Here is a 57,671-nt window from a genome sequence, read left to right as displayed (position 1 = left end):
TCAACTCCATGGTCTCTGCAGTCTACTCCCTGCTCATCTCAGTATGCATGGGAAGAGTAATGAGAAAGGTTGTTCCCTCTCCCCGGGCGCTTTCAACGGTGATTTCGCCGTTATGCTTTTGAATGATACCATAGGTGATAGACAGTCCGAGACCTGTACCCATGCCCTCATCCTTGGTCGTGAAAAACGGATCAAACAAACGATCCCGAATTTCTTTCGAAACCCCATCGCCACTATCGTGAACACTGATTACCGTATTTTTTCCATCAGGAGAAATCCGGGCAGAAATATCAATAGAACCGGGACCATGAATAGCCTGGCAGGCATTGATGATTAGATTGAGAAAAACCTCCTGCATACGTTGGGAGTCCATGGGTAAATTCAGCTTACGGGGAACTTCAACAGACACCTTGATAGAGGCTGGAACCTGACTGCGGACCAGCTGAACCGCCCTGTTAATGATATCCTTCAGGTTTTCCATACGCAGGGTAAATTCTTTTTCCCTGGCAAACTCCAGCAGACTGAGAACGATGCCACGGGCACGGGAAGTTTCCTGATCAATATTTTTCAACATCTGTTTAATGAAATCAGGGTCTGATGTATCGAAATCGCTGCGGGCTATCTGACAAGAAGTATAAATATTATTAAGTGGATTATTCAGCTGATGGGCAATACCTGCGCTCAGGGTACCTATGGAAGACAATTTTTGCGACTGAACCAGCTGATCCTGTCTCCGCTCCAGTTCCCCGACCATGGTATTGAACGCTTCCAATACCTGCTGCATCTCGTCACGGGTATTCAGCACAGAGACTTTTTTAAATTCGCCCTTGGCTATGGACCGGGTGGCCTCTTTAATAATCTGGAGCGGACGCAACACATTGAACGACATAAGAATGGGAATAATAATTCCTATGAGTAGGGCGACCAAAGACCAGATAACCAACTGCCTGGAAAGCTCCCCTAAAATTGACTGGATCTGCGAATGCTCAAACCCCACAAGCTTGTCACTCAGCTCCACCATTTCCTGTCCATAGGCTCTGATATTATCCGTTAGTTCCCCCTGCTCGATGACATAGGTTTCATAGAATCCCCTTGATAATTCCGCCATGGCTTCCTGATACTTTTCAAGCGTCTGTTTCAACTGACGAAAGAGAGGCTGAGCCTTTAATTTTGCTCCGCTGGCTTCCATATGCTCAACGCTTGCGATCCCATCTTTAAGATGATGTTTGTTACTTTCCAGAGCTTCGGTGGTTTCATACAGGAAAAAATTCTTTTCATACCTTCGTATTTCCAACACCACATTATTCAGGCCATAGGCAAGCTCTATGACCTCCAGCTTTTCAGAAACCGTTTTTAAATCTTTTTGAGAAATAACGAACATGGACAGGAGACCAAACACATAGCATCCTATGATTATAAGAATCTTCTGGCCAAGACTTATGGAAAAGGGAAATTTTATCATGGGTGCTGGAAAAGGACTTCAGTATTAAGGTGAAAATGAATTCAAACGCATCAGGACAACATTGTCATTCTCTATAAAAGAGAGAAGCGGAATAATAGCATTGCTCAACAGGTATGGTGCTGGTATTATTTATCTCCATTCACATTCTATTCAGCTCTTTCTTCACAATTCATCAGACTAGAAAACACTTTCTCTCCAGTGTCGTCAAGGCTGATTTTAGGGTTGCGTAAAATAGGATACTTCATGCCGGAACTTTACTTGCGCACTGATATCCTGAAAAATACTTAAGCACCCGACCGTAAAGTTGCTGTTTTCATAAGTAGTCACAGGCTTCCAGTAGATATGAGTTGCCCAACTCTTTTCCTGCCAGTGACTCACCAGGCTTGTCGGGGGCCGGGAATCCCTCAAAGCAGTTACAGATATTCTATAATAAGGAGTTTTCATGAAAGGCTTCGAATCTGATAATAGTATCTGCAGTCACCGTTACGCCTTCACCCTCGATAATATTTTTCGACGAATGCTTCAACCACCCGGAAAAATGGTGGGACAATATATAACGCAGGGGGATACAATTATAGACCTGGGCTGCGGCCCTGGTTTTTTCACCCTTCCCATGGCTGAAATGACAGGAGAACATGGCAAGGTGATTGCCGTTGACCTTCAGGCGGAAATGCTGAGCATTGTAGACAAAAAACTCACCAATACAGCACTGAGAAAACGGGTTTTCCTCCACCAGTGCCAGCCACATAGCCTGGATCTATCCCCAGACATACAGGCAGATTTTATTCTGGCATACTATATGGTGCATGAAACTCCAGACCAACAGATATTCTTTCGACAGGTGCAACAGGCCTTGCGCAAGGGAGGGAAAATGCTGGTGGTTGAACCACATTTTCATGTCAATTACACCGCTTTTGGTAAAAGCATTGATACAGCATTGGAAAATGGTTTTTCCCTGGTTGATCGACCAAGAGGCAAAGGGGGAAAAAGCGCTCTTCTTGCAAAAACACAATAATAATGGCACTGTGATCAGATCAGAAAAATATCTTGACTCTCACAGAATAAGCAACCTATACAAATGGATAAAAGCATGACAGCACGATATCTTCATCTATTCAGAGCCCTGTTCGAGAAACCTTTTTGTATAATTTCATGGTTTGTGCTTGTAGCTATCCTGTCAGGATGTGCAACAGAAACAAATCAAGTGGTTCAGCCAACCCAGGTCACCTCTGCCAACACAGTGTATTACGGTGCCAAGACTGCTCTGGCTGTAGGTAAATTCGATAACCGGTCTGAATACATGAGAGGACTTTTTTCCGACGGGATTGATCGGCTTGGCAGCCAATCCAAGACTATTCTCATTTCCCATTTACAACAGACCGGAAGATTTAATGTGCTTGACAGGTCCAACATGGAAGAACTCGCCCGGGAAGCTGCACTGCAAGGAACCAAGCAAAACGTAGCTGGTGCGAAATATGTCGTAACCGGACAGGTGACCGAGTTTGGCCGCAAACAGATCGGCGACGTACAACTGTTCGGCATACTGGGTGCAGGCAAACAACAGAGCGCCTATGCAAAAGTGACACTTAACATTGTTGACGTAAAGACGTCAGGGGTTGTCTTTTCAGTTCAGGGAGCAGGTGAATATACGCTTAGCAATCGAGAAATTCTCGGAACAGGCGGAACAGCAGGGTATGATTCTACATTGAATGGGAAAGTGCTGGACCTGGCCATACGTGAGGCTGTGAATCATCTTGTTGAAGGCATGGAATCTGGCAAATGGAACCCTGTTAATGGCTGAAATAAAAGGTGTAATTCTACTCTTCTGTCTGCTTGCAGCCTTTCTTCTTTCCGGATGCGCCACAGGAAACAGGAATCTCTACCATTGGGGAAGTTACGAGAGCCAGGTGTACAACACCTATTGTGAGCCGGATGAGGCATCAGCCTCCAATCAGATTGAAAAAATGGAAGCTGATATAGAGGTAGCCAGATCAAAAGGGCTTCCGCTTCCCCCTGGTTTTCGAGCTCATCTGGGATACCTCTACTTTATGCAGGGAAAGTATGATTTGGCGACACAGTCGTTTGAAGCAGAAAAACAGGCTTTTCCCGAATCAGCGGCATTAATGAACCGTTTCATAACACAAATAAAGGGACAGGATGCGTAAAATCACAGGCCTCTTTTTGTCAACTGTTTTCATACTTTCCGGTTGCGCCACCCCCGGCCCTCCCCCTGATTATACTGCTTTTCGTGAACGCCACCCGCGCTCAATCCTGGTTTTGCCACCGCTCAACGAAAGTACTGATCTCAAAGCGAGCTATTCAGTACTTTCCACTGTGAGCAAACCTTTGGCAGAAATGGGATATTACGTTTTTCCAGTAGCGGTTATCGATCAATTCCTGAAAGAAAACGGAATGCCGACCCCAGGCGAAATGCACCAGATCCCACTTGACAAGGTGGATGAAATCATTGGAGCTGATAGTATTCTGTACCTGGTCGTCAATGAATATGGCACCAAGTATACGGTTGTAAACAGTGCTGCGGTTGTACAGGTAACGGCAAGGCTGGTTGATGTGAAAACCGGCGAAAGGATATGGAGTGGTCAGGTAAAATTGTGGGATGATGCGTCAGGCGGATCAGGAGACCTTGTAGCCATGCTCATCAACTCCGCGATCAACCAGGTCATTTCGCAGAGCACAGACCAGTCTCATTATGTGGCGGAAGACGTTTCCTCATGCCTGTTTATGACTTGTCCCAGCGAAAGGTTACTCTACGGGCCTTACCACCCTGCTTACGGAACAGATTAATATCGGCTCAATGGCGTTTGCCGCACTTCAGATATTTGCTCATCCACAGCTTTATTGCAGATCATGGTATATTCGGCAAAGACTTGTGCCCCTTCTATCGCTGTTTTTTTACCCAGAGAACATCAACTTGTTTTTAGGCGTATTCTTCAACATAATACACAGTATCATTTTCGAAGTTTGGAATAATCGCCTTTCGTTCGAAATTCAAATTGACTTCAACAGGTAATTACATAATAATTCCGCCAGATTCATTTAACAACCTTTCCCGTTAAACAACGGGCCAGACCTCCTGCAAATAGCTTCCGATAACAATGAACTACCTCTCAGAACGACAAAACAACATCCTTACCCTGGCCCGAGAACATGGCAGGGTCGACGTTGAAGAACTCTCGAAATCTTTTAAGGTTTCACCTCAAACCATAAGAAAAGATCTTAACGATCTGTGCGAGAGACAAATGCTTCAGCGGATTCACGGGGGTGCCATTGTCGGCTCAGGTATTGAAAACGTCAGCTATGAGGCACGTCGTCTGCTTGCCCCTGAGAGCAAAAAGGCCATTGGCAGAACTGCGGCGCAATTGATCCCGGATAAAAGTTCTCTTTTAATAAATATCGGAACGACAACCGAACAGGTGGCCCACTCCCTCAAGGACCACCACGGATTGCTGGTGATCACCAACAACGTTAATGCAGTTAATATCATGAAAGACTTTATGGGGATCGAACTGATCATCGCCGGAGGAGTGGTCCGTCGCATGGACGGCGGTATTGTTGGCGGGGCAGCGGTGGATATCATCAACCAGTTCAAGGTCGACTATGCGGTTATCGGCGTATCTGCCATTGATGAAGATGGCTCCCTGCTCGATTACGATTTCCGGGAAGTGCGGGTTGCCCAAGCCATTATTGCCAATGCCAGACACGTTATTCTGGTGGCTGACCTGATAAAACTTGACCGCAACGCTCCGGTCCGTATCGGCCATATCTCACAGATCAACACTTTCGTTACCGACGGGGAATTGCCCCAAAAATTGCGTTCAATCTGCCATGACCATGGGGTTAAAGTCGTGATCGCTTCCGGCGAATAGCGCTCAAGCATACCATACACATAATATTGCGTGAATTGTTCTTTTCTAAAGCAACACCGAACAGGGAGAAAAGAATATTTACGAACAACTTCATTTCTACCATCAATAGCGAGTTTAAAAGAGCCAGTATCTTTGATTTCGTAACTGAACACAGGGTTCGTCCGCCCTTGCTTTCACCTATATCATAATTGTATGTGATTTCAGGTGATTCAGATTTTTGCAAGCGTGATTATTCGCAGGTGAGCGTAGACTCCGTTAGCCTATCTATGCGGGCAATCATAATCATGCAAATATGGTGCACCTGTGATCACTTACATAGCTCAGACGGGTATCCCTTAAGAACTTCTTGTGTTTTGACTGGTAAGTTTACCAGTCCCATTTTTCTGACCTCATTATGCTACCGGAGGAAAACGCATGACCATTCGTCGCATCGCCAAGGTTTTTAAAAGCCAGCCCACTATCGAAGGTGCCGGTGTACATCTCAAACGTGCCTTCGGATATTCTCAAGTGCCGCAGTTCGACCCATTTTTAATGCTGGATGATTTTCATACCAGCCATCCTGAAGAATATCTCGCAGGGTTTCCATGGCATCCACACAGAGGCATTGAGACCATCACCTATATTTTGGAGGGGCTGGTCGAACATCGTGACAGTATGGGCAATGCAGGTGTCATTGGCGCCGGAGACGTTCAGTGGATGACCGCCGGCAGTGGTATAATCCATCAAGAAATGCCCAAAGAAAGCCCTACAGGTACTATGTGGGGGTTTCAATTCTGGGCTAACCTTCCGGCTAACCAAAAGATGACGCCCCCTCGGTATAGAGAGGTGAAAGCAACCGATATCCCGGAAGTTGTCTTAGAAAATGGTGTAAAGGTCAAAGTTGTGGCCGGTGAGGTAGCCGGTGTGAAGGGACCTGTACGTGATATTGTCATCGAACCGGAAATGCTTGATATAACTGTACCCCCAGGGACTATATTCTCTCATCCCTCTCCCGCAGACTATACCAGTTTTGTTTATGTACTCGAAGGAGCAGGCTATTTTGACGACTGTCGCGACCCCTACGCTTATGAAGTTGTGGGCCATGGCTGGACTGATATGGACCGTCGATGTACCTGCGAACCTGAGACGGTTGTGCTCTTTGAACGGAGTGGTGACACTGTTCAAGTGACAACAATCGAACAACCTGTCCGCTTTCTCCTTGTTTCAGGAAAACCGCTTAACGAACCGGTTGCCTGGTACGGACCGATCGTGATGAATACACAAGAGGAATTACAAGTTGCTTTTGAGGAATTCAATAATGGTACATTTATAAAGTAGTATAGCGGCCTGCACTACTGACTGTTCTACTTGTGGTCAGCGGTTCTCAAGGTAAAGCATTTTGCTTCCAATGAGTCTCTAGGTACCTCTTTTTAAATTTTGCTACAAGGTGTGCTGCCTTGCCTATGGGCTACCACAGAGTGTCTACCCCTGTTTTTTTCAAGCTGAGGTTGAGTTGTCATTAAATAACGGATTGGTTTTTCGATAAATCGTGATATAATAACCATTATCAATCGACATTAAAGGGAAAAAATGGCATCAAATTCACTATTAAGATGTGTGCCAGTTTGTACAAATAACCAAAATAATCCAGGCCGCTCATTCGTCCGTTACATTAAGACCATTCTTCTGAAATCAAGGGAGGATGCGGGGCAGCATTAGCAGATAACACCTTTATCAGGGACCGGAAACTGTCGCTTTCAGGTACTTTGGCATTGCTCATTTAATATGTGATCGAACAAATAGCGCCCGACCAATTATGACTCAGAACTAATTGAAATATCAGTATTTTTAACCCCGTAATCAGTTATACCAAACAACCACCGACGAAAAGTCGGTGAGGCTGAAATCGCGGACTCGCAAGGCAAGACGCCCCTGCAGCATGTGGTATCGGTATTATATCACCCAGACGAAACTATTGCATTTTGTATGACTTCTGTAGCGATATTCCATGATTGAAAATTATAAGCTAATTGCTAGCAGCAATGTTACCCCTTTCAAAAAAAATAAAGCTAAACATTAGGGGTAATCACGTTTCAATAACTTTAAAATTAGGTACAAATATGGCTATTCGATCATTTTTAGTTGGAGTCTTTCTTTTAGCATTATGTAGTGTTGCATACGCTGCGGTGGAAGTGTATGACAAGGATAGTAACCTAATCGGGTATTCAGTCAGTTACGCAAGCTCAACAATAATTATAATCACATCAAATGACAAAATCGTTTATTTGGACAATTTTGGGAATGTATCAACAGATAATATTAGATATTTATCGACTGATTGCACAGGAAGTCCTTACCTGATTGCCAACGCTGTTGGGACGATCCGAAAAAATTCTGGGAAATATTATGAAACAATTGGCACTACTCTTTTAAATACCTCGCAATCGTATTTCAGAGAAAGTGACAGCACATGTGTTCCATATTCTAACTCCTCGCAATATGTGCTTGAAGCGCAGGATATTACAGCCACAATAGGTACGGCTTTGCCCTTTACGTTGCCTGTTGCTGTGCCATACTCTCTGAGTGTAGTATTAACTGGCACTCCTGGACCTGAAGGACCTACTGGGCCTGACGGACCTGCTGGACCAGCTGGGCCGACTGGGCCTGAAGGACCTGCTGGAGCAACCGGACAGATTGGATTAATTGGCCCGATTGGCCCCACAGGACTAGCTGGACCGAGTGGACCTACAGGACCTGCTGGAGCAACCGGAGCGAATGGAGCGAAAGGAGATACAGGATCAATTGGACCAATGGGCACGACAGGACCAACAGGTCCCATCGGACTAAGAGGGCAAGCGTGCTTTTATCCAATAGGGGTACCGAAAAATAACTGAAGACCCACCAACTTCTAGTCGGTGGGTTTGAACATGAAGTTCTATAGCCCCCGCTGCTTGCGGGTTCCGTAGAAACGTTTGGTTGGCTATATACTATTATAATTGTTTATGTACTCGTAGGAGCAGGCGATTTTGACGACTGTCGCGCCCCCTACGCTTATGAAGTTGTGGGCCATGGCTGGACTGATATGGACCGTCGATCTACCTGCGAACCTGAGACGGCTGTGCTCTTTGAACGGAGTGGTGACACTGTTCAAGTGACAACAATCGAAAAACCTGTCCGCTTTCTCCTTGTTTCAGGAAAACCGCTTAACGAACCGGTTGCCTGGTACGGACCGATCGTGATGAATACACAAGAGGAATTACAAGTTGCTTTTGAGGAATTCAATAATGGTACATTTATAAAGTAGTAAAGCGGCCTGCAATAATGACTGTTCAAGGAGTCTTTGGGAGAATTGCTCTTTTTTCTCAGACAAGGCATTTTCAGAAAAAAAAGCACAGTTATCAAGTTGATATCGCAAATATTTTCTCTAAAAACAACTCAAATATGGAAAAAAAGAACTTTCTCCGGCAGACTCCTAGCATTTATCCCTAACTTATCCAAAGAAACAGGGTGGCAAATGAAGCAATGGTCACTGGAATGCCTACGCGGGCGTGATCAGCCACTCCTATTCTGACTCCAAATTTCTGAGCCTGTTCAACGACAATGAGGTTGGCAATACTGCCCATCAGAAACAAATTGCCAGCAAAGGTACTGGCCAATGCCAAAGTATACCACTGTCCTGGAACGTGCTGATCGAGGAAGGTGATAAGTAAGATAACAGCAGGGACATTGCTGAAGATATTAGATAAAAAAAGCGTTACCAGTGAAAGGATAGGCAATTGTTGCAAATTGATGCCTGTTTCCGAGAGATTCGCGACTATCAATTCCGGCAGGCCGCTGCCTTTGAACCCAGCAATAATAACAAACAAGGCGCAGAACAAGGTAATTAACTGCCAGTCAATCAATCCCATTATCTCTCGAGAATCGATACGTCGGCTACAAAGCAGAATTCCAGCGATGGTGAGTGCAGACAGTTCACGGGGGATCGGCGACAGAAAAAGTCCGACAAGCATGACGACAGCAAGCAGGCCTTTAGCTGTTTGATGCTTGTCAAACGACTGAAACGGCATTGTTTCAATAACTGATAGCGTGTTACTTCTGAATACAAGTCGTTTGCGATATAGTAACAGCACAATGAAATAGCTAACCACCAGGACTACAAGCGTTGGAATCAGACACCATTTGGAAAACTCAAAAAAATGCAAGCCTCCAGTCTGACCAATCAGCATATTCTGGGGATTGCCGATGATGGTTGCAGCGGAACCGATATTGCTGGCAATGGCCAGGGCCAACAGAAATGGAAGCGGATGCAATCCTGCCGCAAGCAGCCCTGTGGTAAGTACCGGAGTAAAAGCAAAGCAGACTATATCATTGGCCAGTAGAGCTGAGAGGCCGCTGCTGAGTAACATGACCATTAACAAGAAGAGTTTCGGTTTTCGGCAGAGGAGAATAATGGCTTGAGCAGTTAAAGTATAGAAGCCGCCCAACCTCAATTGCGCAGAGATAATCATCAACGAGTACAGGAGCAAGATAGTCGGAAGATCAATGACTGCCATAATGGAATCGGTAGGAACGCCGCCACTTACCACCATGGCAATGGCCCCAATGACAGCAACTCCAACGCGATCAATGGCCAGACCGGGAAGCTTACCGAGGGCAATGCCGATATAGGCCACAAGAAAGATGATAATAGAAGTCATACACACATGCACCATTGCTGCTGCTCAGCAATTGACCAGAACAATATAAGAAAAGTAAATATGTGCCTGTTAGTGACAACGAGGCATGTAGATTCTCTGTAACTGATCACAGGTACCCCACGAAGTCTCCCGATGGAATCGAAGCAAGTAAGTTCTCTGCCTACAACCTAATAGCGTGTTTGCAAAAATTTTATTTCACCTTGCCCATTGGTATCTAATAAAAGCCATACTTAGAGCGAACAGATAACCATAGAGAAACTTATCTAACCTTATAATATCTTGACCTTTTATTGACCTAATCATCCCCATAGTTGACATGATCACGCCAACCAATATAGGTATGAATATGAGGTTTAATAATTTATAATCAGGAGAAGTTAGTGATCTTGGAAATATAAGAAGACTGATCCCTCCTATAATACTACCAGTTACAAGGTACCCAACTCCAGCAACGAATGGATTTCTTTCAGAACGCCTTTTTTGAATCTCAAGAATTGAATAAAAACCGGTTTCAAATAATATCTCTGCAATTGTTTGAAGGATCAATTCTCCAATAATTTCAATTAGCACTTCCATTCATTATCCCATTTGGAAATTATCTGCATTTCCATTACCCGCTTTCGCAACACGAATTATAACTAATTCAGCACCCAGACCGTTGACACATATTTTTTCAAATCAGGATTCTAGACCGCACTAGCTTTCGTGCAAAATGACAGCACTACCCAAATGCTCAAATTTTACTATCAACAAGCTTCATTTTTAATTTGGTTGCCCCTATCTGTACAGGAGTAACCTTAATCATGCACACTTGACAAAAATCATAGATTGCATTTGGCAAGGTTAAGCCTGGAAGGCCTTATATCGATTATTCTTCACCGTTTAGATAGAGCGTGATGGCTGAGGGAGAAAAATCTAACGCTCCTCAACTAGCTGAAATTTACAACAGTTTCTTCAGGTTACCGTCCGTAAAAGTATACTTTTCATTAAACGAAACTATCCAGGATAAATACTATCTTCATGTTCGTCCAGCCAAACACCGCTTTGGGGTCCCGGGAAATGATAAATATCCAAAAATTGCGTAGGATATCGGCTTGATAACGTTACCCAGTTGAAAGACAAACAAAATTGGATAATGTATTTTTTCCGTGACCCTTATCGTATGACAGAGAAACGACCTTAAAAAACAGCCCGGTAGCGGCACACAGGCCATTTTGTTTTTCCCGGATGTTCTGCACACTCCGGATTCGTTGATTGTTCACAGACATTTCTCCTCCACTTCACATTATTTTCACACTTTTTTGTTAACGTTCTCTCAGTTGAAGGGCGAACTCGTGCAATTCAAGGATACCGGACAACAAAAGAGAGAGTTATGGCAACGGAGAAACCAGCGAGACTATAAATCATATTATCATCACGCCGATTCCAGCAGTGTTTTCACAAGAAAAGCTGCAGTGATATATTAAGAACTCTGAACAGATAAAGAAGTATGCAAATCCTAATGTTAAATGTCCCCCACCCGTCTATTGGCAGCAGCATCTCTGATCATCTGCCTCCGTTAGGTCTGCTGTCGATTGCTGGCCCGCTGATCGACGCCGGGTACTGCGTCAAGCTGATAGATGGCGAGATCGGCACCCGGTGCGAAAGAGAAGTGTTGGACAGGACTGAAGCGGCTGCCCCAGATATTGTATTGCTGGGACATTGTGGCTCGACTTCGGCGCACCCGGTCATTGCTCGCGTGGCTCAATCGTTGCGGCTACGATTGCCGGATGTAGTGATCGTCTACGGGGGAGTCTACCCCACATATCACTGGCGAGAAATTCTAGCTACCGAACGTTCCATTGATATCATCGTGCGCGGCGAGGGAGAACACACATGCCTACGAGTAATCAATGCACTGGTCGCAAACGATGATCTGGCCAGCGTACCCGGCATCGCGTATCGAAATGGGGAGGAGGTGGTTTCGACGCCGCGCGCTCCTCTCATCCAAAATCTCGATTTCTATCGTGTGGCATGGGAATTAATTGATCACCAGCAATACACATACTGGGGCGGGAGGCGAGCCATCGGCATCCAATTCTCACGGGGGTGTCCCCATCACTGCACATTCTGTGGCCAGCGAGGCTTCTGGACTCGTTGGAGACATCGCGATCCTGCTCAGTTAGCCATGGAACTCGCGCGCTTACATCGCGAACATGGAGTAGAGGTCGTAAATTTTGCGGATGAAAATCCCATTGCATCCCGGTCACAGTGGAAAGCCTTCCTCGAAGCACTGATATCGCAAAACGTGGAGCTCACATTAGTTGCGTCGGCACGCGCGGACGATATCGTTCGCGATGCGGATATACTGCACCTCTACAAGAGGGCTGGTTTTGAGCGGCTATTGCTGGGCACCGATAACACCGATGAAGAGACATTGATCAAAATAGCCAAAGGGAGCTCCACTGCGACCGATCGGCAGGCGGTCAGGCTTCTGCGCAGACATAACATCCTCTCCCTTGCAACGTTTGCAGTTGGGTTCGACGTGGAGACCGATCGCGACTACTGGCGAGCGCTGCGTCAATTATTAGTACTGGATGCAGACCAAATCAGCATCGTTTACGCCACCCCCCATCGCTGGACTTCCTTTTACAGTGAATCGAGTGAAAGACGTGTGATACAGCTAGATCTACGTTGGTGGGATTACAAGCATCAGGTGTTGGCGACCCAGTTGCCTACCTGGCGCGTCTTTGCATGGGTCAAGGTGATTGAGGCGACCCTGCAGCTCCGCCCCGCAGCGATACGTCGCACGTTGCGCCATCAAGACTTGCGACTACGTTCAGCGATGCGCTGGTACACTGGACTGGGACGTCAAGTCTGGCCCCGAGAGATTAGAAACTTCCTTTTCCGGGAACGACGGACAAACAATGGCCCTACGGTTCGAGAGCTATGGGGAGATCCACAGGAGCACGAAGGCTTTGCTATGGCCGTGCCTTCGATTAAAACGCAAGTCTCCATAAACTGCAAATCAAGGAACGAGTGACTCAAGGTATTACTATTGCCACATCAAATATCAAACGTACCCCTATTACATAACCTCACTTGTTGGCGAGACAGCTTTGGTTGAATTTTGATCATTCGTTCGTTGTATCTTCGCTAGGAAAACCTGGTAACGGATCACGGGGTTAACAACACTGACATTTCAACTAGTTCTAAGTCGTAACTGGTAGCAGGTGCTTCAGATTTGTGCAAGCGCGGTTTTCGCAGGTAAGGGAAGACTCCGTAAAGTACCTATAATCAGATTCCTGGCGCAGGAGAATACTATTTTTTCATTTAACGGTCATTCCTGATTGTTTGCCAGTGCAACTTTCAACTGTATATGATTTTGAATTCAGGAAATATGTAATGAGACAACCTCGCACTTCGTTGACTTCATTTTTTATAATTGGATTTTCGCTTAAGGTAACTTCTTGCCTTTTCTTGATATATTCCGCTTTATCTGAAAAAGTAGTGTATCCGTTTTTTAAATCGATTTTCACGTTCTTCGTAGCAATAATTTTAGATATTTGCTTGCTATTACTGCCGCTGTCGTTAGACGCAGTATCGTCTTTTTCAAAGAAGACGACCATTTTTTCACACCACAGTTCCATGTTTTCAGATTTTGTAAAAACATTTCCCGTAATCGTTAATAGATTTTCGTCGTGTAGCATCTCCCAGTAATCACCCTCGATATACATCTTTGACTTCCCGAGATACCCCTGAGCGGCATATAAAGAACAGGGGATTACGGCGAGAAGTAACAGTATGCCGGGGATTATATATTGTTTGGAGATTTTCATTATTTCCTCAGGAGTGTAATCAAAACAAAAACACATCAGATGACTGTCGTATAATGCGCATCCCACATAATGACTAATAATATCCTTTTTTTATCAATGCAAGCAAACAAGAGTAGCCGTTAAATCGCAACTGATAACAGATACTCCACGGAGTTTCCCGCTGGTCGTTTATCTCTTAACATGATCGCCGTTACCCGCACAGATAGCCTTTCGAAGTCTTCGTTTACCTATAAAAACCGCGCTTGCACAAATCTGGAGTACCAGTGGCCAGTTATGTTGAGTCTCTTGTTTTAGCGACTTTTCCTTTCTGATATAGTACGAATTTAATGAAAAATGGGCAAAAGATACCTTTCATTAATCTCGACAAATACACATCACTTCCCTAAGGACAATTATCAACCCTCGATTTTTCTTTCACTGAGATCAGCAATTGATCCAGCCCTGGAGCTTGTCACCCCGGAGCTCTCACAAATATATGCTGCAGTAGATGCGAAGCACCACATGCAGGCGTAGTGACTGTCTATCGAAGGCTGCGCGTATTTGCAAATATTTGGCAACAAAACAGATACCGCACACCATGCTCCCCTTAATAAACATTTTTTCAGGTAGTTAGGATAACCAACAGGTAACACTAACACTCTCACCTGATATGTACTTAGCCCAGATGTTCTGAGAAACGGGGCTGTTCATTTGCAAAATCTTCATCCCGAAAAATATCCAAAATTAGGCTCCTACAAGCCCTCCTGCGTAGCCGCTTATCTGCATGTGATCACTCGAAGAATTTTGCACGTTCAAATGAATCCTGTCGGAACAGTTGCATGCCCACAGGAGAAAATGTGAATTTTCCTGGCAGATAAATTTCGCTTTGTGTATATTAATGAAAAATATGAAAGTTAAATACGAAAGCCTTGAGCAGCGATAACATCGCATTAATCATCGACTTCTTATAACCACCATGAATACGAGCAAAGATTACGATGTGATAATTATCGGGGGAGGAGCTACCGGTGCCGGTACTGCACGGGATTGCGCCATGCGTGGACTGAGCGTGCTGCTTGTCGAGCGCCACGATTTGGCGACTGGAGCAACCGGAAGGAATCATGGATTACTGCACAGTGGCGCACGATACGCGGTGACCGACCACGAGTCTGCATCGGAATGTATCCAGGAGAATATGATACTGCGCCGTATCGCGAGCCATTGTGTGGAAGAAAATGATGGACTCTTTATTACACTGCCCGATGATGACATCGCCTTCCAGTCCCTTTTTATTGATTCATGCCAGAAGGCCGGAATCAACGCCCAAGCAATCGACCCGGATTATGCCAGGCTGATCGAACCTTCGGTCAATCCGGAACTGATAGGAGCTGTTAAGGTTCCTGACGGTTCGGTAGATCCTTTCAGGCTTGCGCTCTCCAATGTTCTTGATGCCAAAATACATAACGCAGACCTTTTAACCCACCATGAGGTCACAGGCATCATCCGTAAAGGCGATCGGGTTACCGGTGTGGAGCTCTACGATCACCAGACCAGAGCTAAAGTAAGCTATCACGGCAAAATTGTGGTGAATGCTGCGGGAATATGGGGCCAGCATCTTGCCGGGCTTGCAGGGGTGACGGTGAATATGTTTCCTGCAAAGGGTTCCCTGCTGATTTTCGGCCATCGGGTCAATACAATGATTCTCAACAGGTGCCGAAAGCCGGCCAATGCAGACATCCTTGTACCGGGTGACACTATCTGCCTGATCGGCACAACCTCCGAACGTATCCCCTATGACGAGATTGACAACATGTACGTCTCCACCGAGGATGTCGATGTTCTTATTCGGGAAGGGATGAAACTGGCTCCAAGCCTGGCCACAACAAGGGTCTTACGCGCATATGCAGGGGTGCGACCACTGGTTGCTGCAGATGATGACCCCAATGGCCGCAATATCAGCCGTGGTATCGTTCTGCTGGATCACCAGGAAAGGGATGGCCTTTCAGGGTTCATTACCATCACCGGTGGAAAACTCATGACCTACCGGCTTATGGCTGAGTGGGCAACTGACCTGGTGTGCAGGAAACTTGCTGTTGAAAAGCAGTGTGAAACCGCGGACAACCCTTTGCCTGGGTCCGAAAAGAATGACTTTTCCGTTAAATCAGCGACCCGTAAAATCTACTCCGGTTCACGCGTTGTCCAGATGTCGGCCCAGGACCGTCACGGCACCCTGGCAAGCAATATTGCTTCCAGCGACATGATGGACGACGCCATGGTTTGTGAATGCGAAGGCGTCTCCATTGGTGAGGTGAACTACGCGATCAAGGAATTGCATGTCGCTAACCTCATCGACCTGCGGCGACGTACCCGCGTCGGCATGGGGACCTGTCAGGGGGAACTTTGCGCCTGTCGCGCAGCTGGACTGCTTGGCGAGGCTCTGGAAGAAACAGTTCAGGCAAAAGATGACCTGGCCAACTTCCTCCAGGAACGTTGGAAGGGAATGTACCCGATCGCCTGGGGCGAAACGCTCATTGAGTCACAGTTTACCTCCTGGATCTATGAAGGAATTTATGGATTGAAACCAGAGAATAATTGACCCGGTGTTATTATGAAATTTGATACAGTTATCATTGGTGGTGGGTTAAGCGGCCTTACCTGCGGAATCAGGTTGATGGAACAGGGAAGAAAGTGTGCCATCGTTTCATCGGGTCAAAGCGCAATCCATTTTTTCTCAGGATCATTTGACCTGCTGAGCCGCGTGAACGGGCAAGAGGTGACGAACCCGCTGGAGAGTATACACAGCCTGCCATCTGAACATCCTTACCAGCGTGTAGGTCAGGCGAATATCGCCCGCCTTGCCGAGGAGGCCCCTCAGCTGTTGGACCGAGCCGGAATGGTCTTTGCCGGTACCGCAAAGCGCAACCATTTTGTGTTGACGCCAATGGGCACCATGAAGCCAACATGGCTAACCCTCGATGATTTCACCAGCTTTGCCAAGAATGACAAGCTGCCCTTGTCCCGGGCGACCATTGTAAACCTTCAGGGCTTTCTGGATTTTCACACCCTGTTCATCAAGGACGGCCTGACACGCTACGGAGTGGAGGTGCAGGTCAGAAATGTTGCGATGGCGCAGTTTGAAGCAATTCGTCGCAATCCGAGCGAAATGCGCTCATCAAACATTGCCAAAGTTTTTGACCAGGGTGATGCACTTGATCAATTTGCAGAAAAAGTCAATAAACTGGGTAAAGAGAGTGATGTCATTATCCTGCCTGCCGTGTTTGGCCTGTTCAATACGACGGTTCCCGCAGCCCTTAAAGCACGGATCAACAAACCTGTAGTCCTTTTACCGGCCGTGCCACCGTCTACTCCCGGAATCAGGTGCCAGATTCAGCTTCGCCAGCGCTTCCAGGAGCTCGGCGGTACCCATTTCCTCGGAGACATGGTCCGGGAAGGGAAGTTCAAGGGTAATCGGCTGCGCTACGTAAACACCAACAACCACGGTGATATTCAACTGGAAGCAGACCACTTCATCCTCGCCAGTGGCAGCTTCTATTCCAAAGGGATCAAAGCCGGTCCTTACGGCCTGTTTGAACCGATCTTCGGGCTTGATGTCGATGGAGAAAACGAACGGGAAAAATGGTTTGATAAGCAGGTGTTCAACAATCAGCCGTATATGCACTATGGTGTCAGGACTGATGCCAGGTTCCGGCCAATGATCAACGGTCAGCCAGTGGAAAATCTCTATGCAGCCGGTTCGGTACTGGCCGGATCAAATCCTCTCAAAGAAGGAAGTGGTGCAGGAATATGCCTGTTGACTTCGCTGCATGTCGCTGAACAAATTTTACAGGACCAGGACGATGAAGAAAGATACATTTGAGCCGTACAACATAAGTGACAATGATTTTGAGCAATGTGTTAAATGTACGATTTGCACCGTGTATTGTCCTGTGGTTCTGGTGAATCCCGACTACCCCGGACCAAAGCAAGCTGGCCCTGACGGGGAACGGTTACGTCTGAAAAACCCAGACTACTTTGATGAGGAGGCGTTGAAATTATGCCTCAACTGCAAGCGGTGCGAGGTGGCCTGTCCTTCGGGAGTAAAAATCGGTGATGTCATCCAGGCTGCCAGGATCAAATATGGTACCAAGCGACCTACGTTACGGGATGCCATTATGGCCAATACCGATTTGGTTGGCACTATGGCAAGTGCCTTTGCGCCGATAGTCAATACAACCGTCGCGCTCAAACCTGTTCGCCAGATAATGGACAAGGTGCTCAAGATTGATCATCACCGGATATTCCCGAAATACTCGGGCGAGAAGTTTGAGACCTGGTACCGCAAACATGCTGCCGCAAAACAGGATGGTTTCAAAAAATGCGTCAGCTACTTCCATGGCTGCTATGTCAATTACAATTTTCCGCAGCTTGGCAAAGATCTCATCAAGATAATGAACGCAGCTGGGTATGGCGTCAAACTCCTTGAAAAAGAGAAATGTTGCGGGGTTGCCCTGATCTCAAACGGTCTTGTCAAGCAGGCTGCCAGACAGGCACGTCATAATGTTCGGGCATTGCAGAAATCTATTGTGGAAAATGGACACCCGGTGGTTTCCACCTCATCAACATGCACTTTTACCATCAGGGATGAGTATCCCCATCTGCTCGGGGTGAATAATGAGGATGTGCGTGAGCAGACCGAGCTGGCTACCCGTTTTCTGTTCCGCCTGATAGACGGAGAAAAATTACAGCTGGTCTTTAAAAAGAATTACAGTGCCAGGGTCGCCTACCATACACCATGTCACATGGAGAAGCTGGGCTGGTCCATCTATTCAACCTCCCTGCTACAAATGATCCCCGGTCTTGAGCTGATGCAGCTTGATTCTCAGTGCTGCGGCATCGCCGGTACCTATGGCTTCAAGAAGGAGAATTACGAGACCGCCCAGGGAGTAGGTCAGCCTCTCTTTACCCAGATAGAAGAGGCAGATGTGGATTGTATAGCCACGGATTGTGAAACCTGTAAGTGGCAAATCGAAATGTCCACCACCGCAAAAGTCAAAAATCCTGTTGCGATTCTTGCCGATGCCCTCGATATTGAAGCCACGCAGGCACTTTGGCAACAGCAGTAAGGCGAAGAGCACGTCATCAGATGCAGTGGTCTCTTCCATCCCAATGGCCTGATTTAAGGCAGATGCTGATTTCATCGTGTAATGTGGGTCCGTTTCAAGAAGAAATACAGGCCAACAGTTGCCGGATTTTATCTATTGGGGATTGATACCCAAAAAGTGAACCGGAGTATTACTTGTATGTAATGCTCCGGTTTTTAGAAAAGTCTTGTCATGAAAAAAGTGACTAGCAGGACGGGGGTATAAAACTGAAAGGCAGTGTTCATACTCATATCCGTATTTGAACACGTTATTTGATACCAAAGTTACATTTCCTCAACCATACATCGTAAAAAAGACATCCCTTAGAAGGTGCTTTTTTAAACTCAATCAAGACGATCCCCCTTTGCAGGCAGGCACTCCATAGGCAGATCAATGGTGAATGTTGTTCCCACTCCTTCTTCTGAATCAAAACGGATTTTCCCCAGGTGTTTGTCCACAATAACTCTATAGGCAATAGCCAGTCCCTGACCAGTCCCTTTGCCTCGCTCTTTGGTAGTAAAAAATGGGTCAAAAACCTTGTCCCGAATATGCTCTGGAATACCACTACCCGTATCGCTTATCTGTACTTGAACTCCAAAAGCAGTTTTTTGTGTCCGTACAATTATCTTTCCCAAGCCACCCTGTTGATTGCCGGCAGCTTTTTCAATCGCATGGGCGGCATTCACGATGATATTAAGAAATACCCGTCCAAGATCACCTGGAAAGCACAATATAGCAGGAAGATCAGGAGAAAATTCTTTTTCCATTTTGGCATGATATTTCCATTCATTCCTGCAAACGGTGATTGTACTCTCCAGTATTTCATTAAGATCTGCTGAAGATCTCTCCTCTTCGCCTGGATGAGAAAAGTCTTTTATCGCCCTGACTATTTTGGTGACCTGATTCACGCCATGGAGACTGTCTTGAATTGTATTTGGGATTTCTTCCCACAATAATTCTAAATCGGCATCCTCTTTCACTTGCTCCAACTTATTGATGATCTCTTCCGGGATTTTTTCCGTTTTTGAAAACTCCGCCCAAGACTGCTCATAGGCATCAAGTACCATGGTTATGTCAGTAATGGCATCTTTGAGGAAATTGATATTATCGCTTATATACTGAATTGGAGTGTTTATTTCATGAGCAATTCCGGCAGCTAATTGCCCAACGGATTCAAGGTTTTGGGCTTGTCGCAGTTCTCGCTCCAGCAACATCCGTTCCGTCATATCATCGTAAAGGGCGATTGCCGCATACGGTTGTCCATTGCTATCAAGAATAGGCGTTGATACTATTCTGAAATCCTTAACCCCTTCAGCCGTTACCCTACGGCATGCCATTTCTTGCGTTTTCCCGGTTTTTAGAGCCAACTCAACGGGACATTCATCACACTTTTGTGGGCGTTCCGACTTGATAAGCTCTCGATAACACTTTGTTGTATCAGAGAGCGTAATACCGGGGAACCATTCCCGCATCTTCCTGTTGATCTCCAAAATAGTCAGATTTTTGTCGATCAAGACCAACCCGGCACTCAAATTATCCAGTATAGCCTGAAGTTTTCCCGTTCGTTGTTTGATGATTTCTTCCAGCTCGAACTCATAGGCTATTCTTTCCTTAGTGAGATCTGTTTGTTTCAAAGCATTTTTGACAGTTATTAGTAATGCATCCCGACTAAGGGGTTTAATAATATACCCTTCAACACCCAGTTCTACGATTTCATCTTCCATTTCAGGAGTTCCATGGCCGGTCATAACAACTATTCCCAGCGTGGGATAAAGGGATTTTGCATGACGAATAAGTTCAACACCCGAATCTCCAGGCATTCTCAAATCAGTGATAAGCAAATCATAATTTTTCTCTGCAAGAGCTTTTTTCGCAGATATGACATCAACGCACATCTCATATTTATGGCCGATGCTTTGTAAAAATCTGGCGCAGACGTTTCGTACGGCAACATCGTCATCGACAACAAGAATCATTTTTTGCATCTAATCTTTCTCCATGACGTATTATTGTGTTTCTCGCGTTTTTTCCTATCAGCCAAGCCCTCAATATCTGCAGTAATCAAATGTAAAACCGTTTATTCGCATATCTTTTATTATCATATCAAAAAATATGGGTCTTTGTAATAGTTACGGAGGAGGTAAGCCCTCCGTAACTGATCACGTACCCGTATGCCCGTTTTACGGTTTTGCTGATTGTGGCATTGAATGCTTCGAGTTTAGCCGAGGTAACTCGCTGCTTGATCCAGGCAAACAATTCACACCTATCGCTGTCGATGCCTTTTTGACGAATGATGTTAACATCAGTTCCTAAATGTCTGGATAATAGTGATCAAGACAAGGATCACAGATACCGTGTGAGGTATTTGGCAGTGGGCGTTCTACAAGTTCAGGAACCCAAAACCATGTCTTATCATTCTGAGGGTCACGTATTTTCCTGCAATTAGCGCATTGCGTTACGATTTTCTGATCATTCTCAAAGTGGCTGTAAAAATCTATCTCCCTCTCGGTATGCTGTTTATTGATGATGAGGTGATGGGTTATTATCAATCCGCTGGAGTCGAAGATGGGATATGCCGTTTGGTGAAAGACCCGGTAGGCTTGTGGTGATGAGCACTCATAATCGTGTACAAAGGGAATTTTTTCTCTCAGCGCTTTCATATAACCGTTGAGAATATATTTCCTTATGGGCTTAATGCCAACCTCGGACACTTGCGTTCCCAGGAGATAGTTTGAGAGAATATTTTCGCCGTCATTTTTCCGGGCGAAAATGATCCAGGCCTCATTAAAGGCCATAAGCCGTATGCTGCTATCAACAATGTAAATCACATCCTGGCTTTTGCTGAGGGCGTCCAAATTCACATGGGAGAGATGTTTTTCAAACGCAGGGTCCACATTCATACTGGTTCCTTTCCTTGTTTTCAGGTATTTGGGGAAACAATTTTTCCGTCCTCTTAATGAAAAATTCTCGAAAAGGTGATTATGGCAAAGTTTTCTTTATAGTCATTTTCTGACATGCTTTCCTAACAGCATTGTACAAGAGTTCTGTTTCGATGGGTTTGGTGAAGTATTTCCAGATCGCTCCCTGATTGATGGCTTCGATGATAATAGAGACATTTGATTGACCGGAAAGGATAATACGTGTGGTATCCGGATATAACTTTTTGATGGTCGTCAAGAGTTCAACTCCTGTCATACCAGGCATCAGATGATCGGATATAACAATTTGCACCTGATTCAATGCCAGTATTTCCAACGCCTGTTTGCCGTTGTAAGCAGAGAGCACCCTGTATTTGCCCCGCCGGAAGATTCTGCTGAGTACTTGTACTATTTGAGGCTCATCGTCGACAACAAGGATGGTAAAACGCTCCTGATCCGTTGAAGAACTTTCTAACATCCATCTCTCTTTTTTCTGCAGCAGAGATGCCATTTGGTCCACAGGAAGAGGTTTACTGAACAGGTAGCCCTGAAGAAAGTCACACCCCTGTCGACGGAGAAAATGCAGTTGTGCCTCAGTCTCGACGCCTTCCGCTATACTGTCCTTATCCAATTTTCCGGCCATGGCTATTGTTGCCGATACAATCGAGGCATTGACTGGATTGGTAACGACATCGGAGACAAAGGATTTATCTATCTTAATCTGATCAACTGGGAGTTGCGACAACCAGACAAGAGAAGAATTGCCCGTACCAAAATCATCAAGTGATACATAGACTCCAATCGATTTGAGTTTGAGGATATTTTTTTTTACCTTCATAGGGTCTTGTAATACAGCCCCTTCAGTAAGCTCCAGCTCCAGAAAATGCGGTTCAAGGCCAACTTCGCGCAAGAGGTTCTCGATATAGGGTGCCAGGTCACTTCGATGAAAGTGTTTCGCAGAGAGATTTACTGCCACCTTTATCCATGGAAGCCCTTGTTTCCTCCAGTCCTTTATTTGCAAAACAGCCTGTCGTAATACCCACTCTCCCACGGCTATGATGAGTTCGCTTTTCTCAGCAATGGGAATAAAGATATCAGGAGGAACCATTTCATTGTCATTTCTATGCCATCGCAATAACGCCTCAACACCTGCTATAACTCCGTTGACTGTGTTAATTTGCGGTTGGTAATACAGTTCAAACTGATTTCGCTCGATAGCATGCCTTAAATCGTTTGCCATGCCGCCTTCAATTTCCACACGGTCGTCAGCATGGGTAAAAACGTGATAACTGTCTCCTCCTTTAGATTTGGCAGTTCCTGCGGCTGAACGAGCGAAATCCAATACTTCTTGTGCGGTCAGGTTGCAATGGGAAAAACTTGCGATGCCTATGCTTGCCGTCACAAATATATACCGCTGTTGAAGTGTGAAGGGCTTATTCATTTTGCCGAGGAGTCGCTCGACCTTTGATTCTGCTTGGACACCATTGTTGCTGTCATTAAGTAGAATGGCAAAAATGTCTGCTCCGATTCGTGCAACGAAATCATCATGGCGAAAACAACTCTGCAAACGACGAGCTACTTCGACCAGAACCTCATCCGCGGCCTGAGATCCTAGGTTTTGATTGATCGAATAAAATCGGTCAATGTCAATACAATAGACTGTAATACCTGCTGGCAAGTGTTGCTTCTGCCTTTCCCGGATGGCATTGTTCGTATACTTCAGAAAAGCGGACTTGTTCAGCAGTCCTGTTAACGGGTCTACCTGAGAGAGTTCTTTTATGGCCTGCAGGCTGTTATGATGATATTCTTCTTCCTTTAGCGCCAGGAAAGCGACCACAGTGCCGTCATGATTTTTAACAGGAGATATGTGAACATGCTCCCAGTACATATCACCGTTTTTTCTTCTGTTGAACAGTTCTCCCTGCCATGATTCTCCAGAAAGAATAGTTGTCCACATATCACTGTAAACTGCTTGTGGCATTTCTCCTGACTGGAATATTCTAGCATTGCGGCCAATCAGGTCACTCCTGTTGTATCCACTGGTTTGACATTGTCTGTTGTTGATGTAAACTATGGTGCCTTGCAGATCAGTTATGACAATACCGCTGGAACTGTTATCAATGGAGTAACTGACTACTTTACTGATATCTTCAAAATTCATTGGCATTCCAGATGGTTTTCACCATCGAACCAGAGTGGAGCAATGCTGCGTAAATTCTTTGTTGTCGTGCCATGCCACAGATTGCAGGTTGTACATCTCTTTTGAGGGAAAAGCCCCTGTTCCAATCACGATCCATTCCTTTTACGAGTTGTCTCTTTCAGCTTTTTTCTATCAAGTAATTCTCGTACTATTCTTGCCAGATCAGATTGCACAATTGGCTTGATCAGGATTTCGTCTGCAAACAAGTCACTCGCTCTCTTCCCCGAGGTCTTTTTGCTGTAGCCAGTGCATATGATTATCGGTATGTCCGGACGCATTGAGGAAATCTCAGCTGCCAATTCGTCCCCGGTCATATTTGGCATGGTCATGTCGGTAAGTACAAGGTCTAACTCAGAGGAATTTGAGCGAAAAAACTCAAGGGCTTCAACACTGTTTGTTTTTGTCGTAACTGAATAGCCGAGACTCGTAAGTTGTTTGTTTAAAAATCGTGTGATCGATGCCTCGTCGTCCACCACCAGTATGCTCTCATGTCCTGTCGGCAGTTCATCTTTTTCATCTCCCACATCACTTGTATCCCCTTTAAAAACGGGAATGAGAATAGTAAAGGTAGATCCTTTCCCCACCTTGCTTTGCACCTTCACTATTCCGCCATAACTTTGTATTATTCCATACACTTGCGAGAGACCAAGACCTGTTCCCTCTCCAAGTCCCTTGGTGGTGAAGTATGGTTCAAATATCAGATTGACGTGTTCGCGGGCGATGCCAACACCGTCATCCGTAACCTGCAATTGAAGATAATCGCCGATCGGTAACTCGGAGTGAACGACATCTCCTTCATCTAAGACGATATCTTTAATGCTGAGCCGGAGACATCCCTTTTCATTCTTTATGGCTTGAACTGCATTCGTGCATAGATTCATGACAATCTGATGAATCTGTGTTGGACTGCCCAAAATCAGAGATTCGCTTTGAATATCAAGTGTAATTTCGATGGAGGTCGGTATCGATGATCGGAGAAATTTGATAACCTCTTTAATGATTGTGCTGACCTGAATAGGCTGCCGTTCGTCATCAGATTTACGGGCAAAGGCAAGTATTTGTTGAACAAGGTCCCTGCCACGAATACCTGCTGAATAAATCTCCTCCAAATCCGCCCTTAACATTTCCCCTGGAGCGGCCTCTCGCAAAGCCATTTCGCTAAAACCCAGGATGGCTGAAAGAATATTGTTGAAATCATGCGCTATTCCACCGGCGAGCGTACCTATCGCTTCCATTTTTTGAGACTGTATGAGTTGTCTCTGCAGCCGTTCGTTCTCCTTGGTTTGATTAACCTGTTCGGTAATATTACGCATTATACCAAGATTACCTATCCAAAGGCCGTTACTATCGTATAATTTGGCTCCGAATGTCTCACCCGGAAATTCCCTGCCATTACGGGTTTTATAGCATGTCCTGTAAAACGTGCCTGTTCTGGATGATTTCTGATTGAAAACGGTGGCGCCGGCTTTTTGGAAATGTTCGGAATCTGCATAGAGTATTTTGGTCGATTCTCCTATTATCTCATCCGGAGAATATCCAAATATTGTTTCCATGCTTCTGTTGCTCAGGACAATCACCCGGTTGGTGTCGGTAATGACCACTCCGTCGGGTATGGTGTTGAACATGGTCTCGAAAAGTTTTTTCTGCTGCGCCAGTTTCTGCTCGGCGAGTTTTCGTTCAGTTGTTACCTCGGTGTAGGTGATCATACCACCTATGTGTCCATCAATTGTATACCAGGGCCGACATTCCCAGCGGTTAAAGGTGATAGAGCCATCAACTCTCTTAAAAGAGTCGTCCAGGTTGGTCTCAACATGACCTTGCAAGACTCTCCTGTGGATTTTTCTCCATCTTTCAGGTATCTCCGGAAAGACTTCGTAATGATGCTTGCCAACAACATTGGTTTCTTTGACATTGTAATCATCCAGGTAGCGATCACTGACCGCAATATACTTGAGCTCATTGTCATAGACAGCCAACGCATTGGGGTCGTGCTTGATGATATATCGCAGAATCTCTGCATTTTGCCGTATCTCTTTCTCTGCCCTTTTATTTTCAGTAATATCCAGCCCGATAAGTGATATGAGCAATAGCCCGCCCTTGTCATCAAAAACCGGGGAGAATAGTCTCAGGCCCGTGCATATCTGCCTCTTTTTATCCAGAAAGCTAACCTCGTCTCTCACTTTCTCGCCGTTTTGCACTTTGTGTACGGCTAGCCTGGTTTGTTCTTCCAGAGTTGCGGATGTATCCCAGAATTTGGCCTTCCATATCGGCAAACCGATTGTATTTTCAGCAAGGTCGCCGCAGACCTCGAAACAGAGGTTATTCATCTTTACCACTGTCCCTTCGGGATCGAGCACAAGAGCAAACAGCAAGGATTGATTAAAAAAGGCATTGAGTTCATATTCTCGTTGCCGCAAAACTTCCTGTGCTGCCCTGGCTTCGGTCAAATCTCTCATCGATACCCGAATAACCGGTTCATTTTCCCAGACAGTTTCTCTCGTCCACAACTCCACAGGGATCATCTGCCCTTGAGCCCCGACCATATCCACTTCGATTTTGCCGGGACCTGTGGTTGGAAGTTCGAGTTTTTTTCCAAAAAGAGAGCCTGCTTTGCGGCCAAGGATTTTTTCTGCTGCCGGATTGGCAAGGAGAACTGTACCGGAATGATTGATAACCAGAAGGCCATCTCCGCTGTCTCGAATGATGGTAGCGAGGTTTTCTGCTTCTGAATTTTGTAATATGGCTATTTCTGTACGCAGGGATTCAAGTTCTTCAATCAGTTCTTGTTTTGACTTGCTGCTGTCATCATTTTTCATAGATTGTTGGCGCGTTTTGTTACCAGCATTGGTGAGGATATATGATACTTATGATATCACAATGCCGGGATATAACAAAAGGAGCGTTAAAAAGGTTGGTCCCAGCGAGTGTATAGCCATAGATGGGGATTTTTGCTCAAGTTTAGGTAAACATAGACGCCTTGCTATTTACCTCCATTCTTGCTTTGCAGCATATATTCCCTGCCTGAAGCAATCAGAGATTCCACATCATACTCCAAACCAAGTTCTTTGATATACGCCTCATTGAGCTGGGGTACATCGCCAACGGCTTCTTCCGGAAAGGCAAGGTAATAACAGTAATTTGCCAAATGGACCACCAGAGCAACGCTGAGAGAATCTCCCGGATAATTGCCGATGCTGTCATGAAAAGCTACCGCCTCAAGCAAATCAGCATTAAACCCCCATAACCCAAGGAGATACGCGCCAATATCTCCATGTGTGCTCTGAAAGGCTGCCTGTTCCGCATCAATCAGCGGAATGACATTCTCTTTTGCGTTTTCAACAACAGATCCATACTCGGTGTTGAACTTGGCAATAAAAATAAGCTTCCCAATATCGTGGAGAAAACCACCTATGAAGCTGTAGTTTATAAAGCTGAGATCGTCGGTCATTTGCACGGCAATCTTTTTACTGCAGTTCGCGACCATCATGCTATGATCCCAAAGTGAACCGATAGGAATCGGTTGAACCGCAGTCTTGAATTCGTTGAAGATTTGAACTCCCAGCACCAGTGTCTTAACGGTCTCCAGGCCCAGGAGCTTTACCGCTCGTGAAGGAGTGTCGACCTTCTGGTACAAGCCGAAGAAGGATGAGTTAACCAATTGCAGGAGTTTGGCAACCATGGCCATATCCTTTTCGAGGATTACAGCAACATCATCCGCCGTCGAATCAGGATTGTTAAGGGTTTTCTGGAGTTCACTGTAGATGGTTGGCAGGCTCGGTAAGGAATCAATGCTTGAGATGACATCTTTCAACTCGTCGTTGGTAAGCTGTTGGTGGAGCGCTCGTGCACGTAGCAAGACCTCCTTTAACCTTTCCGGCTCACATGGTTTGGAAAGAAATTGATGGGCAACTCCGACGGTTCTGACAATGGCACTGTCATCTGCCTGCCCCGACAAGACTATCCTCACAGCATGGGGATAACTCTGCTGAACCTCATAGAGGAACTGAGCACCATCTATCCCCGGCATGTGCATATCAGAAATGACAATGTCGATATCATCATGTTCTTTCAATAAATCCAGCCCATCTTTGCCATTATCGGCAAAATAAGCGGAAAATTCCTTTTTCATGCTATAGAGCCCTCTCTTAAGCCCTGAGAGAATGTTCGGCTCATCGTCAACGAAAAGTACGATTGTCTTAGGCATATTGTAAATATCCGCTGTTAAATGGTCTTTTATCTATCCAAAATTTCCATTTGGATGACAATATAAGGGCTGCGGAGAAAAAGACTCATCCAATTTGTTCTTGGAGAGTGATCTTAGGGTCGCGGAAAATACTACATATCCAAAAATTGAGCAGGATATCGGTTTGGCAACGTCATCGCTTCAATGGTTCCACACAGGCCGTATTGAGTCATTAACGCGACAACGTTACCAAGTTGAGAGACAAACAAGATTGGATACTGTATTTTTTCCGTGCCCCTTAAGTAGGGAAGCGACCAGAGGGAGACTCCGTGAAAAGATACCATCAACCCCGGCTCGTCGAATTCCTACACTCCACGGCAGAGAAACTCCACCGCCAGCGACGTCTTCCCGCAACCGGGACCACCCCTGAGCGTCGTTGGCTGTCCAGAAGGAATTCCTCCATTACGAATATCGTCAAGTCCGCTGATTCCATGCTTTCTCAAGACTCTTCAAACTGCTTCCTCCATGTGTGAAATATCTCAAATAATTCTCTAAAAAAGAAGTATTTGTCGGAAGCACGTCACTGGTGTGCAAGTTTTTTTACCAGCTGTTTTCTTTTATTCCATATTCACTATTATACGTCGTCAGACTATGTTAGACAAATCATGGGTGGGAAAAAATATCATGTTGAGGGTTTATTTTAGTCTCCCCAAATGTCAAATTTGCATTGTATTTTTGCTACTCGAGAAAGAATTACCTGATGCGGGTTACTGCGGAATCGTTTGCTGACCATTTTGATCCATTTTTTAACAGCGCCTGTCCAGAAATGGCATTCTTTTCAAAGAAGGCAATAAATAAAATGTTAAAAAGAATGCACAAACAGTTGGATAAAACAAAAAAAACTCTACAATGAACTGATGCTTACGGCAAGAGTATTCAATGCAAAATTGAGGCTTTATACATCACAAGAAGATCAAGCTTATTGTTCGAAGACAATTGGAAAAGCACTATCTGAATTGGAAGGTCTGAACAGAAAGAGCAAACAGATAATTGCGGCAAAGATTCTCAGCGAAGTTGTGGCTGAATATGATTTCATTCAGGCGATTGCTTTTGAATGCATAGCCTAGACAGTGATGTAGGCAAAATCAGATCCCGATCATGCCCGAAGAAGAACGACAAGGTGCTATTTCCTGCCATCCTTACTATACATAATATATATAAGCGAGTTATCCTTACCCATGTTCATAATCTCTCCATGTAACGGGTTACAGAGCGCCTGATTTTTCCGCAATCTTCCTGACGTACGTATGACCAAATACGCTGCGCAAACCTGCTTACAAAAATCTCGGGCACTCTGTAACCATCCACAAATACAAGCTGCATTACGAACATTGACAGGGAAGGTATGCTTAGAAGCTATAGATCAAGCGAGACCTGAGATCTGTAGCATCTTTTTCTCCATCCTCATAATCCAGGATTGAAAAATCGACTGCCACACTAAGGTTTTCAAGCATTCCTTCAAACTTGTAGAGCAGGTTTAAGGTCCATTCGTCCAGGTCGGCATTATCGGCAGGATTATCAAAAGAGGTAAAACGCAGCTTGCCGCTGAACCCGGCATAGGTATATCCTGTTCCCACCTGCCATGCGTCTGTATCTGCCTCAAAGGCACCTGCTCCAGCTGTCTTGGTGGTTGTGGTATAGTTGTAATATGCTCCCTGGCCCAGGCCGCGGAAGACCCGTTCATCCCCTTCATCTCCACCTGCTGCAGTGAAGCCGGCAAAGACATCCACCCCCAGATAGGTGGCCCCGATGTTAAAACCAATCAGATCGTTACTTTCTTTTGAAGAATCGTCCCAATCGGAATAATAGTACTGGGCTGCCACAAATGGTTTCAAAGCCATATCGAAGGTGTATTTGGCATCTGCATAAAAGCCCTGGACTTCATCAACGACGTTGCCATATTGACCCTGAATATCAAGCCCTTTAACGGATGAGTTTTTCAGGTAGAGTATCCACATGCCGTTGTCGCCGACATCGTAAAAATCACCAGGATCACCTGTGCCATTGGTGTCATATTCAACAAAATAGTTGTCAGCATAACTGGAACGATCAGTCCTGGTCTGGTATTTATTGACCCATCCAAGCGTCACTTCAGTATCAGGAATATCTGTATTGCTTAAGGAATACATCTCAAAAGATTCTTTGATTAATCGTGACCCGGAATTGGCAACAAGTGGCGATACATAGTGTTGCCGCCCACCCTTAAAGCGGGTGTTGTACAACTCGTACTGAAGATAGGCCTCTGAAAGTACAGCACCTTCGGCATCCATGCTCCCTGCCGTTACACCATCCTCGTCATCGATATGACCGACAAATGCAGCCTGAAATTCTGCACCGAGCTGCACGCCGTAAAAGGATGCTGTATTGTATCGCAGGTCGCCGCCGTTTACCCAGATTTCGCTATCATTTTTGCCTGCTCCGTCAAAGCTCTGGGTATAGTAATAGGACTTGAGAGAGCCGCCGACATCACCCTGCGCAAACCAATCCTTGAGACTGGTTGCATTCTCCTGGGCAAAGGCAGATTCTCCAGCAACACTGATACCAAGAAGGAGTGATAACCCTGCAATACTTAATTTTTTCTTCATGCTTTCTCCTTACATATTTGCATTGACAGCCTGCCTGGACAGACTGTGTGGAAAACTTTTGCTTCTGGAAATGGAATACTGCATCTACAGAAACAATAACCTTTCAGGCAAAGTATATATTTACGTGCCGATATGATACAGAGAGCAGCTGCCATGGGACAGCCTTAAAAAGACTCATGGTAGAAGATATCTCATAGTTTCAGGATTTCACAGCGTTTTTTATAGAGAATCAGGTTCCAGTGCCCCTGACATTCTCTCTGGGACGATAGCCCACGCCCAAGTGGACTCATATTTGGTTTTAGGGTCGCGGAAAATACTAAATATCCAAAGATTACGCAGGATATCGGTTTGGTAACGTCGTAGCGTCAATGGCTCAATACGACCAGTATGGAAAGCTTGACAAATTCCCATTTTTGTACATGGGCATAGGGCGCCTGAGGGTCTCGCAGGCAGACGGATGCAGCGTATTTGGCACACGTAATCCAGGCTGATCGAGGTAAGATCAGGCGCGCTGTGAGCAGTTACCTTAAATGACTTTCTGGCTGTCCATATACATAATCAGATCGAGCATACGATTGGAATAGCCCCACTCGTTGTCATACCAACTCATGACTTTTACGGTCTTGCCAATGACTTTTGTTGATTGCGCGTCAATAATGGAAGAGTGGTTGTTTCCCTTGAAATCGATGGAGACGAGTGGAAGGTCTTCGTATCCCAGATAGCGGTTGGCTGCTTCTTTCAACGCCTGATTGACTTCTTCGACCGTTGTCTCCTGTTCGACCTCGATGACTGCATCAACCAGGGATACATTCGGGGTGGGAACACGTACTGCCAACCCGTCGAATTTCCCTTTAAGCTCGGGAATAACCAGGGCCACAGCGGCAGCCGCACCAGTTTTAGTCGGGATCATAGACAGCCCTGCTGATCTCGCCCGGCGCTGGTCTGAGTGGGGGGCATCAAGCAGACGCTGATCACCGGTATAGGCGTGAACTGTGGTCATCAATCCTGACTTGATGCCGAACTTATCGAGGATAACTTTGGCAAGCGGCGCCAGACAGTTTGTTGTGCACGATGCATTTGAAACCACATGGTGCTCAGTAGGCACATATTCCTGCTCATTGACACCCATGACAAAAGTTTTTACTCCTGCTTTGGCTGGCGCTGAAATAACGACCTTTCTGGCACCACCGTCAAGATGCGCCTGCGCTGATTCATGATCTCTGAACAAGCCGGTACATTCCGCTACATACTCGACGCCAAGGGTGTTCCATGGTATTTCCGCCGGGTTCCGGTGGTTGGTTACAGCAATTCTGCGACCATCGACAACAATTGCGTCGGTCTCAGCAGTTACTTCAGCTCCGAGGGTGCCCATTACAGAATCGTATTTCAGCAAATGCGCCAGCGTCTTGGTGTCAGTCAGATCGTTAATTGCTACAATCTCAACATCTTTAAAGGTTTCATCCTGCAGCCATGCTCTGAAAATACTTCTACCGATACGGCCAAAGCCGTTGATACCTATTGTAATAGCCATTATGTGCTCCTTGTATTGTTATTACTTCTGAAGATCAATCAGTTCGATTCGGGTATTCCTGTCCGGATATTTTCCTGACGGCCCCTCTGTTAGAACGGCCCAGTTACCCTGCAGGCCGTGTTGTTCAAGTTTCTGTTGAATCCAGCTGCGCCAGTGGGTCGGGTGATCTGATTCATAGACAGGAATCACCCCATAGGAAAAGACGAGATCCCGGCAGGTTTTCAACTGAGAACTTACTCCCAGTGTCCAGACCGGTAGACGATAGCGAGTAATATTTCTGGCCGTTAATCCGCTCCTGGTTGGAACAATGACAGCAGCGGGTTGAAGACCTTTCACCGATGTTTCAACACTGGAAGCAATGATTTCAGATGGTTGTGTGCTCACACCATCACTGGCCAAGAAACTGGGGCGGCAGGCACGAATCTTTTCCGCTTCAACGGCAATGGAAGACAAGGTTGCAACCGCAGCAGCAGGGTGTTTCCCGACGGCAGACTCCCCGGATAACATGACGCAGTCGGTACCGTCGAGGATGGCGTTGGCAACGTCTGTGGCTTCGGCGCGGGTCGGGATGATATTGGTGATCATCGACTCAAGCATATGCGTTGCCGTGATTACCGGCTTGCCTGCTTTCTGCGCTTTACGGACAATCTCCTTCTGCACTCCTGGAATTTGGCATATGGGGATCTCTACTCCAAGGTCGCCCCTCGCAACCATGATGCCGTCTGCTACATCGAGAATCGAATCCAGGTTGCTGATTGCCTGGGAGCGTTCAATTTTTGCAATGAGGAAAGGGTCATACCCCCGAGCAGCTGCAAACTCACGAAGTCCCATAATGTCGGCGCCAGTTTCGACAAAAGAAAGACTGATCGCATCAACCCCGTTCTCCAGGGCAAAGGCTGTGATCTCCTTGTCTTTGTCGGTGAAGACATCAATACCCAGATCCACATCCGGCACATTGAGTCCCTTCCGTGACCTGAGGCAGCCGCCAACATCCACCCGACAATGAATATCTCTGGCAACTACCTCTTCAATTTCCAGCTGTATAAATCCATCATTAAGAAAAATCTGCTTCCCTGCCTGAACAGACTCATGGAGCCTGGGCAGGTTCACAGATATTCTCTCGCAGCTGCCAAGCATCGGTTCCGTTGTCAGGGTAAGTTTCTGATCTTTAACAAGGATAATTTCTTCTTCTGCAAGGTCGCCTATGCGGATTTTAGGCCCCGGCAGATCAGCCATGATCGCAACGGGCCTGCCCAGTCTTTCTGCAACCTGGCGGATTGTTTGGATATCCTGCCGGTGTTGTTCGAACTCGCCGTGGGAAAAGTTGAGTCTGGCAATATTCATTCCGGCAGCCATAAGTTCTCCAAGCGATTCAACAGACCGTGAGGCTGGGCCGATAGTGCAGACAATTTTGGTTTTATTTCTTGCCATCATATTACAAACTCTTTGCCTAGGATCGCGGAAAATACTACATATCCAAAAATTGCCTAGGATATCGGTTTGGTAACGTCGTAGCGTCAATGGTTCCATACTGGACGTATTGAGCCATTGACGCGGCAACGTTACCGAGTTGAGAGACAAGCAAGATTGGATAATTTATTTTTTCCGTGGCCCTTAGTATGATTTATGAAAAAGTGCGTTCTCCTGCGAGGGTCAGTTAACTGCTACAATCTGATATTTAGCAGGTATCCTGTATATCTGTTCTCAAATGGCTCTATTACGTGCCGGCCAGCCAATAAACCAACCTTTACATATTTGCGTTTAAAAAACAATATATATTTTCGTTTTAAAATTATAATGAAACTAATCGCATGCAAAAGCAAAGAACTCAAGAAAGAGACCAGCCTGAAGCAGTTTCGCCACCACCCCATATAAATAATTACATATACATATTTTTTTATTAAACCTACCATATATACCTGTACAATACTGTTGAACTCCCCCCCAAATACTCCACGGCGACGTCTTAACATTTCAGCATGTTACCACCTGTAATTATGTGATTAAATGCAAGAAGTGAGTATTTCACAAATTAGCGAAGATAATGCCAATTGATATGAAACACTTTCCGTAATTTAAAAGCGCGTTGGCCACCTGCTCGACCCCAAAATAGCCAATCCCCTTCTGTTTTTCAGATTAATCGTAACCTGTTAAGGAAGCCCCTGTCAGTTTCAATTAAATCAAAGACGGTGACGTCAGGGCTTGTAACGTAGAGTTTTTTTTGTGCAGATTATCAAAAACTGTGATGAAAGGAATACGTTGAGAATTGAAACAACTTCTGCGATAAAGTTCTCCGTACAGCAAACAATTTTACCGCCTCCTGACAGCTTTATAGAAATATCCTTTCGTATGTTTCGAATTAAAAAACAAATGCTATTTATTCAATATCCCAAACACGCCAGGTTCCTCAACCGTTCTCTATTCATCATGAGTCACAGGGGAATGGTTGGGTTTTAGGGTCACGGTAGCCGGAAAACCCGTAAGCAATTACAATGGCAAAAATAAAAGGTGTCAGCTGAACTGTTACCTCTCCGCATAAAAAAGCCCTGGCAAAGGCTGCCAGGGCTTTACTGAAGAGGTTACCACCTCTCTGTGCCAACAATCTGATTAACATCCATACAGGTTGCTTTTTCCTCTTGGCTGAGTTCATTAAAGTTTTTCACCTGTCCTCTTCCCGGATTCACAGAACAGGAAAACTCTTTACCAGCCTCGTCGCGAACCCACACCAGAGACTCGTAACCAACACTATTCAGGTCTGTATTTCTTTCACTATGTGCCATGGTATTCTCCATTTATTATATCGCTGTTACCAACGCTCGGTTCCGATCAACTGATTAACATTCATGCATTGTTTACGCTCTTCCTCGTTCAGATCATCGCGGTCACTGATATCGCCTTTCAATACATCAATGGGGCATACATATTCATTACCGTCTTTATCTTTAATCCAGGCAAGTGATTCATATCCGTACATGGTAACCTCCATGGGTGTTTGTTTTGTGTTTTGCGTTCTTCCTTTATGACTGAGACAGTAAGCATCTCAAAGAGGTAAACAACGGGGATAAAAAACGAGTTAAATGATAGTTAAAACTATCACTAACTAGGGACAAGTGTATACTATTTAGCTGGATTTATGAGGTGCCAATCAAAAAAGAGGCAGATCAATCATTCCTGTGGTGCGTGTAAGGCACCCTACCAGGTGCGGTGTTAGAGAATTGCCATATGGGCGGGAAATTGCTGGGCTGAACCGGCATGTTTGTATACGTAGAAGATGAAAAGGTGCATCATACGCACCGCACAGAGCCTAGTAATTTTGAGTGGCAAAAAGAGGAATAAGGGTGATGCCAGCAATATCAAGGTCCATTGCACCTGCACACAAGCTGGCTAACGAATATAGACTACAGCTCATCGGCCAACTTGTGTGTTTACGAAGCACCGGCAATAACTATTTAAACCATTTGAGCAGCCTCAGGGCCTCGACCAGTTCCTTATGCATGACCAAAAAATACGACTCATCTTCTTTGCGATAGGGATTACCACTGCCAATGGCACTACAGCAAAGAGGTTCTCCTGGCCGGGAAACGCTTTCAAGAAAGTCCATATTTAACTTCTCACCCAGCAACCTGCCCAAATCCTCATAGGCATCCAAAGCAACCTGATAGCCGTTAGCCCCTATCAATTCTGCAAACTGGCCAAAGGTTATTGAGTGATTAAATATCCTGTAATGAGCTTCCAACATTTTTCTTTGGTCATCGCTCAACTGTTTTTTTACGGACTTCAGTGCCTTGACATACTCTTTTGCCGAAGGCACAAAAAAATCATAACTCACGTTCATTATTTTTCCCCTTCCATATCTCCATTTCCGGCAGGAACGGCCATATCGTCATTTCTGCCACTAACCCAGATTTCCGATAATAAACCTGACAGCAAGGACGTCAAGAAGGATTTCCCCCCGATTTCTCATGTTTTTTTGAACAAAAAAATAACATATTGAAATAACTATATTTACCTGACGCGATTGAAAAGCGATGTGTTTTTCTGGAATATTCAATACAGTCACCCTGCAGGGCGAGCAAATTGCAAAATATTTGTTGTATTACCCGATAGTTGCAGGTAAGCGCAGACTCCGATAGTTCACCACGGCTGCATATCCGGTGCCTCCCCTCTACTGCAACCTTTACTCGTGAGAAAATCCGGATTAAGGCCAAACGCTCACAAAAAAGCTCAAAATGTATTTCCTTTTACCTGCAGGGAGAGAGCTTCACCTTTGTCTGATAATAAGGGGTTCCATCTCCCACCGTGCTTGCCATATCAACAGTCAACCGATTCAAACCATGCCCTGCCTTGATCCAACCGCCACGTTCGCTTAACAGGCAATCCCTGCGCATGGCGTGATCGGTTCGCAACAGAGCTTTGACGGCACCACCGGTCCGGCTTGTAACCATCACAGGTTTCCCTTCCACAAGGCCAAGCTGGTCAGCTTCATCAGGATGCAATACCACTTCTGGCAGAGGACTATGATCAGATAACGTGCGCTCGGAACAGATATGATTATGACCAGCCACCGTGAGCAGCGTATAGGGAAATTCATGATCTGTATCAGCTAATTTTTCAGGATCAAAGGCGGTCATGAATTCAAATTTTCCAGAGGCAGTGGGAAAACATTTATCCTGATACGGTGCCATGGGCTCAGGAATTCGAAATGGCGCGGTACGCAGTTCTTCCATTGTACAGCCCCACGCCCTTATGGGCGAACAGATGTCGTAGAGCCATTCTTCCTCACTCCGACAAAATTGCTCAGCAAATGGGAAACGCGTGGCAAGGGCACTGAACATCTGATAATCGGTCTTACACTCACCAACCGGCTCTATGGCCTTATTTACAGGTCCCACATAATTGTGACCATAACTGGCCATAACATCATTTTCTTCAAGAAAGGTGGTTGCCGGTAAAAATATGTCTGCCATATCTGCAGTGTCATTAAGAAAATGCCCGCTACACACGACACATTCCATACCTTGAAGCGCCTTGATAACCTTGGCTGAATTGGGCGCCATGCACACAGGATTGGCAGCAGTAATGAAAACCATGCGTATCTTTGGGTGTTCCACCTGCAGCAGTTCCTGGCCTATCACCGGCATAAGCAGGGTTCTTCTTGGAGGATTCAAATGATTTCCCCAGTAATCCTGATTATACGGGCCATATTCTTCGAACCCCTGGCTGACCCCTCCCCCCGGCACGCCGATGATGCCGGCAATTGCACCCAAGGCATCGATGGCGCGAATAGTGTAATGGGCATCCTTATGTCGATGCAGTCCCCAGCCGAGCAGAATAGAAGCAGGCGCGCAGGTAATCAGGGTTTCAGCCAGATAAGAGGCATCGTCTGGAGTTACATCGGCAAGTGCACATAGCTCTTCTACAGTGTATCCGTCCAGGAAGTCCTGATACGCAGGAAAGCCTTGGCTAAACTTCGTAAGGAAATCAGTATCAGCCTGCCCGCGTTCCAGAATAATCCTGGCTGCTGCCATGGCCAGATAGACATCCATTCCCGGCGCAGGAGCGATAAACCTGTCCGCCAGGGAAGCTGTCCGGTTTTTATACGGATCAATAACGATAATCCGTCCCCCTCTTTTTCGAATATCCTTGATAATCGGCACCAGACTGATGTTGGTGGTTACAGGATTTCTAGCCCAGAGAATCATGGCCTTGGAGTTATAATGGTCAAGAGGATCATGGGAAATACGATGTCCCAAATCCAGATTTTGTGAAGCCTGCCCGGTACCCCCGCACAAGGAACCACGGAGCGTAGTCACTCCACCAAAGAGATTAAAGAAATATGTGTTAAGAAGCTTGAGTGCTGTTCGCTCACCATATCCCTGGTAATACAGTATGGCTTCAGGCCCATCCTGCTCGTGAATCAGCTTCATCTTGTCGGCTATGATATCAAGGGCTGTATCCCAACTGACTGGCTGCCACCCCTTACCATCTCGAACCATAGGAGAAGTAATTCGTTCTTCACTGTAGACACGCTCAATATATTTTGCCGTTTTGTGACACGCGGCACCACGGGTTAACGGGTGTTCAGCCGACCCGACCAACCTGACCAGCCGACCCTGCTCCACCGTGGCAACCAGGCCGCAAGTATTAGGACAATCCCTGGTACAGGTTGTCACGATGTTTTGAATTTCTTCCACAGTCTCTCTCCTTCTGGCCCAGGATTTTTCTCATGTATATTGTGTTGCTGCCGTGCCATACGCCGACCAACCAGCCTTGGCTAGAGCCATTTCAGTATCGTACGGGTGGCTTCTTCAAAATCTGCACCACCGGAAAGTTCCAGAACGCGGCAGCGGGAAAGCAATTCCAGATATCGACTTTCCGGCTGATTTTTCAAGCAGCCCTTCGCAGGCAGATAAAAAAGCCCGGTCTCTTTCATAATGGCCTGCAGCAATTCTTTTCGTTTACCGAGGTCTACCTCCTCTGCCTGCATGGAACCAGCACCAAACCGCCAGTTGAGCAGCACCAGCCTGTCGAGCTTTGTATGTAACTGAAAACGATCCCTGCCAAAACACTGCTCAATCATAACATCATATTTATATTCCAGATTCCAGAGTTCCGCTGCTGGCAGCTGGCTGAAACGTTCTTTTTCCTCTGCAGACATAACTCCAGAAAGAGAGGGATTATTGAGTGCAGTGCCTGGATTAATCCGAGGCCACTTGGCCACTCCGGACATCACAAGATGTTCTCCCTTCTCCTCAATCAACAGTCTGTCATTGGAAACAAAATCAGCACCTGTATTCATCAGATGCAAAGCCAGGGTGGATTTTCCCATGCCTGAAAATCCCGCCATGGCAATACCGGTAGCGTTTTGATATACAGCAGCCGCGTGCCCGAGTAAGGCACCTTTGTTAAGTTTATACTCAATGAATCGGTTATTAATAAAATTGATGACCTGGTTCGGATTATCCTGACAGGGTCCTATAACCAGATTTTCATCATGCCCAAAAATCATCATCATGCCTGTGGTTATCTTTCGTACCACACGTCCACCATGCAAAGCGGCCCATTCTTCTTTGATTTTTGTTTTGCCTGGTTCAAGTTTTCTTTTGCTGAATTTGCAGTTCAAGGACGGTGTTACTGCATCAATGGCATGGATGCGAATCTGTGCACCTTTATTGGAAGAGGAAAGCAAAGGCAAAAAATAGCGGTGCAGTTCACTTCGCAGTTCCTCACTGCTGCAAAAAATTTCCAGAGTACAATCGTGCAGGCGCAAGAGAAGCGATTCAGTAAAGCTCACCCCTTGTGAGCATTCCCGAATCAGTTCCTGCCTGGTATAGGCAGTATTATTTTCGCAGGGTATTGATGACATACGCTGTGTACTCCTTTGCTGCATCGATTGATCGGGCTTCCAGTAATCCCCTGAATCCACCAAAGGCAGATACCTCAAACACTATGGGCCCCTGCGGGGTGAGGGCAACATCAACACAGGTGAAATCAAGGCCAAACAGGGCCTGGGCTCTGTGGGCCAGTTCAATGATTTCCGGTTCCGGATCAAACGCATGATATCGTCCTCCGGAAGCAGTGGTGGTATTCCAGGCCCCTTCCTGACGGCAACGGGCATAGGTAGAAAGATATTCTCCGCCAAGAAAAACAATGCCGAGATCCTGCTCACCAAGATCTATCTTTTTCTGAATATACATCAGCGCATTATCGCGTCGAAAAAGACTGACCTCGCCATGGCAGGACTCGCCTTTTCTGATCACGCACATTCCCTTGGCCTTAGTGGAAAACAGGGGTTTAAACACCGCCTCTTCGTACTTTTCCACTGCTGCCGCAGCAAGATCAATATCCTCCGTGACGCTGGTCAAGGGCATGGGGATATTGCCGGACTGCAAGGTAATGGTGCAGGAAATTCTGTTCAGAACCCCCAGAATTTTTGATGGCCTGGAAAAAATGGGCATCCCCCTGGTTTCCAGGAGCCTAAGCATTTCCAGCCTGTCAAGCAATTGAGGGGAATAGGTGGATCCTATCTTTTTAATGAGAAGAGCATCCAGAGAACTCAGATCCACATCACCATACCAGGCCTTTCCAGAAGGCAGATCCAATCGAACATGCTCCAGGTCTATGAGCAACCTGTAACCGGTAGCTTCCGCGACAGCATCAGCAAGTTTTTGCGACGACCAGCCATCTGCTATACCAATAACTCCTATTTTCATGCAAACTCCTCATGTACGAACTGTTGCAGTCTTCCCATCATTTTGCCAAGCTTAGCCTCTTTGACCGCTGCTGCTGCGCGTTGGGGCTTCATCCACTGTCTGCCTCTGTGAGATTCCTGCCATAAAGGCGCTGCCACGAGTTCAGATACCTCCTGCACATACACGGTGACAGTACAAATTGCCCCCCATTTTCCATAAGTATAGCTGCCAATGGGTTTTTCAGACACCGGGCCCCTGACGCCTGCTTCTTCAAACGATTCCTTGGCTGCTGAATCACGGGCAGAAAGTCCAGGTTCATGGATGCCTTTGGGAACAACCAGATGTTTTCGTTTACTGGAACCGATGACCAATACTTGAAGCCCTTTTTTCGTGCGTTGAAAAGGAATGACAGCTGACTGCGTATAATAATAGGCTGGCCGCGGCCGCAGTTCAGAACCATCGGGAGAAGGATATGGAAACAAGGCTGGTAATTTTTCACGCTTAAGAATAAGCCCGGGAGACCACCTGTTCTTCATATAATCAGGATCATCATTCTTCCACTGCATCAAAACATCAGTGGCAGGAATTGAACAGTTCAGGAGTTTCCCCTGTCCGATTAAAGGAGAGAGATAGGCGACAGATCCAATAATCAGAATATTTCCTGCAGACGCTGTACTGCCGGCCACAGCCCCCAGCAACTCCGTATAACATTGTCCGTTGCTTCCATTCATCCTGCAGGCCAGTCCTGGCTCCTGCCCCATTGCCTTTACCAGTTTTTTGGCAAGTTCTCCATACACAGGAGTATCCTGGTACAGCACCTGGCTGACGACCATGCCATTTGCAGCCAGGTACGCCCCAACCCGTTGACCATCACGTTTTTCACCATCAGACAGTTTTTTTGCAGATAATTCACACAGGTACAGATAACATTCAGTAATCACAAATACAACACCTCCTCGGGAAAGGAAAATTCCTGCCAGTTTTGCTGCTCCTCGTCAAAAGTTATCACCTTTTCCAGTAAAAAATTGGCCCGCAGAACCATTTCTTTGACAAAATCGGTGTTCAACTGAAAACGGGTAGACGTATAAAATGAACGTGCCAATGCCAGGGTCAGACGAACATCAAAGGTTACATCATTCTGTTCTCGGGCAAACCCTCTGGCAAAGCCATAGAAGTCTCGAATAAGCAGGTTAATCTGCTCCCGAATGGGTGACTCAAAAACCGGCAGACGAAAATTGGAAATCAGGTACACCGAGACGTCCTGCACATAATCAGCTGGTGCTGAACGGTTGACGTCAATGAAGTGTATTGAATCCAACTGCTCATTATAGATAATGTTGTTGGCATTAAAATCGCCATGGATAAATACGGAAAATGGGGCAGGAAATAATCTCTCTATACGCAGACATTTCTCAACCAGGGTGGATGTGGAGTCTACTTCCAGGTCTCCCAATGTCTGTTGCCTCCGAAGATAGCTATGTACCTGCAGAATGGAATCCAACCTTGCAAGCACTTGGGCCATATACGAAGTTTCCATGGCGCCGACTTTTTTGGTCAGCGGCCAGATTTTGCTCCCCAGAAGATGGTGCAGTCGTTTCAGGGCGTTACGTGCCATTTGAATATTGTCACCCAAAACGATTTCCTGCAGGTTATTGCCGGGAAAAAATTCAACCAACAGTGCACCGGTGTTTTCATCTTCCTGATAGAATGTCAATACTTTAGGAGCCAACCCGGGAACGAGCCTCTGCCACGTGGTAAGATTCTCTTTTTCTCTTTCAATTTTATTCAGACTACCGGCTTTAAAAATAGCTTCCCTTACCGTCCCTGCTGGTACCCCTGCAGGTTCATTGGCAACCCGGCTAATATTGCAACCAGACCTGGTCCCCCAATAGGAGCGTAAACTAAGGTGATCAAGGGGAATATCCATATTTGATTTAGCCAGGGTCTGCTGCAAAGCCTCAAAGTGACGAATACGAATTTTTTCCCCAAGTATGGCAAACAGAATTGCCTCCCCAATATTGAGCAGCGAATCACCAATTCGCTCAAGGTATCTGAAAATAAAGAGAATAGTTACATACGATTCTATGGAATCGCCTTTACGAAGCTCTTCCATTATGCGTGTAAAATTCTCCAGATAGAGGCGATCTATTTCATACTCACAATGACAGATACTTAAAGCAAGCCCTATGTCCTTGTCGTCCAGAGCAGGAATAACCTGTTCCAGACAATTCTCAATGATCGCAAACATGGAATGGGCATCAAAGGTGAGCCACAAAGTCCTGTTAAACAGATACTCCACCTGGCGAACAATATTCACACTGAAACTGGCAATACGTTTGAGATTCGTACTGATGGTATGGACCGCCCTGGCCCAATTCACTTCCTGCTGTCCGCGATCAGGTTGGGTTAAGATCAAAGAAAAACAATCGTTTTCAACAGTAACCTTCAGGTTTTCGATATAGCCTTCTCGCCCCAGAACCTGCAGGCAATGGGTCTGGTCGAAAGTTCTCAGATAGCTCTCTGTGGTTGCCACCTGTCCCATGACCTCCATGAGAAGAAAATGTATGTTTTCGCTGACCTTGGATTCAATGGCCATAACAGAACCTTGTCATCAGGAAGAAATTTTGACAGGCTTGGAATCATCTTCTATGGGAAACTCTTTTTTATCCGTCCAGCGCATTTCAAGGGTCAACCTGTTCTTTCTTCCCTTTTTGCGTGCCTCAATGGAAAAATGAAGAAGGTTTCGTATTTTCAAATCAATACTGTCGTCCTCTGAAGTCAGAGTGATCTTTCCTTCATCGATGGAGCGGATGAGTGATTTTAGATATCTCTTTACAGAGTTGACATCTTGAATGGAATCATATGTGAATTTCTGCTTTGACATCATTATACCTTTGTATATTCCTATCAGACGGACGATTTGCCAGTGGCACAGCCGCCCCTTTCAACAGAGGGCTATTTCACTCGTACCTACCATGTTGTGAAATCTTTGCAATGTTGTTCTCATTTTCTCTTATCCTGCCAGACGAGCGCTGTACTCCTGGATAACCCGGGCTCTGTCCATACCAGCTTTAAGGAGTTGCTTTCGTATCTGCATATCTTCCCAGCCAGGCTGCAAACCGATTTCCCGACTGGCTTTCTCTTTATCCCTTGCCACGGGGTCTTTAACCTTTTCACTCAAATGCGTGTCGTCACCCATGAAAACCAACAGCGGTCTGGAATTGTTTATCTGTTTATTGCGACGGTTAAGCACTGTTATTAAAAATTCAGTGTATTCCTGTGATTGTGGATTCCACACTTCATACCCATCCACATCATAGTCGGCAAGAAGAATGGGCCAAAACTGCTCGGGATGCGGAATCACAATGCCTGCACCCAATGACCTGGCCTCTTCAATTACCTCATTGGTGCGATAGAAATAACTCAAGGGAAATCCTTCCTTCACCTTAGCTTTTACTGCTCGCAGGAATGTTTGCGCACGATCAATGAAAAGCCCGTCGTGCTCCCCACGCAAGAGATCAATGTAGTCCCGAATAAGCTTGTTTTTGATGGAGGCTGCCGGTACAGCGTCATAGTTTTTATCCAGGAGCATTTCCAGTCGCTGTGCCTGGTACCTGACAAAATCGATAACCTCAGCAGTGGCACCGGTTTCCTCTGCTGCCCACTGCAAGATTTGCTCATCAGGTTGGGTAAGAGCACGAAGAAAACTGAAAAGCTGAGAAGAACGATATGTAAAGGTATGCTTGAGAATATTCTTAAAAACAGATGCCTTTTCCAGTTTATCCTTTTGAAAATGAATCAGCAGCTGAACTTTACTATGAAAACCAGTGGAGTAACAATCGACTTCAACCCCGGCATAGGGCCCGTATTCGGTTATCTGGTTGTGTTGAGTGGGTATGATAAGTTGATTCCGCCTGTTGGGGAACAGGTTTTCTATCCGTTGGCGGATAAACTCCATGGGTATATACTCCGGATGCCAGTGCACAGCCAGTACAGCACTCTGTCGTGGATACACTTTTTCCGGATGAGTTACCCACTCCTTTTGCTGGGGATCGAGCCTGGTGCGAATACAGACTTCAAACCGAAGTTGCTCCTCCTCGCGTATGTCAGCATCACTTGATTTCAAAAAAACACCTTCGTTTCCTGGTTATCATTGAGGGTCGCGTAAAATAATAACTATCCCAAAATTGCTCAGGATATCGGCTCATTGTCATCATTGTTCAATGGATCAATACGGCCAGCATGGAACCATTGAAACAGTCATAAGAGTGAGTTGAGAGACCCAAAAGATTGTTTTTTTGCAAAGCCCTTAATAAAGCATGATTTTTGCATACACCCCTGTTGGGAAAACAGAATGCTTTCCACAAAAGCGTGGCGACACCTGTTTTGGATGTCAAACGCCATTTTACGCATCCCATTACGTTTATAAAAGGAGTTTTTCATGTTCAAAATATTTCTTACATTACTCATTGCCATAAGCTGTGTAACAGTTGCCGGTTGCCATCATCATAGATTCTACAATCCAGGCCATGACCCAAGAGGTCCGGGGAACAGTGAAAATGCACCAGGCCATACCAAAACACACATCCCTCCCGGACAAGCTAAAAAGAGATAGTGGTCACCCAACAAATACATCCAGAGAAATTGCGGAGAGAACACCCTTTACAATTTCTCAGGAAAAAAGAGAGATGCGACCCACCGGTGCTCTTGCACGTATCCTCAGGGATTGTCTCTCATACTGGTGTTGGCGGCTTAGGGCTGCGGAAAATAATAACTATCCAAAAATTGCGCAGGATATAGGCTCATTCTCATAACTGTTCCAATGATTCCATACTTGCCGTATTGGTCCATTTGTACAGTTATGAAAATGAATTGAGTAACCCACAAGATTGGATAATGTATTTTTTCTACGGCCCTTAATACTTGGTGGTGGATTCGGTTGGATCAGCCGTAATCATGGCGCCTTAACAGACAATCTTCTCTCTACAGATATTTTTGCCGCACAAGGAAGACTTGTTCGTGCCAGTGAGAAGGGAAACGAGAACCTGTTCTGGGGTATACGAGAAGGCGGAGGTAATTTCGGGATAGCAACCTCCTTTGAATTTCAGTGTGCAGAAATCAGAACTGAAGTGTTTTCGGATTTGTACTGAATATTCATACTCGCTGGCAAAATCAGAGTGAAGATGAGGCATGCCTTGAATGGGCTAAGATGTTCCATAAAGCAACAGAACCGTTTGCCAAGGGAGTTTACGTCAATTTTCTCAGTGATGAAGGTGAAGACCGGGTGAAAGACGCCTACACTGAGGCTGTCTGGAAGCGGCTGGTCCAAGTTAAAGATGAATACGACCCTGAGAATATATTTCGACTTAATCAGAATATACAACCGCCTTCATAACAGCACGGGTTTCAAGCGAAATCTATAGATCAGCCATACCCTGGTCCAGGGAATAGATGAAGGAAGTTTTTCTGGTTTAAGAAGGCCCCGGATGGTTGAGGCAGCATCTTTGCTCAGGTTCTGACTGAGATAATGAAACCAACTGCCAGGCTGATCCTTTAACCAGGCTGAGAGTCTCTGCATGTCAGGAGACAGGGACTCTTTTGCTGAAAACAACGTCCACTCCACCAATTCCAATTTATCCAAACTTGCGAGCTCTTCTCTCTTGGGCAAAGGAGCTCTTTCTGCATAAAAAAGCTCTTCTGCCTCTGCAATCTGAGAAAAAAGTTCCTCCTCAACCCGATCCTTCAATACTTCGCTCATCCTGCTGCCTGCACCGGGGAGAGGAAGACACCCGGAAATCCAGCCATTGGGACTCAATTTTCCCTGTAGTTTTTCAGGAAGCAACTCTCCTCCCTGCTCCAGTATGCCATCCAACACGATGTGCTCCCAGGTTAAGGGTTGCAATGCAGAATGTTCCAGCCATCTGATATCCTGCAGAGAATGATCAACCACTAGCGGACGTTCCGATTCAGGGAGGCTCTCCATGGAAAATTCCACCAAGTTTCGGTAATCCTCCTGATCTGAAATTGTGGTAAGCCCACCTTCAGGAACCTTGCGAAAAAGTTCCCAAAAAAGCTGATTCCAACGGAGTGGAGCCAACAGTATACGATCCGAACGGCTGACGTGCATATCTTTGGTCAAGGCCTGCAACAGCTTGTTACGGGAAGCTGAAGTTCCCTGTACACGGCGTATCCAGCGATCCCGCTCCTTGTCATCGGGAGAAAACGTTAAAGTCTCGGGCACCTCTTCCAGCATCCTGTCCAATTGTTCCTCACGACGCCTGATGACATCGGTTTGAATGGTGCCCTCATAACCTTGTGAAGTGGGCTGATAAAAGATACGCCCTTTCAGTGTTCCTGGCAGATACTGCTGGGCCACCCAATGCTCCCGAAAAGCGTGGGGATATTTGTACCCTTTGCCGTGGCCAAAGCTGTGCTTATCCCGGTTGGCATCCCGTAAATGATTCGGTACTTCAGCCTCTTCCGCCTCAACAGCATCCAGGGCATCAAAAAAAGCCAGTGCAGAATTTGATTTCGGACAGGTCGCCAGATACAGAGCCGCCTGGGTAAGATGAAATTGCCCTTCCGGTAACCCTACCCGATCAAAGGCTGATGCAGCAGCTTCAACCACTCCCAGAGCCTGAGGATCAGCCATACCTACATCTTCACAGGCTGAAATCAACATTCTTCTGAAAATAAACCTGGGATCTTCGCCTGCCCGTATCATCCTGGCCATCCAATAAAGCGCACCATCGGGGTCTGACCCTCTGAGGGATTTGATGAATGCACTGATAGTGTCAAAATGATAATCCCCTTCTTTGTCATAGAGTACAGCCTTTTGCTGAATGCTTTCTTCAGCAACAGAAAGCGTAATGGATATTCGGCTGTTTTCCGGAGGGGGAAATGTATCAGGAGTGGTTTCCACGGCCAGTTGCACCGCATTGAGCAGGGAACGGGCATCACCGCCGGCTATCCGCACCAGATGATCCAGTGCTTCAGGTTCAAAGTCGACCTGCCATTTTCCATAACCTCTTTGCGAGTCCTGCAGGGCCTGGATAACTATCTGCCGTAAATTCTCTTCGGTCAACGGTTGAAGCTGAAAGACCCGGCTTCGGCTGACCAATGCTTTATTCACCTCAAAATAGGGATTTTCCGTGGTAGCACCGACCAGAATTATGGTGCCTTTTTCCACCCAGGGCAACAGTGCATCCTGCTGGGATTTGTTCCACCTGTGCACCTCATCTACAAATAAAATGGTGCGTTTAAAAAACATTTTCTGATGTTTACGTGCGCCTTCGATGGCTTCACGTAGATCCTTCACACCGCTGAGTACAGCGTTCATCGAGACAAAACGGCTGGCTGTGCTGTTGGCGATAACACGGGCCAACGTGGTTTTACCTGTACCCGGAGGTCCGTAAAAAATCAGCGAGGAAAGCTGGTCTGCACGGATAGCACGGCGCAGAAGACGACCTTCTCCAAGAATATGGTCCTGTCCCACATATTCTTCCAACGTACGGGGACGCATTCTGGAAGCCAGTGGCTCTGAGGATAGTGAAGATGATAGAGATAAAAGATCCATTGCTTACAACTTGTCCGATTGCCCACTCATTTTCAAAGAGAATACCATGCAATGCACGTAACCCCGAAGGTATAATACAGCTCAGCTTTGAAGAGTTTCCCTAACGGCTCTTCCAAGGGTTTCGACAGTATATGGTTTTTTCACGAATTGCCCGGCACCTAGGCTGCGAACAACCTTTACATCCTCACTTTCAGAAAATCCACTTGTTATTATGGCTTTTTGCCCAGGATATAAGCTAATAATTTTCTGAAAAGTCTCTCGCCCGTTCAAACCAGGCTCCATAATCATATCCAGAACAATAAGGTCGACCTGATTCTCCTGCACATGAGCTATGGCAGCTTCGCCGGAATCCACCGACTCAACCATATAGCCAAGTCTTCGCAATATCTGCTCCGCAATATCCCTAAGCTGTGGTTCGTCGTCAACAACCAGAATATGCTCTCCGTTGCCGAAGTAATCCGTAGCCTTTACGGCTTCTGCCTTGGGCTCGTTATCCTCATCAACAAGCTGAAAATACAACTGAAAGCGTGTTCCATTTTCTGTGCTGTCAACTTCAATTCCTCCATTATGATCCTCCATGGTATTCCACACCACGGTAAGACCAAGACCTGAACCGCTCTGCCCCATGACCTTTTTGGTATAGAACGGTTCAAAAATATGCTCTTTATCTTCCGGTTTGATACCAGGTCCATTGTCTATCACTTTCAACACCGCATACTTGCCAGCCGGTAGTTTCAACAGGCGGGCAGCTGTTCCATGCAGATCTGTTTTTTCTGTCTGTACAACTATATTGCCATGCTGCCCAAGCGCTTCAGCGGCATTGATAACCAGATTCATAAGACACTTCTTCACATGAACAGAAGAACAGAATATCAGAGGAGCATCTGCACTCAAGCTGTACTCCCAGGTTATCTCCGGATACCTCATGGTAAGATTTGCCCACTCCGGAGAATCAAAATATTCCTGAACCAATTGGTTCAGATTATATATGTCTTTTGAAGAGGCTGCGCCACGCGCAATGGTAAGCAGATCAGCAACGACCTCGGCTGCGCGGGTACCAGATTCATGTATGGCCTGTATTGGTTTTCTCAGCTCACTCTCCTGGGGTAATTTCTGCAGGAGCAGTTCAGGGTACGCCACAATACCTGCCAAAATGTTGTTCAAGTCGTGGGCTACCCCACCGGCCATCAGCCCGATGGATTTCATCTTATTGGCCACATTCAGTTTTTCTGCAAGCTGTTCCCGCTCCTGTTCTGCCTGAATTTTATCCTCCAGCATTTTATTCACATTCTCAGCCATTCGATCCAACTCATCATAATGTATGAGACCTCGATCAATGGCCTCATTGGAGAAAGCAGCTTTTTTGAAAAAAGAAATGAGAAGGCTTACATCAAACATGAGCCTTCGATTCAAACGGTTGAGTATAAAGAGAAAGATGCCAAGAATAAGCAGCGAATTCAGAAAAAAGTATACAACCTTTGCCTGAATCTCACGGGTTAATGCCGCCTGCCTTGCACGAATCTCTTTTTCGACATCATCTTCATAAAATCCAGCTCCGATTAACCACTGCAGCTCAGGAATCCCATAGATAAAGGAAACTTTTTGCGACTCCACATCCGGTGAGTGTAATTTGCGCAGGCGATAGCTGATATAGTCACCTCCGGGTTTCATGGCCGCTGCATACTCATTGGCAAAAAGAGCCCGTGCTGCTTCGGGATTTTTGTTAAATATTTCCCACAATTTTTTCTTTCCCGGCACCACCCGGCCATTGGCCAGCAAGGCATCTCCGTTGAAATGATTAACAAAAATATATCCTTCTTCCCCAAAGCGTACCTGACTGATGGAGTCCAGCAGTTCCCCCTGAATCTGATTTTCCATATCATCAACGTACAAGCCTGTACCAATGAAACAATCAAGGGGTGGAAAATATTTCACAAAAGATATTTTTTTAAAAGTAGCACCTTGGGACTCAGGCTTGGTCCAGTGATATTCATAAAAGCCTTCGCCGGCTTTGCTGACCAGCGAAATCATATCCCGTATTACATATTTTCCCCGCGTATCTCTCGTATCCAGCATATTGACCCCTTCCATTTCGGGTCGGTCCGCAAAAAGAAGTTCCGTACCGTCCAGACGGGTGGCGAAATAATATCCGCTTTCTCCCAAAAAACGAATTGGCCGGAGGGCATCGAAAATCAATTCTTCTATTTTCTCCTCTTCTGCATCTCCCTTCAGCTGCTGGTAGATATTTTCGGCAATGGAGTATGCTTCATATACTCGCATTTGAATTTGTTTTTTTACCAGCTCTTCATTTTGTGATTTTTTGTGCTTAATCAGCTCGCCAACCCATTTTACTTCCTGCTGCACACGTTTTTTCTGTTCATTGATATATTCCTGACGGCTATGCTGAGAATTTTGCCTGAAATCCCGATAGGAACCGACAATATCAATGAGCGTGATACTGATGGTCACTCCAAAAACCAGAACAATGCCCAAGAGCTGCAGTATACTGGCAAATTTTTTTTTCGGTTGTTCCATCGTCGCTACTGAAAATGTACACCATGAAAGCCTGAAACAAAGACGACCTGCCTTTGTATACCAGGCATCAGGTTTGAATTATGATAATAGAATTAACCAAACAGACTATTTTCGGTCATATACCTGTATTTCTTTTGTCTGAACGACTATAAAAGAAAGAAAACCAACCAGAAAATACATACGTTGAACTCCATTGCCAATGAAGCCGGTTATCTTTACCTTATGTGTTGAAAACATCGATGACAGGTACATTAGCTGTCATATTTTCAATACGTCGGAAGATAACAAGCTTCGTTACGACATTACAACAGGAATGGTGTCTCTGACCAAACAAAACCTCCTTGCCGCCACCGTACGAAAGAATCTCCATCAACTGCAGAAGATTCTTCGGTCAGCCCTCACTGGTAATCTTCATCTGGGGCAGGTCATTAACTGTGTGTTTCTCGAAGGATTTCCTTTTCTTCATGACCATACTTTTCATAAATTCATTCGCCTTGACAGGCGCAATAATCGCATACGTATCACCACCAGTGATTCAGGGCTGGTCAACGTACATAAAATTTATGCTGACGGTTCATGCAACCCTGATACCCGACAATCAGGTTTTGGTGGATTTATCGAAACGCCTGAAGGCGTTACCGAGCCCTTTCACCAATCCATCAGCGGCGGAAGCAGTAACCTAATGGAATTGCTTGCAATAATCGAAGGACTACAACGATTGCTCCCCCAAAACACTATTCAGGTCAACACAGACAGCCGATTTGTTATCAGAGGGTTGGTGCAATGGGTTCATTTCTGGAAACACAACAACTGGCAAACAGCCCATGGCCGCCATGTCAAGTTTGCCGAGCATTGGCAACAGGCATATAGGTTATGCGAAGGCAAATATATAGAATTTCAATGGATTAAAGGGCATTCCGGAAATGTAGAGCAAGAATTTTGTCACCTGCTGGCAAAATCAGCCACAGAATCGTAACTGATTACCAAAGCCCTTCATATCGGTAACCAGTTACGAACAACATACTGTTATACAATGCAATACGGGACACACAGCGGGGATGACAATCTATTCACATCCCGCCCTCACCTGCAATTAGAGCAAGAGCAACAGTGTTGGAGGCAAGACCACTCCCTCCTCACCACTACCGTTATCACTGGGATTATCGCTGGACGTATCAACATCGAGCAGAGCACTTTTTCCGCTTACTGTAACTGATTTCGTATAGGTGTCGGTAAGCCCTCCACCACTGAAAGTAACGGAATAGGTCCCATTCCCCACAGGAATCGCATACCCACCGGCGCTCCCTGTAATTGCATAATATGTACCCTGACTGGGTCTGACGGTAACATTAGCCTTACCTTCACCGGGATCATATTGATCATTACCGTTGACATCTGTCCACACTGTACCCACGATAAACATATTATAGTGATTACTATAGCCTGTATTGGCCTGACAATAATTCCCTGTTGTAACGTATTCACCCACGTCGGTTGCAGAGTTGGTCTCATGAATGGCAGCAATACCGACGTTGGTGTAGTCTCCGTCAACCGACATGGTTGCCATGCGATGTCCACGGCCGTCCTGCATGCCGTCAGCCCCATACCCCCAGTCAATATTCCACGCAGCATGGGCATTTATACCGGAAGAGGCAAAGGAAAACACACTTCCCCTGGCCTGGGTATAGTGAAAGCCTGCACTGTCTACTCTGGCAAATTGATTTGTATGATCCTGGGCATCCCTGGCTATAAGATCCACAGAGTGGGCATAAGCAGCTGCATAGAGCCGGTTATCAAATGCTGCAGGTCCCTTTGCGGCATATGATGCGAATTCACTTCTCAGCGTGGTTTTATTCACCCCAAAATAATCTCTTTCTCCTGCAACTTCCGGGTCGGTTGAAGAGGCCAGCCATATACCTTCCTGCGTCGGGTTGAAACGGGCTCTGTTCATCAGCCAGAGAGCCTGTTGCTCATGGCCACTGGGATGGCTGCCATCGGCAGTTTTATGATAGGTCCATTCTGTTGTTGCTGCCTTGGAGCTCAATTTCTCTTCAACAGCGCTCTGATCCGGAACAATCCCACTATTATAATAGGGTGGATCCAATGCAGGATAGGCTTCCTCTGCTGTTACAGTCACCGGCAAGCCAGCTCCCAACGCAAGCATAGTCGGAAAAATCCATAAAATATTTTGAGTCTGTCGTTGCCTCTTGTTAAAAATCATATCTTTGTCCGTTACTGCTCCAGAGGAATGTCTTGGCCATTCCTTGCCTTTGTTGAATCTGTATTCTCTTTTACCTGTTTTCAAAATATACCATTACAGGGCCTTTAGGGTAGCGGAAAAGAACAACTAACCAAAAATTACAGTATATCGGCTTATCCTGATGAATGATTTCATACTGGCCGTTTTGATCCATTAAAACAGTAATGAGAATGAGTTGAGACTCAACATGATTTGATAATGTAATCCTTTCCATGGCCCTTATAGCCACCAACCAGCCGCTATGAGGCTGATCCCAAAGCATATATAAACTCTACATACTATTTTTTATTATAACCGCAATATTTACTGATAATTTTATTCAGATTGTTTCGAAAGATGCTTTTTTGAAAAATAGCTTAGAAAAAAAACAAAGACCACCGCAGATAACACAGAATAGAATTGAGCTATTACAAAATCTAATGAAGCAATATATTGAGATCCTTTTGAAAGTGAAAACATACAACCAATTACAAAAAAATATATTATCCCTTGAAAATACATATTTATCCCAGTAACAAATCTTTGGAAAAATTTAAAAAGAAAACCTATCAAGCAACCCATCATCCCAGTACAAAAACTCATAACCAACATAATGATTATCATTGCAAAAAATTTTGTATTATCGAACGGAGGAATCTCTGTAAAATATGCCTGTAACATTGAAATAGCTTCTGCTATAAAATAAGAAATAAAACCAGAAATTATATAATGAATATTTTTCATTTTCTATTTAAGAACAATTGGAATAAAAAATAAATATAAGAATCACGTAAGTTTACACAGAAAACTGTCATGGCCATCAACCTAGATGACACACCACACTAATACTATATGACCAAAATCTTTCATAACCCATAATCACAACATACCATAAAATTGACCTATGATTGATACCACATACTTGTCATACTTTCCACAAAGCTCTTAAGCCTCGTCAGACAAATCTATGGGTACATTCCGGCACAGGCAAATTCCCAAGATTATGACATAGCGCGATTTCTCTCAGTGTATCGCTTCTGAAACCATACGATTTTCTGATAGTCAGTTTTGCTTTATTGTTAAACCCTTCCACAATGCCTGACGAGAACTCTTTTTTGCATGGAAGTAATTCAGGATCAGGGGCTTGTGCTAGCGAAGAGTGCGTGCAAACTTTTTCAGTTCCGGCAGGCTGCGGTGCCGCATGACGTCTTTAGTCCACTCGTCAATAAATGTACTCGCCCACGCAGGTGAATTATAGGTCCAGAGATGATCAAAATCCTCCTTGAATAAATACGCTTTAACCGTGTGTAGATTCATGGACAACAGCTCTCTGAGTTGCATACGCGCATCCTGCATAGATTCTTCCGTTTTTTCAAAAAAAACCATCTGCTTTTTTTAGAAACGCAGATTTGCCCTCCGCCTAGAGTTTCCGAACTTCTGCCCTCCGCACGTCGTCAACGGCCTTGTTGAGATTAGCAACGATGTGGAAACGGTCAAGAATATGGACAGCATCATGCAGGCGCTCTGCAATAACTGAGATGTAAGGCTTCCACATATCTGAACAGACAAACTTGATTTCTTTGCAGCGAGCTTCTCCCAAGAAATCGTAAAACGGTGAAGTGAGTCAGGTATTTATGCCCCTTGCTGTATTGAATCTCATCAACGCCAATGGCTGTTATATCCCCCAGAGTCCGGTGCTCAAGCCCCCATTTGACAACCCAGCTTACCGCATCGGCAACAATATCCCAGGAAACACGAAACGTCTGCCCCGTTTCTTTCCAGGAAAACTTACGAGCCTAGAATGCCAGAAATGTCGCGAAATGTTATGTTACAGGTGATTTACCTACAGCCCATGGAACCTGTTCTATTACCACTTTATTACACTGTGGGCACGAAACCTGCCTCATCATGTACACCAGAACCACCATTATATTCCAAAGCGGTGGAAGTAAAAATTCCCGCTGCAAAAGATGATCATAGGTTGGTCCTGCTGTGCCGCATCGTGAACATTTCGCTTTGCTGTTTTTACGTGCCTTAATGGGTACCAACAGGGCGTTACGCTCTTTGCCCAATTAAAGGGTTTGGTAAACAAATCCCTTGAAATTAACCTTATAATTGAGCAAAGTCTTTATTTGCATTCAGTCCTCCTTCACAGGATCTTAGTCGAGCCCACGAAATTAATCGCTGGTCGGACTGAATGCACTTTTTTTTGCGTTAAGTCCTATGTAGCTAAGCTCTCGTCGGAGACGCCTGCCCGGCGAGGGCGTCCTTCGCTCGCCCATAGGCCCAGCGAAAAGGGAAGCAAGGATCAAGAAAAAATGCCCCTGCCAGATTTGGCATAAATGAAAGCCCTGGCAGACTTCCTTATCATTGAATATATGCTCATTTTTTTCTTGAGGCTTGCTGAGTGCTCGCTATAAAAATAGCCTTTTTTACCCACAGATTTGCCTGAAGAGCCTTTTCTGATGAGCTGAAGCATTCCTCCAGCCCATTTCAGCTTACAACCAAGCCGAATATTTTGGTTCGCAAAAAACTGGATCTCTCTAGCCAGTCACCAGCCAGCCCGATGATCTAGGCAAAACTTAGTAACTACCCAAATGAAAATCAAATATAACGCGCCAATAATTCTGACCTATGCCGTATTATCCATATGTGTTTTAGCGTTTGTAGGACATTCCAATATGGTGAAATATTTTTCATCGCCTGCGCACCTGTCTTTTGCAAATCCATATTTTTATCTCAGATCAGTTTCATATATTACAGGGCATGGTAACTGGAATCATCTTATCGGGAATATGATGATAATCCTTCTTGTCGGTCCTTTGCTTGAAGAAAAATATGGGTCAGGCAAGCTCTTAGAGATGGTTTTGCTTACTGCGATATCTACTGCTGTGCTGAATGCATTTCTCTTTTCAGATTCTCTTATTGGGGGAAGTGGTATAGCTTTTATGCTGATATTATTGAGTTCCTTTTCAAATATCAAATCTAAGGAAATTCCCCTGACGTTAATTGTAATCGCGGTTCTATATATCGGCGGTGAAGTTGCCTCAAGTGTAAAAATTGACAATATCTCACAATTCAGCCATTTAGCTGGGGGTTTTGTTGGTGCTTCGTATGGTTTTTTGCGTAGTGGGAAAAATTGACTTCCTCCATGGCCTGAAGAGACCGGGTTCTACCCCGAATAGGTACTCTTAAGAGATACAATAACCGCCTGCGGTTTAACGTGACACGGTATAGCCCAGGCGGGATTACCGACACCGGCCCCAGGAGCCGACACAGCACCCCCCAAACAAACGAGTATTGATATTTTTTTCACAAAGGACGGTGATCACTGCGAGAACGTTTCTCATAGAAATACGAGAAGAGATTGTCCACCTTAAAGAACGGACAACAAGTGTTAAATGAACACTCCCCCTGTGAGTGTTTACCAATTAGGCTACGATTACAGTTATTCTATCTTTAATCGATAGCAATTTTTGATCGTTAAGGAGAGATCATGAAAAGACTGTTGTCAGCTCTCACCCTCGGGTGGACAATTATGGCAGGTGTTTTGGCAATAGCAGCCGATAAAGTCATCGTTATCCCGCTGTTAATGACTTGTGGTGATGGTTTAGCCAAATGTTCAGATATATGCGTTGATACACAGCATAACCCTAGCTACTGTGGTGATTGTTCAACCGTGTGCGATGCTGGTTCTTACTGCGATCAAGGGAAATGCAAGGGATTGGTCAACTCTTTATGCAATATACATACAGACTGTCTTTCCGGGAAATGTTTAGAAAATAAATGTGGAGCTCCGAGCAAATTCGTCTTTGTCAGCAATGCCACTTTCGCTGGAAATCTCGGTGGATTGGCAGGAGCCGACACACAATGCCAGGCCCTTGCCGAAGCCGCCAGACTACCTGGTACATATAAGGCATGGCTTAGTTCCACTTCCGTATCAGCGAGTAGTCGTTTCTCTCACTCTGATGCCCCGTATATCCTTGTAGATGGTACTCTTATTGCCAATAATTGGAACGATCTGATCAGTGGTGCATTAGCTAGCCCGATATCATTAGATGAAAATGGAACCCCTTTACTCAGACCTGTCTGGACCGGAACAAAATATACTGGGGAGATCATGGAAGGTACTCAGTGTGCAAGTTGGATCGCCGGTAGTTATTTATCTGCACAAATAGGGATAACTTCAGAAACTAACAATGATTGGACAGAAGCGGGCGAAGAAGACTGCGAGTTGCAATGTTCGCTATATTGCTTTGAACAATGAGTTGCAGTGCGGATAAAACCAGATATTCAAAAATGCGTAATCCATTGTTGAAAAAAGTTGAAATTGACAATTACAGTATTCAGCGTTGCTCTCATAGCAGGGCAATCGCATGGGTAATAACCTATACTCAAGCAAATAGTCTACTTTCTTTTATCGTCTTAACAGGTTACATAGTTTTCTTCGTCACCCCTGATAACTCGGATTTACAAAAGATTACAGATGAAGAAACAAGCAAGCTCTCTTTTTGTGAAACACTTTTCCACCCTGGATGACCCCAGAGATACGGATCAAATCAAACATAACCTGCTCGATATTCTTGTAATTGCCATCTGCGGTACCATTTGCGGTGCAGATGGCTGGAAACCCATTCAAGAATACGGACTTGCCAAGCAAGAATGGTTGAGCACCTTTCTTGATTTGCC

The 57,671-nt window shown here is 45.5% G+C and carries 50 protein-coding genes (1 of these 50 running past the window's edge); 20 read left to right on the top strand and 30 right to left on the bottom strand.

Translation table 11 applies throughout. The features are described 5' to 3' along the window. Both G493_RS0114265 and G493_RS0114260 read right to left on the bottom strand, forming a co-directional pair. On the bottom strand, window positions 1-10 hold the start of the coding sequence (locus G493_RS0114265) for a sigma-54-dependent transcriptional regulator (protein WP_028580944.1). It extends 1,346 nt beyond the left edge of the window; 10 of the gene's 1,356 nt are visible here — the first part of the coding sequence; its start codon is at window positions 8-10; its stop codon lies beyond the left edge, outside the window. 12 nt (window positions 11-22) lie between these two features. Further along, window positions 23-1,462, bottom strand: coding sequence for a sensor histidine kinase (locus G493_RS0114260; RefSeq protein ID WP_028580943.1), 1,440 nt, complete (start codon window positions 1,460-1,462; stop codon window positions 23-25). Window positions 1,463-1,904: 442 nt separating this feature from the next. Here G493_RS0114260 and G493_RS0114255 point away from each other — a divergent pair, with 442 nt between their 5' ends. From G493_RS0114255 to G493_RS0114220, 8 genes are all read left to right on the top strand, one after another. Continuing rightward, on the top strand, window positions 1,905-2,477 hold the full coding sequence (locus G493_RS0114255; RefSeq protein WP_035274535.1) for a class I SAM-dependent methyltransferase: 573 nt from the start codon (window positions 1,905-1,907) through the stop codon (window positions 2,475-2,477). Window positions 2,478-2,552: 75 nt separating this feature from the next. Continuing rightward, window positions 2,553-3,263, top strand: coding sequence for a CsgG/HfaB family protein (locus tag G493_RS0114250; RefSeq protein WP_051309314.1), 711 nt, complete (start codon window positions 2,553-2,555; stop codon window positions 3,261-3,263). Beyond that, window positions 3,256-3,627, top strand: coding sequence for a DUF4810 domain-containing protein (locus tag G493_RS0114245; RefSeq protein WP_051309310.1), 372 nt, complete (start codon window positions 3,256-3,258; stop codon window positions 3,625-3,627). Before G493_RS0114250 ends, G493_RS0114245 begins: the two co-directional genes overlap by 8 nt. Continuing rightward, window positions 3,620-4,267, top strand: a complete 648-nt coding sequence (locus G493_RS0114240; RefSeq protein ID WP_028580939.1) for a DUF799 domain-containing protein — start codon at window positions 3,620-3,622, stop codon at window positions 4,265-4,267. Before G493_RS0114245 ends, G493_RS0114240 begins: the two co-directional genes overlap by 8 nt. A 311-nt stretch (window positions 4,268-4,578) precedes the next feature. Then, window positions 4,579-5,349: a DeoR/GlpR family DNA-binding transcription regulator gene (locus tag G493_RS0114235; RefSeq protein ID WP_028580938.1), complete on the top strand. Its 771-nt coding sequence runs from the start codon at window positions 4,579-4,581 to the stop codon at window positions 5,347-5,349. Window positions 5,350-5,763: 414 nt separating this feature from the next. Beyond that, entirely contained in the window at window positions 5,764-6,666 is a 903-nt protein-coding gene (locus G493_RS0114230) for a pirin family protein (RefSeq protein ID WP_028580937.1), read from the top strand. A gap of 704 nt (window positions 6,667-7,370) precedes the next feature. Further along, complete coding sequence (locus tag G493_RS34660; RefSeq protein ID WP_051309309.1) at window positions 7,371-8,222, top strand: collagen-like protein; 852 nt, start codon at window positions 7,371-7,373, stop codon at window positions 8,220-8,222. Window positions 8,223-8,389: 167 nt separating this feature from the next. After that, a complete protein-coding gene (locus G493_RS0114220) occupies window positions 8,390-8,632 on the top strand; it encodes a pirin-like C-terminal cupin domain-containing protein (RefSeq protein ID WP_028580936.1) in 243 nt (80 codons plus the stop codon). A 181-nt stretch (window positions 8,633-8,813) separates the two neighbouring features. Here the strand turns inward: G493_RS0114220 and G493_RS0114210 are convergent, their stop codons facing one another. Continuing rightward, window positions 8,814-10,025 (bottom strand): SLC13 family permease, encoded by a 1,212-nt coding sequence (locus G493_RS0114210; protein WP_035274555.1) that lies wholly within the window; start codon window positions 10,023-10,025, stop codon window positions 8,814-8,816. Between the two features lie 195 nt (window positions 10,026-10,220). Continuing rightward, entirely contained in the window at window positions 10,221-10,601 is a 381-nt protein-coding gene (locus tag G493_RS0114205; RefSeq protein ID WP_028580934.1) for a hypothetical protein, read from the bottom strand. 913 nt (window positions 10,602-11,514) lie between these two features. Between G493_RS0114205 and bchE the strand changes: the two genes are divergently transcribed. Beyond that, window positions 11,515-13,047 (top strand): magnesium-protoporphyrin IX monomethyl ester anaerobic oxidative cyclase, encoded by a 1,533-nt coding sequence (bchE, locus tag G493_RS0114195; RefSeq protein WP_028580933.1) that lies wholly within the window; start codon window positions 11,515-11,517, stop codon window positions 13,045-13,047. A gap of 286 nt (window positions 13,048-13,333) precedes the next feature. Here bchE and G493_RS0114190 read toward each other — a convergent pair whose 3' ends face one another. Further along, on the bottom strand, window positions 13,334-13,843 hold the full coding sequence (locus tag G493_RS0114190) for an LptA/OstA family protein (RefSeq protein WP_028580932.1): 510 nt from the start codon (window positions 13,841-13,843) through the stop codon (window positions 13,334-13,336). A gap of 955 nt (window positions 13,844-14,798) precedes the next feature. On the opposite strand from G493_RS0114190, the gene glpA reads away from it, so the two are divergent. From glpA to glpC, 3 genes are read left to right on the top strand one after another with little or no spacing between them, the layout of a single operon-like run. Then, the gene (gene glpA / locus G493_RS0114185; RefSeq protein ID WP_035274532.1) at window positions 14,799-16,418 is read left to right on the top strand and encodes an anaerobic glycerol-3-phosphate dehydrogenase subunit A; all 1,620 of its coding nucleotides are present in this window, start codon (window positions 14,799-14,801) and stop codon (window positions 16,416-16,418) included. Window positions 16,419-16,430: 12 nt separating this feature from the next. After that, window positions 16,431-17,699, top strand: coding sequence for a glycerol-3-phosphate dehydrogenase subunit GlpB (gene glpB, locus G493_RS0114180; protein WP_028580930.1), 1,269 nt, complete (start codon window positions 16,431-16,433; stop codon window positions 17,697-17,699). Continuing rightward, the gene (gene glpC, locus G493_RS0114175) at window positions 17,680-18,945 is read left to right on the top strand and encodes an anaerobic glycerol-3-phosphate dehydrogenase subunit GlpC (RefSeq protein ID WP_028580929.1); all 1,266 of its coding nucleotides are present in this window, start codon (window positions 17,680-17,682) and stop codon (window positions 18,943-18,945) included. The genes glpB and glpC overlap by 20 nt, the downstream gene beginning before the upstream one ends. A 362-nt stretch (window positions 18,946-19,307) precedes the next feature. Here glpC and G493_RS32255 read toward each other — a convergent pair whose 3' ends face one another. From G493_RS32255 to G493_RS29315, 5 genes are all read right to left on the bottom strand, one after another. Beyond that, window positions 19,308-20,948: an ATP-binding protein gene (locus G493_RS32255; RefSeq protein ID WP_051309308.1), complete on the bottom strand. Its 1,641-nt coding sequence runs from the start codon at window positions 20,946-20,948 to the stop codon at window positions 19,308-19,310. Between the two features lie 324 nt (window positions 20,949-21,272). Then, complete coding sequence (locus G493_RS0114165; RefSeq protein ID WP_028580928.1) at window positions 21,273-21,863, bottom strand: hypothetical protein; 591 nt, start codon at window positions 21,861-21,863, stop codon at window positions 21,273-21,275. Window positions 21,864-21,942: 79 nt separating this feature from the next. Then, window positions 21,943-24,042, bottom strand: coding sequence for an EAL domain-containing protein (locus G493_RS0114160; protein WP_028580927.1), 2,100 nt, complete (start codon window positions 24,040-24,042; stop codon window positions 21,943-21,945). A 125-nt stretch (window positions 24,043-24,167) separates the two neighbouring features. Beyond that, window positions 24,168-26,897: a PAS domain-containing hybrid sensor histidine kinase/response regulator gene (locus tag G493_RS32250; protein ID WP_051309307.1), complete on the bottom strand. Its 2,730-nt coding sequence runs from the start codon at window positions 26,895-26,897 to the stop codon at window positions 24,168-24,170. A 164-nt stretch (window positions 26,898-27,061) separates the two neighbouring features. Continuing rightward, the gene (locus G493_RS29315) at window positions 27,062-28,285 is read right to left on the bottom strand and encodes a response regulator (protein WP_084813589.1); all 1,224 of its coding nucleotides are present in this window, start codon (window positions 28,283-28,285) and stop codon (window positions 27,062-27,064) included. Window positions 28,286-28,593: 308 nt separating this feature from the next. Here G493_RS29315 and G493_RS35000 point away from each other — a divergent pair, with 308 nt between their 5' ends. After that, window positions 28,594-28,797 (top strand): hypothetical protein, encoded by a 204-nt coding sequence (locus G493_RS35000; RefSeq protein ID WP_232363768.1) that lies wholly within the window; start codon window positions 28,594-28,596, stop codon window positions 28,795-28,797. Window positions 28,798-29,673: 876 nt separating this feature from the next. On the opposite strand, the gene G493_RS0114130 is transcribed toward G493_RS35000, so the two are convergent. The 13 genes from G493_RS0114130 to G493_RS0114055 form a co-directional block, all read right to left on the bottom strand. After that, a complete protein-coding gene (locus tag G493_RS0114130; protein WP_028580925.1) occupies window positions 29,674-30,909 on the bottom strand; it encodes a hypothetical protein in 1,236 nt (411 codons plus the stop codon). A 526-nt stretch (window positions 30,910-31,435) separates the two neighbouring features. Then, window positions 31,436-32,440: a type I glyceraldehyde-3-phosphate dehydrogenase gene (gene gap, locus G493_RS0114120; protein ID WP_028580924.1), complete on the bottom strand. Its 1,005-nt coding sequence runs from the start codon at window positions 32,438-32,440 to the stop codon at window positions 31,436-31,438. A 21-nt stretch (window positions 32,441-32,461) separates the two neighbouring features. Then, entirely contained in the window at window positions 32,462-33,874 is a 1,413-nt protein-coding gene (gene pyk, locus G493_RS0114115; RefSeq protein WP_153306531.1) for a pyruvate kinase, read from the bottom strand. A 1,145-nt stretch (window positions 33,875-35,019) separates the two neighbouring features. Beyond that, the gene (locus G493_RS0114105; protein ID WP_028580922.1) at window positions 35,020-35,220 is read right to left on the bottom strand and encodes a hypothetical protein; all 201 of its coding nucleotides are present in this window, start codon (window positions 35,218-35,220) and stop codon (window positions 35,020-35,022) included. A 26-nt stretch (window positions 35,221-35,246) separates the two neighbouring features. Then, window positions 35,247-35,414 (bottom strand): hypothetical protein, encoded by a 168-nt coding sequence (locus G493_RS33850; protein ID WP_167332849.1) that lies wholly within the window; start codon window positions 35,412-35,414, stop codon window positions 35,247-35,249. Window positions 35,415-35,885: 471 nt separating this feature from the next. Further along, a complete protein-coding gene (locus G493_RS0114095) occupies window positions 35,886-36,275 on the bottom strand; it encodes a hypothetical protein (protein WP_028580921.1) in 390 nt (129 codons plus the stop codon). A gap of 406 nt (window positions 36,276-36,681) precedes the next feature. After that, window positions 36,682-38,634 carry a molybdopterin-dependent oxidoreductase gene (locus tag G493_RS0114085; RefSeq protein WP_028580920.1) on the bottom strand — a complete coding sequence of 651 codons (1,953 nt, stop codon included), beginning with the start codon at window positions 38,632-38,634 and terminating at the stop codon, window positions 36,682-36,684. Between the two features lie 80 nt (window positions 38,635-38,714). After that, window positions 38,715-39,806 carry an HprK-related kinase B gene (locus G493_RS0114080; RefSeq protein ID WP_051309305.1) on the bottom strand — a complete coding sequence of 364 codons (1,092 nt, stop codon included), beginning with the start codon at window positions 39,804-39,806 and terminating at the stop codon, window positions 38,715-38,717. After that, window positions 39,781-40,653 carry a GAK system ATP-grasp enzyme gene (locus tag G493_RS0114075; protein ID WP_028580918.1) on the bottom strand — a complete coding sequence of 291 codons (873 nt, stop codon included), beginning with the start codon at window positions 40,651-40,653 and terminating at the stop codon, window positions 39,781-39,783. Before G493_RS0114075 ends, G493_RS0114080 begins: the two co-directional genes overlap by 26 nt. Next, on the bottom strand, window positions 40,650-41,573 hold the full coding sequence (locus G493_RS33035; RefSeq protein ID WP_084813587.1) for an NUDIX hydrolase: 924 nt from the start codon (window positions 41,571-41,573) through the stop codon (window positions 40,650-40,652). The genes G493_RS0114075 and G493_RS33035 overlap by 4 nt, the downstream gene beginning before the upstream one ends. Further along, complete coding sequence (locus G493_RS0114065; RefSeq protein WP_028580916.1) at window positions 41,570-43,228, bottom strand: PhoU domain-containing protein; 1,659 nt, start codon at window positions 43,226-43,228, stop codon at window positions 41,570-41,572. The genes G493_RS33035 and G493_RS0114065 overlap by 4 nt, the downstream gene beginning before the upstream one ends. A gap of 15 nt (window positions 43,229-43,243) precedes the next feature. After that, a complete protein-coding gene (locus G493_RS0114060) occupies window positions 43,244-43,519 on the bottom strand; it encodes an amphi-Trp domain-containing protein (RefSeq protein ID WP_051309304.1) in 276 nt (91 codons plus the stop codon). Window positions 43,520-43,645: 126 nt separating this feature from the next. Further along, window positions 43,646-44,758: a hypothetical protein gene (locus G493_RS0114055; protein WP_028580914.1), complete on the bottom strand. Its 1,113-nt coding sequence runs from the start codon at window positions 44,756-44,758 to the stop codon at window positions 43,646-43,648. A 315-nt stretch (window positions 44,759-45,073) separates the two neighbouring features. Here G493_RS0114055 and G493_RS33845 point away from each other — a divergent pair, with 315 nt between their 5' ends. The 3 genes from G493_RS33845 to G493_RS0114035 all read left to right on the top strand — a co-directional run bounded on the left by G493_RS33845 (window position 45,074) and on the right by G493_RS0114035 (window position 46,027). Next, complete coding sequence (locus G493_RS33845) at window positions 45,074-45,247, top strand: hypothetical protein (protein WP_167332848.1); 174 nt, start codon at window positions 45,074-45,076, stop codon at window positions 45,245-45,247. A gap of 274 nt (window positions 45,248-45,521) precedes the next feature. Continuing rightward, a complete protein-coding gene (locus G493_RS0114040; protein ID WP_028580912.1) occupies window positions 45,522-45,782 on the top strand; it encodes an FAD-binding oxidoreductase in 261 nt (86 codons plus the stop codon). Between the two features lie 59 nt (window positions 45,783-45,841). Continuing rightward, window positions 45,842-46,027, top strand: coding sequence for a BBE domain-containing protein (locus tag G493_RS0114035; RefSeq protein WP_028580911.1), 186 nt, complete (start codon window positions 45,842-45,844; stop codon window positions 46,025-46,027). Here G493_RS0114035 and G493_RS0114030 read toward each other — a convergent pair. Both G493_RS0114030 and G493_RS0114025 read right to left on the bottom strand, forming a co-directional pair. Then, on the bottom strand, window positions 46,022-48,208 hold the full coding sequence (locus tag G493_RS0114030) for an AAA family ATPase (protein WP_028580910.1): 2,187 nt from the start codon (window positions 48,206-48,208) through the stop codon (window positions 46,022-46,024). The genes G493_RS0114035 and G493_RS0114030 overlap by 6 nt on opposite strands. Window positions 48,209-48,289: 81 nt before the next feature. Then, the gene (locus G493_RS0114025; RefSeq protein ID WP_028580909.1) at window positions 48,290-50,743 is read right to left on the bottom strand and encodes a cache domain-containing protein; all 2,454 of its coding nucleotides are present in this window, start codon (window positions 50,741-50,743) and stop codon (window positions 48,290-48,292) included. A 199-nt stretch (window positions 50,744-50,942) separates the two neighbouring features. Between G493_RS0114025 and G493_RS32245 the strand changes: the two genes are divergently transcribed. Beyond that, window positions 50,943-51,719 carry a ribonuclease H family protein gene (locus tag G493_RS32245; RefSeq protein ID WP_084813586.1) on the top strand — a complete coding sequence of 259 codons (777 nt, stop codon included), beginning with the start codon at window positions 50,943-50,945 and terminating at the stop codon, window positions 51,717-51,719. Between the two features lie 117 nt (window positions 51,720-51,836). Here the strand turns inward: G493_RS32245 and G493_RS0114010 are convergent, their stop codons facing one another. The 5 genes from G493_RS0114010 to G493_RS34835 form a co-directional block, all read right to left on the bottom strand. Continuing rightward, window positions 51,837-52,964: a hypothetical protein gene (locus G493_RS0114010; RefSeq protein WP_028580908.1), complete on the bottom strand. Its 1,128-nt coding sequence runs from the start codon at window positions 52,962-52,964 to the stop codon at window positions 51,837-51,839. Window positions 52,965-53,318: 354 nt separating this feature from the next. Beyond that, the gene (locus G493_RS34000; protein ID WP_028580906.1) at window positions 53,319-53,726 is read right to left on the bottom strand and encodes a hypothetical protein; all 408 of its coding nucleotides are present in this window, start codon (window positions 53,724-53,726) and stop codon (window positions 53,319-53,321) included. A 211-nt stretch (window positions 53,727-53,937) separates the two neighbouring features. Further along, window positions 53,938-54,075: a hypothetical protein gene (locus G493_RS34840; RefSeq protein ID WP_205623687.1), complete on the bottom strand. Its 138-nt coding sequence runs from the start codon at window positions 54,073-54,075 to the stop codon at window positions 53,938-53,940. Window positions 54,076-54,131: 56 nt separating this feature from the next. Continuing rightward, window positions 54,132-54,323, bottom strand: a complete 192-nt coding sequence (locus G493_RS34655) for a transposase (RefSeq protein ID WP_205623686.1) — start codon at window positions 54,321-54,323, stop codon at window positions 54,132-54,134. 79 nt (window positions 54,324-54,402) lie between these two features. Further along, window positions 54,403-54,537: a transposase gene (locus G493_RS34835; RefSeq protein ID WP_408608814.1), complete on the bottom strand. Its 135-nt coding sequence runs from the start codon at window positions 54,535-54,537 to the stop codon at window positions 54,403-54,405. A 1,126-nt stretch (window positions 54,538-55,663) separates the two neighbouring features. On the opposite strand from G493_RS34835, the gene G493_RS0113985 reads away from it, so the two are divergent. The 3 genes from G493_RS0113985 to G493_RS29290 form a co-directional block, all read left to right on the top strand. Then, window positions 55,664-56,125, top strand: coding sequence for a rhomboid family intramembrane serine protease (locus tag G493_RS0113985; protein ID WP_232363766.1), 462 nt, complete (start codon window positions 55,664-55,666; stop codon window positions 56,123-56,125). A 353-nt stretch (window positions 56,126-56,478) separates the two neighbouring features. After that, window positions 56,479-57,249: a hypothetical protein gene (locus tag G493_RS0113980; RefSeq protein WP_028580903.1), complete on the top strand. Its 771-nt coding sequence runs from the start codon at window positions 56,479-56,481 to the stop codon at window positions 57,247-57,249. A 219-nt stretch (window positions 57,250-57,468) separates the two neighbouring features. Beyond that, window positions 57,469-57,671 (top strand): transposase family protein (locus tag G493_RS29290; RefSeq protein ID WP_035274521.1); only part of this gene is annotated, 203 nt, incomplete at its 3' end.

The organism is Desulfogranum japonicum DSM 18378 (assembly GCF_000429945.1).
Lineage (GTDB): Bacteria > Desulfobacterota > Desulfobulbia > Desulfobulbales > Desulfobulbaceae > Desulfogranum > Desulfogranum japonicum.
Note: the sequence above shows the minus strand (reverse complement) of the source record. Positions and strands in the feature narration are given on the sequence as shown.

What these genes read in the sequence shown, in the direction of transcription:
- G493_RS0114260 (WP_028580943.1), bottom strand. Translation starts at nt 1,462, where the DNA reads ATGATAAAATTTCCCTTTTCCATAAGTCTTGGCCAGAAGATTCTTATA.
- G493_RS0114255 (WP_035274535.1), top strand. Translation starts at nt 1,905, where the DNA reads ATGAAAGGCTTCGAATCTGATAATAGTATCTGCAGTCACCGTTACGCC.
- G493_RS0114250 (WP_051309314.1), top strand. Translation starts at nt 2,553, where the DNA reads ATGACAGCACGATATCTTCATCTATTCAGAGCCCTGTTCGAGAAACCT.
- G493_RS0114245 (WP_051309310.1), top strand. Translation starts at nt 3,256, where the DNA reads ATGGCTGAAATAAAAGGTGTAATTCTACTCTTCTGTCTGCTTGCAGCC.
- G493_RS0114240 (WP_028580939.1), top strand. Translation starts at nt 3,620, where the DNA reads ATGCGTAAAATCACAGGCCTCTTTTTGTCAACTGTTTTCATACTTTCC.
- G493_RS0114235 (WP_028580938.1), top strand. Translation starts at nt 4,579, where the DNA reads ATGAACTACCTCTCAGAACGACAAAACAACATCCTTACCCTGGCCCGA.
- G493_RS0114230 (WP_028580937.1), top strand. Translation starts at nt 5,764, where the DNA reads ATGACCATTCGTCGCATCGCCAAGGTTTTTAAAAGCCAGCCCACTATC.
- G493_RS34660 (WP_051309309.1), top strand. Translation starts at nt 7,371, where the DNA reads ATGTTACCCCTTTCAAAAAAAATAAAGCTAAACATTAGGGGTAATCAC.
- G493_RS0114210 (WP_035274555.1), bottom strand. Translation starts at nt 10,025, where the DNA reads ATGACTTCTATTATCATCTTTCTTGTGGCCTATATCGGCATTGCCCTC.
- G493_RS0114205 (WP_028580934.1), bottom strand. Translation starts at nt 10,601, where the DNA reads ATGGAAGTGCTAATTGAAATTATTGGAGAATTGATCCTTCAAACAATT.
- bchE (WP_028580933.1), top strand. Translation starts at nt 11,515, where the DNA reads ATGCAAATCCTAATGTTAAATGTCCCCCACCCGTCTATTGGCAGCAGC.
- G493_RS0114190 (WP_028580932.1), bottom strand. Translation starts at nt 13,843, where the DNA reads ATGAAAATCTCCAAACAATATATAATCCCCGGCATACTGTTACTTCTC.
- glpA (WP_035274532.1), top strand. Translation starts at nt 14,799, where the DNA reads ATGAATACGAGCAAAGATTACGATGTGATAATTATCGGGGGAGGAGCT.
- glpB (WP_028580930.1), top strand. Translation starts at nt 16,431, where the DNA reads ATGAAATTTGATACAGTTATCATTGGTGGTGGGTTAAGCGGCCTTACC.
- glpC (WP_028580929.1), top strand. Translation starts at nt 17,680, where the DNA reads ATGAAGAAAGATACATTTGAGCCGTACAACATAAGTGACAATGATTTT.
- G493_RS32255 (WP_051309308.1), bottom strand. Translation starts at nt 20,948, where the DNA reads ATGCAAAAAATGATTCTTGTTGTCGATGACGATGTTGCCGTACGAAAC.
- G493_RS0114165 (WP_028580928.1), bottom strand. Translation starts at nt 21,863, where the DNA reads ATGAATGTGGACCCTGCGTTTGAAAAACATCTCTCCCATGTGAATTTG.
- G493_RS0114160 (WP_028580927.1), bottom strand. Translation starts at nt 24,042, where the DNA reads ATGAATTTTGAAGATATCAGTAAAGTAGTCAGTTACTCCATTGATAAC.
- G493_RS32250 (WP_051309307.1), bottom strand. Translation starts at nt 26,897, where the DNA reads ATGAAAAATGATGACAGCAGCAAGTCAAAACAAGAACTGATTGAAGAA.
- G493_RS29315 (WP_084813589.1), bottom strand. Translation starts at nt 28,285, where the DNA reads ATGCCTAAGACAATCGTACTTTTCGTTGACGATGAGCCGAACATTCTC.
- G493_RS0114130 (WP_028580925.1), bottom strand. Translation starts at nt 30,909, where the DNA reads ATGAAGAAAAAATTAAGTATTGCAGGGTTATCACTCCTTCTTGGTATC.
- gap (WP_028580924.1), bottom strand. Translation starts at nt 32,440, where the DNA reads ATGGCTATTACAATAGGTATCAACGGCTTTGGCCGTATCGGTAGAAGT.
- pyk (WP_153306531.1), bottom strand. Translation starts at nt 33,874, where the DNA reads ATGATGGCAAGAAATAAAACCAAAATTGTCTGCACTATCGGCCCAGCC.
- G493_RS0114105 (WP_028580922.1), bottom strand. Translation starts at nt 35,220, where the DNA reads ATGGCACATAGTGAAAGAAATACAGACCTGAATAGTGTTGGTTACGAG.
- G493_RS33850 (WP_167332849.1), bottom strand. Translation starts at nt 35,414, where the DNA reads ATGTACGGATATGAATCACTTGCCTGGATTAAAGATAAAGACGGTAAT.
- G493_RS0114095 (WP_028580921.1), bottom strand. Translation starts at nt 36,275, where the DNA reads ATGAACGTGAGTTATGATTTTTTTGTGCCTTCGGCAAAAGAGTATGTC.
- G493_RS0114080 (WP_051309305.1), bottom strand. Translation starts at nt 39,806, where the DNA reads ATGTCATCAATACCCTGCGAAAATAATACTGCCTATACCAGGCAGGAA.
- G493_RS0114075 (WP_028580918.1), bottom strand. Translation starts at nt 40,653, where the DNA reads ATGAAAATAGGAGTTATTGGTATAGCAGATGGCTGGTCGTCGCAAAAA.
- G493_RS0114065 (WP_028580916.1), bottom strand. Translation starts at nt 43,228, where the DNA reads ATGGCCATTGAATCCAAGGTCAGCGAAAACATACATTTTCTTCTCATG.
- G493_RS0114060 (WP_051309304.1), bottom strand. Translation starts at nt 43,519, where the DNA reads ATGATGTCAAAGCAGAAATTCACATATGATTCCATTCAAGATGTCAAC.
- G493_RS33845 (WP_167332848.1), top strand. Translation starts at nt 45,074, where the DNA reads ATGTTCAAAATATTTCTTACATTACTCATTGCCATAAGCTGTGTAACA.
- G493_RS0114035 (WP_028580911.1), top strand. Translation starts at nt 45,842, where the DNA reads ATGTTCCATAAAGCAACAGAACCGTTTGCCAAGGGAGTTTACGTCAAT.
- G493_RS0114030 (WP_028580910.1), bottom strand. Translation starts at nt 48,208, where the DNA reads ATGGATCTTTTATCTCTATCATCTTCACTATCCTCAGAGCCACTGGCT.
- G493_RS0114025 (WP_028580909.1), bottom strand. Translation starts at nt 50,743, where the DNA reads ATGGAACAACCGAAAAAAAAATTTGCCAGTATACTGCAGCTCTTGGGC.
- G493_RS32245 (WP_084813586.1), top strand. Translation starts at nt 50,943, where the DNA reads ATGAAGCCGGTTATCTTTACCTTATGTGTTGAAAACATCGATGACAGG.
- G493_RS0114010 (WP_028580908.1), bottom strand. Translation starts at nt 52,964, where the DNA reads ATGATTTTTAACAAGAGGCAACGACAGACTCAAAATATTTTATGGATT.
- G493_RS34000 (WP_028580906.1), bottom strand. Translation starts at nt 53,726, where the DNA reads ATGAAAAATATTCATTATATAATTTCTGGTTTTATTTCTTATTTTATA.
- G493_RS34655 (WP_205623686.1), bottom strand. Translation starts at nt 54,323, where the DNA reads ATGCAACTCAGAGAGCTGTTGTCCATGAATCTACACACGGTTAAAGCG.
- G493_RS34835 (WP_408608814.1), bottom strand. Translation starts at nt 54,537, where the DNA reads ATGTGGAAGCCTTACATCTCAGTTATTGCAGAGCGCCTGCATGATGCT.
- G493_RS0113985 (WP_232363766.1), top strand. Translation starts at nt 55,664, where the DNA reads ATGGTGAAATATTTTTCATCGCCTGCGCACCTGTCTTTTGCAAATCCA.
- G493_RS0113980 (WP_028580903.1), top strand. Translation starts at nt 56,479, where the DNA reads ATGAAAAGACTGTTGTCAGCTCTCACCCTCGGGTGGACAATTATGGCA.